53 protein-coding genes, 1 pseudogene and 1 riboswitch (1 of these 55 only partly in view) are annotated in these 57671 nt (G+C 38.3%); of the genes and pseudogenes, 37 read left to right on the top strand and 17 right to left on the bottom strand.

Annotated features, from left to right (window positions below):
- The 4 genes from GLP24_RS04120 to hutW all read right to left on the bottom strand — a co-directional run.
- Positions 1-384, bottom strand: partial view of a hypothetical protein gene (locus GLP24_RS04120; protein WP_101768982.1) — the 5' portion only. 12 nt of this gene lie to the left of the window's left edge; only the first 384 of its 396 coding nucleotides appear in the window; the start codon lies at positions 382-384; its stop codon lies off the left edge, out of view.
- Between the two features lie 209 nt (positions 385-593).
- The gene (gene hutZ / locus GLP24_RS04115; RefSeq protein WP_221944332.1) at positions 594-1151 is read right to left on the bottom strand and encodes a heme utilization protein HutZ; all 558 of its coding nucleotides are present in this window, start codon (positions 1149-1151) and stop codon (positions 594-596) included.
- A 98-nt stretch (positions 1152-1249) separates the two neighbouring features.
- Positions 1250-1777: a heme utilization cystosolic carrier protein HutX gene (hutX, locus tag GLP24_RS04110; protein ID WP_407951490.1), complete on the bottom strand. Its 528-nt coding sequence runs from the start codon at positions 1775-1777 to the stop codon at positions 1250-1252.
- A 42-nt stretch (positions 1778-1819) separates the two neighbouring features.
- Positions 1820-3232: a heme anaerobic degradation radical SAM methyltransferase ChuW/HutW gene (hutW, locus tag GLP24_RS04105; RefSeq protein WP_269154962.1), complete on the bottom strand. Its 1413-nt coding sequence runs from the start codon at positions 3230-3232 to the stop codon at positions 1820-1822.
- A 410-nt stretch (positions 3233-3642) separates the two neighbouring features.
- Here hutW and GLP24_RS19920 point away from each other — a divergent pair, with 410 nt between their 5' ends.
- The 14 genes from GLP24_RS19920 to GLP24_RS04035 all read left to right on the top strand — a co-directional run bounded on the left by GLP24_RS19920 (position 3643) and on the right by GLP24_RS04035 (position 18229).
- The gene (locus tag GLP24_RS19920) at positions 3643-4479 is read left to right on the top strand and encodes an energy transducer TonB (protein ID WP_232615561.1); all 837 of its coding nucleotides are present in this window, start codon (positions 3643-3645) and stop codon (positions 4477-4479) included.
- Positions 4480-4482: 3 nt separating this feature from the next.
- Positions 4483-5184, top strand: coding sequence for a MotA/TolQ/ExbB proton channel family protein (locus GLP24_RS04095; RefSeq protein WP_232598767.1), 702 nt, complete (start codon positions 4483-4485; stop codon positions 5182-5184).
- Positions 5181-5600 carry an ExbD/TolR family protein gene (locus GLP24_RS04090; RefSeq protein ID WP_232598768.1) on the top strand — a complete coding sequence of 140 codons (420 nt, stop codon included), beginning with the start codon at positions 5181-5183 and terminating at the stop codon, positions 5598-5600. Before GLP24_RS04095 ends, GLP24_RS04090 begins: the two co-directional genes overlap by 4 nt.
- On the top strand, positions 5600-6517 hold the full coding sequence (locus tag GLP24_RS04085; RefSeq protein WP_232615560.1) for a heme/hemin ABC transporter substrate-binding protein: 918 nt from the start codon (positions 5600-5602) through the stop codon (positions 6515-6517). Before GLP24_RS04090 ends, GLP24_RS04085 begins: the two co-directional genes overlap by 1 nt.
- Before the next feature lie 17 nt (positions 6518-6534).
- A complete protein-coding gene (locus GLP24_RS04080) occupies positions 6535-7572 on the top strand; it encodes a FecCD family ABC transporter permease (protein ID WP_101768976.1) in 1038 nt (345 codons plus the stop codon).
- On the top strand, positions 7569-8360 hold the full coding sequence (locus tag GLP24_RS04075) for a heme ABC transporter ATP-binding protein (protein ID WP_232615559.1): 792 nt from the start codon (positions 7569-7571) through the stop codon (positions 8358-8360). Before GLP24_RS04080 ends, GLP24_RS04075 begins: the two co-directional genes overlap by 4 nt.
- Positions 8361-8737: 377 nt before the next feature.
- Entirely contained in the window at positions 8738-9742 is a 1005-nt protein-coding gene (gene purR, locus GLP24_RS04070; protein ID WP_101768974.1) for an HTH-type transcriptional repressor PurR, read from the top strand.
- Between the two features lie 373 nt (positions 9743-10115).
- Positions 10116-10703, top strand: a complete 588-nt coding sequence (locus tag GLP24_RS04065) for a TfoX/Sxy family DNA transformation protein (protein ID WP_221944345.1) — start codon at positions 10116-10118, stop codon at positions 10701-10703.
- A 475-nt stretch (positions 10704-11178) separates the two neighbouring features.
- The gene (locus tag GLP24_RS04060; protein WP_232615558.1) at positions 11179-11790 is read left to right on the top strand and encodes a carboxymuconolactone decarboxylase family protein; all 612 of its coding nucleotides are present in this window, start codon (positions 11179-11181) and stop codon (positions 11788-11790) included.
- Between the two features lie 13 nt (positions 11791-11803).
- Positions 11804-13954, top strand: a complete 2151-nt coding sequence (locus GLP24_RS04055; RefSeq protein WP_232577555.1) for an FAD-dependent oxidoreductase — start codon at positions 11804-11806, stop codon at positions 13952-13954.
- Positions 13955-14085: 131 nt separating this feature from the next.
- Complete coding sequence (locus GLP24_RS04050; protein WP_373322846.1) at positions 14086-15198, top strand: ABC transporter substrate-binding protein; 1113 nt, start codon at positions 14086-14088, stop codon at positions 15196-15198.
- Between the two features lie 98 nt (positions 15199-15296).
- Positions 15297-16958, top strand: coding sequence for an ABC transporter permease (locus tag GLP24_RS04045; protein ID WP_232615557.1), 1662 nt, complete (start codon positions 15297-15299; stop codon positions 16956-16958).
- Positions 16959-16962: 4 nt separating this feature from the next.
- Positions 16963-17598 (top strand): ATP-binding cassette domain-containing protein, encoded by a 636-nt coding sequence (locus GLP24_RS04040; RefSeq protein ID WP_101768968.1) that lies wholly within the window; start codon positions 16963-16965, stop codon positions 17596-17598.
- 22 nt (positions 17599-17620) lie between these two features.
- Positions 17621-18229: a CDP-alcohol phosphatidyltransferase family protein gene (locus GLP24_RS04035; protein ID WP_152652943.1), complete on the top strand. Its 609-nt coding sequence runs from the start codon at positions 17621-17623 to the stop codon at positions 18227-18229.
- A 68-nt stretch (positions 18230-18297) separates the two neighbouring features.
- Here GLP24_RS04035 and punR read toward each other — a convergent pair whose 3' ends face one another.
- Complete coding sequence (gene punR, locus GLP24_RS04030) at positions 18298-19200, bottom strand: DNA-binding transcriptional activator PunR (RefSeq protein ID WP_101768967.1); 903 nt, start codon at positions 19198-19200, stop codon at positions 18298-18300.
- Positions 19201-19304: 104 nt separating this feature from the next.
- On the opposite strand from punR, the gene punC reads away from it, so the two are divergent.
- The 5 genes from punC to artM all read left to right on the top strand — a co-directional run bounded on the left by punC (position 19305) and on the right by artM (position 23918).
- A complete protein-coding gene (gene punC, locus GLP24_RS04025; RefSeq protein ID WP_152652572.1) occupies positions 19305-20510 on the top strand; it encodes a purine nucleoside transporter PunC in 1206 nt (401 codons plus the stop codon).
- A gap of 505 nt (positions 20511-21015) precedes the next feature.
- Complete coding sequence (artP, locus tag GLP24_RS04020) at positions 21016-21744, top strand: arginine ABC transporter ATP-binding protein ArtP (protein ID WP_101768965.1); 729 nt, start codon at positions 21016-21018, stop codon at positions 21742-21744.
- A gap of 63 nt (positions 21745-21807) precedes the next feature.
- Positions 21808-22542 (top strand): lysine/arginine/ornithine ABC transporter substrate-binding protein, encoded by a 735-nt coding sequence (locus GLP24_RS04015; protein ID WP_101768964.1) that lies wholly within the window; start codon positions 21808-21810, stop codon positions 22540-22542.
- A gap of 3 nt (positions 22543-22545) precedes the next feature.
- Complete coding sequence (gene artQ, locus GLP24_RS04010) at positions 22546-23250, top strand: arginine ABC transporter permease ArtQ (RefSeq protein WP_101768963.1); 705 nt, start codon at positions 22546-22548, stop codon at positions 23248-23250.
- Positions 23247-23918: an arginine ABC transporter permease ArtM gene (artM, locus tag GLP24_RS04005; RefSeq protein ID WP_101768962.1), complete on the top strand. Its 672-nt coding sequence runs from the start codon at positions 23247-23249 to the stop codon at positions 23916-23918. Before artQ ends, artM begins: the two co-directional genes overlap by 4 nt.
- Before the next feature lie 94 nt (positions 23919-24012).
- Here the strand turns inward: artM and GLP24_RS04000 are convergent, their stop codons facing one another.
- On the bottom strand, positions 24013-24249 hold the full coding sequence (locus GLP24_RS04000; protein WP_101768961.1) for a hypothetical protein: 237 nt from the start codon (positions 24247-24249) through the stop codon (positions 24013-24015).
- A gap of 756 nt (positions 24250-25005) precedes the next feature.
- A riboswitch (Lysine riboswitch) is annotated at positions 25006-25180 on the top strand.
- An 84-nt stretch (positions 25181-25264) separates the two neighbouring features.
- Between GLP24_RS04000 and GLP24_RS03995 the strand changes: the two genes are divergently transcribed.
- On the top strand, positions 25265-26848 hold the full coding sequence (locus tag GLP24_RS03995) for a Na+/H+ antiporter NhaC family protein (RefSeq protein WP_152652568.1): 1584 nt from the start codon (positions 25265-25267) through the stop codon (positions 26846-26848).
- Positions 26849-26948: 100 nt separating this feature from the next.
- Positions 26949-27389, top strand: a complete 441-nt coding sequence (gloA, locus tag GLP24_RS03990; protein WP_221944356.1) for a lactoylglutathione lyase — start codon at positions 26949-26951, stop codon at positions 27387-27389.
- Positions 27390-27456: 67 nt separating this feature from the next.
- Here the strand turns inward: gloA and GLP24_RS03985 are convergent, their stop codons facing one another.
- From GLP24_RS03985 to GLP24_RS03955, 7 genes and pseudogenes are all read right to left on the bottom strand, one after another.
- Positions 27457-28107 carry a Qnr family pentapeptide repeat protein gene (locus tag GLP24_RS03985; protein ID WP_152652566.1) on the bottom strand — a complete coding sequence of 217 codons (651 nt, stop codon included), beginning with the start codon at positions 28105-28107 and terminating at the stop codon, positions 27457-27459.
- A gap of 313 nt (positions 28108-28420) precedes the next feature.
- Positions 28421-28819 carry a cystatin domain-containing protein gene (locus GLP24_RS03980; RefSeq protein ID WP_152652565.1) on the bottom strand — a complete coding sequence of 133 codons (399 nt, stop codon included), beginning with the start codon at positions 28817-28819 and terminating at the stop codon, positions 28421-28423.
- A 91-nt stretch (positions 28820-28910) separates the two neighbouring features.
- The gene (locus GLP24_RS03975) at positions 28911-29252 is read right to left on the bottom strand and encodes a 5-carboxymethyl-2-hydroxymuconate Delta-isomerase (protein ID WP_101768956.1); all 342 of its coding nucleotides are present in this window, start codon (positions 29250-29252) and stop codon (positions 28911-28913) included.
- A 235-nt stretch (positions 29253-29487) separates the two neighbouring features.
- Positions 29488-29865 carry a carboxymuconolactone decarboxylase family protein gene (locus GLP24_RS03970; RefSeq protein ID WP_045037038.1) on the bottom strand — a complete coding sequence of 126 codons (378 nt, stop codon included), beginning with the start codon at positions 29863-29865 and terminating at the stop codon, positions 29488-29490.
- 58 nt (positions 29866-29923) lie between these two features.
- Positions 29924-30280, bottom strand: a pseudogene (locus GLP24_RS03965) (MerR family transcriptional regulator).
- 320 nt (positions 30281-30600) lie between these two features.
- The gene (locus tag GLP24_RS03960) at positions 30601-31608 is read right to left on the bottom strand and encodes a transposase (RefSeq protein ID WP_232614814.1); all 1008 of its coding nucleotides are present in this window, start codon (positions 31606-31608) and stop codon (positions 30601-30603) included.
- Between the two features lie 372 nt (positions 31609-31980).
- A complete protein-coding gene (locus GLP24_RS03955; protein ID WP_232615556.1) occupies positions 31981-32313 on the bottom strand; it encodes a tRNA-binding protein in 333 nt (110 codons plus the stop codon).
- A 198-nt stretch (positions 32314-32511) separates the two neighbouring features.
- Here GLP24_RS03955 and GLP24_RS03950 point away from each other — a divergent pair, with 198 nt between their 5' ends.
- Positions 32512-33540, top strand: a complete 1029-nt coding sequence (locus tag GLP24_RS03950) for a substrate-binding domain-containing protein (protein ID WP_045038733.1) — start codon at positions 32512-32514, stop codon at positions 33538-33540.
- A gap of 89 nt (positions 33541-33629) precedes the next feature.
- Here the strand turns inward: GLP24_RS03950 and GLP24_RS03945 are convergent, their stop codons facing one another.
- Positions 33630-33986, bottom strand: coding sequence for a DsrE/DsrF/TusD sulfur relay family protein (locus GLP24_RS03945; RefSeq protein ID WP_152652556.1), 357 nt, complete (start codon positions 33984-33986; stop codon positions 33630-33632).
- 234 nt (positions 33987-34220) lie between these two features.
- Between GLP24_RS03945 and GLP24_RS03940 the strand changes: the two genes are divergently transcribed.
- Positions 34221-34739: an AAA family ATPase gene (locus GLP24_RS03940; RefSeq protein WP_101768951.1), complete on the top strand. Its 519-nt coding sequence runs from the start codon at positions 34221-34223 to the stop codon at positions 34737-34739.
- Between the two features lie 55 nt (positions 34740-34794).
- On the opposite strand, the gene galM is transcribed toward GLP24_RS03940, so the two are convergent.
- The 3 genes from galM to GLP24_RS03925 all read right to left on the bottom strand — a co-directional run bounded on the left by galM (position 34795) and on the right by GLP24_RS03925 (position 38215).
- Positions 34795-35883 (bottom strand): galactose-1-epimerase, encoded by a 1089-nt coding sequence (gene galM, locus GLP24_RS03935; RefSeq protein ID WP_232615555.1) that lies wholly within the window; start codon positions 35881-35883, stop codon positions 34795-34797.
- Positions 35884-35899: 16 nt separating this feature from the next.
- Positions 35900-37090, bottom strand: a complete 1191-nt coding sequence (gene galK, locus GLP24_RS03930; protein WP_232615554.1) for a galactokinase — start codon at positions 37088-37090, stop codon at positions 35900-35902.
- A 63-nt stretch (positions 37091-37153) separates the two neighbouring features.
- Positions 37154-38215, bottom strand: coding sequence for a UDP-glucose--hexose-1-phosphate uridylyltransferase (locus GLP24_RS03925; protein WP_232615553.1), 1062 nt, complete (start codon positions 38213-38215; stop codon positions 37154-37156).
- 346 nt (positions 38216-38561) lie between these two features.
- Between GLP24_RS03925 and ebgR the strand changes: the two genes are divergently transcribed.
- The 14 genes from ebgR (at position 38562) to GLP24_RS03855 (ending at position 57487) form a co-directional block, all read left to right on the top strand.
- Positions 38562-39539 (top strand): transcriptional regulator EbgR, encoded by a 978-nt coding sequence (gene ebgR, locus GLP24_RS03920; RefSeq protein WP_101768948.1) that lies wholly within the window; start codon positions 38562-38564, stop codon positions 39537-39539.
- Between the two features lie 248 nt (positions 39540-39787).
- On the top strand, positions 39788-42865 hold the full coding sequence (gene ebgA / locus GLP24_RS03915; protein WP_232615552.1) for a beta-galactosidase subunit alpha: 3078 nt from the start codon (positions 39788-39790) through the stop codon (positions 42863-42865).
- Entirely contained in the window at positions 42865-43317 is a 453-nt protein-coding gene (locus tag GLP24_RS03910) for a beta-galactosidase subunit beta (protein ID WP_045039629.1), read from the top strand. Before ebgA ends, GLP24_RS03910 begins: the two co-directional genes overlap by 1 nt.
- Positions 43318-43537: 220 nt before the next feature.
- Entirely contained in the window at positions 43538-46618 is a 3081-nt protein-coding gene (locus tag GLP24_RS03905; protein ID WP_232615551.1) for an EAL domain-containing protein, read from the top strand.
- 102 nt (positions 46619-46720) lie between these two features.
- Positions 46721-47062 (top strand): hypothetical protein, encoded by a 342-nt coding sequence (locus GLP24_RS03900; protein WP_101768943.1) that lies wholly within the window; start codon positions 46721-46723, stop codon positions 47060-47062.
- An 848-nt stretch (positions 47063-47910) separates the two neighbouring features.
- A complete protein-coding gene (gene gltS / locus GLP24_RS03895) occupies positions 47911-49137 on the top strand; it encodes a sodium/glutamate symporter (protein WP_101768942.1) in 1227 nt (408 codons plus the stop codon).
- A gap of 431 nt (positions 49138-49568) precedes the next feature.
- Positions 49569-50600 (top strand): amino acid ABC transporter substrate-binding protein, encoded by a 1032-nt coding sequence (locus tag GLP24_RS03890; RefSeq protein WP_232578908.1) that lies wholly within the window; start codon positions 49569-49571, stop codon positions 50598-50600.
- An 86-nt stretch (positions 50601-50686) separates the two neighbouring features.
- Positions 50687-51886 carry an amino acid ABC transporter permease gene (locus GLP24_RS03885; protein WP_232615550.1) on the top strand — a complete coding sequence of 400 codons (1200 nt, stop codon included), beginning with the start codon at positions 50687-50689 and terminating at the stop codon, positions 51884-51886.
- A gap of 2 nt (positions 51887-51888) precedes the next feature.
- Positions 51889-52986: an amino acid ABC transporter permease gene (locus GLP24_RS03880; protein WP_232615549.1), complete on the top strand. Its 1098-nt coding sequence runs from the start codon at positions 51889-51891 to the stop codon at positions 52984-52986.
- 13 nt (positions 52987-52999) lie between these two features.
- On the top strand, positions 53000-53773 hold the full coding sequence (locus tag GLP24_RS03875; RefSeq protein WP_101768938.1) for an amino acid ABC transporter ATP-binding protein: 774 nt from the start codon (positions 53000-53002) through the stop codon (positions 53771-53773).
- 227 nt (positions 53774-54000) lie between these two features.
- A complete protein-coding gene (locus GLP24_RS03870) occupies positions 54001-54669 on the top strand; it encodes a Bax inhibitor-1/YccA family protein (RefSeq protein WP_101768937.1) in 669 nt (222 codons plus the stop codon).
- A 134-nt stretch (positions 54670-54803) separates the two neighbouring features.
- Positions 54804-55133: a sulfurtransferase TusE gene (tusE, locus tag GLP24_RS03865; RefSeq protein ID WP_232598789.1), complete on the top strand. Its 330-nt coding sequence runs from the start codon at positions 54804-54806 to the stop codon at positions 55131-55133.
- Between the two features lie 352 nt (positions 55134-55485).
- Entirely contained in the window at positions 55486-56676 is a 1191-nt protein-coding gene (locus GLP24_RS03860) for a class I SAM-dependent methyltransferase (RefSeq protein WP_101768935.1), read from the top strand.
- Positions 56677-56854: 178 nt separating this feature from the next.
- Complete coding sequence (locus tag GLP24_RS03855; protein ID WP_101768934.1) at positions 56855-57487, top strand: YccT family protein; 633 nt, start codon at positions 56855-56857, stop codon at positions 57485-57487.
- The last annotated feature ends 184 nt before the right edge of the window (positions 57488-57671 follow it).

The following is a 57671-nucleotide window of genomic DNA, read 5'->3' as shown; positions in this document are numbered from 1 at the left end:
GGCTTGATTTTGGCTTAACAATTTCATGCCATTAATGATTTTTGCAAACCACACAGCTATTGCAACAATCGCAATCGCACCACCAACAAACGGTAATACGTTCAATATCTTCGCCAGAATATCACTGTGGACCCAATATTCAGCACCCGCGATCATACCTGTGGTTGTCGCAGCAGAAACACCTAACACTACAAAGAAGGTTAAAAACAAAAAGAAGCTACGAATAATAGTGTAATAATGGCTATAGGTGATCTCATCAGTGCCTTTATCAAGTTTATAACCCGCATAAATAATAGCGATAACCCCTGATAATAATAAAGTAAACGGGGTTAGAAAGCTGGCTATATAAGCAAACCAAATACCCTTTTTATGTTCTTCCGTCATTATACTGATCCGAATAAATAAGCAATGTATACGCTAATTATCACTGATATTTACTTGAGTTCAAGTTTCGCTCTAAATTACGATGATCGGGATCAACTTCTCGATTATTGCTGTCGCTAGAGTCTGCTATAACACCCTAAACGAACACATGCCTGCGATAAATTGACAGGCATGAATGGGTTTATTTTACGACTGCAAACAAATGCTATTTATAATTTATCTGTTGGCGTTTCAATTTCAGAACCATCTTTAATCCGACGATGGCCTTGCTCTAAATGAACAAAATCCACTAAATCATCCCCACTAACTTGAAAGGCTTTACCAAACCCTTTAACAAATAGCCCTTGCGTTGGCGTTAAGCGGAATAATACAAAATCTTCTAAGCCACTTAAACCATCAATAATCTCACCAAAGCGGTCGCGTAATGTTGCCACTGCCGATGTCCAACGATCACTATTACGCTCAACCACACTCACATCTGCTTCAAACGTTAATCGTTTACGGGCATACAGTGTTTTTGCTGTCGTTTCATCTTCAATCATCATTAAAGAGACTTGCGGATTTTCCAGTAAATTACGCGCATGTTTGGCAATTTGGCTAATTAACACATAATACCCATCATCAAGTAACGCAAACGGAGCATAACTGACATTGGGTTTACCATTGATATCAACGGTGGCGAGTTGCAGTGTTAAACATCCTTCACGAAATTCTTTAATCTCTGGCCCTAAGCGGCTTTGCAATCGTTGTTGTTTTACTTCATTCATAAATAATTCCCTTATTTTTTTAATACCGGCTGACTAATATTCTATTTTTATCTGTTGTTATTATATTTTTAACTAACGACTAGTTTTAACTAATGGCTTTAATTGGCTAATAGTTTGAGCTGTTGAAACTTTTCAATTTGATCTGAGAATAAGTTGCGCTGTTTATCTCTACCTAAATAGACTTTAAAGACACATTCGCCTTGCTCGGCAAAGAAGCCAATAAAATAGCTTTCTTGTCCCATAAATGGCTTACTGACTAATGCTATATGCTTAACGAGATCTAACCGTAAATGACCATGCAATTCGCCATCTTTACCCATTAAATTATAGTAGCCACGGGCCAATTTTCCTTTGGGAAACGGCGCTTTTACTTCAAAGATAGACCCCATTGAATGCACGATAGTGGTAACAGGCCCCCAGCTAGGTAATGCCTCAACAATGGTTTGTGCCACATTGCCAGCCAGTGGAAAAACTAACTCAGATGGCAGCGATAACGCCACTTCACCTTCTGTAACCTGTAATTGTTCAGCAATAGCGCTAGCATGAAGTTTTTCATCCTGTTGCAATATTTGAGCAACCCTCGTTTTTAATTCATCATGAGAATAGCGAGTAAACACAGTTATCATCCTTTTAATTACAATTAGCTAATATATTTAATTTTCACACGGTTAAGATTGAGCTGTTACCGTTACGGTGGTTAGTACTTGAATCAATGCTTGTGCCAGCGTTACCGCCCAAAATTGCCCTGCTAGTGTCAGATTTAAATAGCGATGCCGCCCTAGTTGTTCTATTTCAACAAAGCCATGTTGTTGCCACTGTTGAAATAATGGCATGCAATAACTGAACAATGACCAGCCTGCTTGCTTATCGAGTTGTTTTGCTACAATCACTCCGCGATCAAAGCCTGCTTTAATTACCGTATTAACCGCAGCATGGGGTGATGATTTAACCATCATCGCCAATGGGATCCGTTGGTTATTAACATCATCCATATAATGTTCAAGCTTACGATGTTGCATAAAACCATAACCGCCAACATTGCCACCAGCACCCGCCCCTAGTGGTAAGACTTCTGCGGTGGTTTTAGCAAGGCTGTTATAGCTACTTCGTTCACGATTATCGCGCGCCCAATGATTAACACTTAAACGACGTAGATGATGTTTAGCCATAAAATCTACCCCCATTTCAAACATTGAGGCTTTAGTCATGGTATCAGCCGGCTCAGGTAAACGACCTTGTTCGACCATTTTCCCCATTGGCGTATTACCCATTTCAATCAATTGATATAAATCAACACCATGGGCACCAGAATCAAGAAAATCGTTCAAATCCTGTTGCCAGACTTCAAGATTCTGATAAGGCAGCCCATAGAGTAAATCAATCACAATAGGCACTTGATCGGTTGCCGCTAACTCACTGACACGTTTTAACACCACGTCGCGATCATCTAAACGTTTTGCTTTACGACGAACTTGCGTATCAAAACTTTGCACACCAAAAGAAAAACGGTTAAACCCGCCTTCAAGTGCCGATTCAAACATTTCATCGCTGAAACGGTTAATTCGCCCTTCTAGGGTTAACTCACAATCAGAGGCTAACGGAAAGTGGTGGCGGATCATGGTGCCGAGTTGTTTAATTTGTGCCGCGGTTAAATCAGTCGGAGTACCACCACCAATATAGACCGCTTGAAAAGGTGCCGCCTGCGTCCATGGCTGGGCGGCTTTATATTTAAGCTCAACCATTAATGCCGCAAAATAATCATCAATCAGACGTTGGCTCGATGCATATTCAAAAAAACTGCAATAGGTACAACGTACACGACAAAATGGAATATGAACGTATAAACAACGCTTATTAAAAGGCGGGGTTGTCCGCTGTAAAATTTGCTGTACTAGCGGCTGTATTTGATTGGATTCAATAGGATTGTGACTACCACCACCAGCATGTGCCGATAATTTACGTCGAAAACCAAATCGCAACGGATCCGGCGTATTTTCTCCAAGAATATCACCACCAAAACTAGATATATCCAAACTAGCTGGCGTATTTATAGGCAATATAGATTGTTCAGCATTTATCATATTAATGGCTATGTCCACTAGCCCCTCTTCAGTAACTTGTGATGTGTAACTTCGATAAGGTTGGCGACAAATCGATTCACATCACATCATTTATGATTATTTGCTATCACTTTTTAAGCTGTTTATTTCAAGATTTCAGTACAGAAACGGTACATTGCCATTCCCATCAGTGATTCTTAATCTTATTTTCGGTCATAATATTTTGCATTGAATAATATTGCAAATGATAATTGATATTATTCGCATTTAGTGGATAATGGCTAAAAATAAAATGCTGATATTAATAATTATGTTACTAACAACATGAAAAATATAATAAAACTAACCATATACACAGGAGGTGGTATTTTGCGTCAATATTCAATCACTATCGATGACGTTCTTTTTAGTGTTATTTTTAGGTAAAAATAGTGAATACAAAACGTTACGTTGCCGCTGGGGCGGTATCATTGTTGGTTCATAGTATGTTTCTTGCTGCGATGCCAACCAAGGATCCAATCACACTGACGATAGGAACCGATACGCCACGTGTCAGTTTAACCTTCGTTGCTGTTCCACCTACTGTAGTGAAAACACCACCGCCAACGGTAATGCCAATATCAACCGAATCGATACCAACAAAATCTGCGCCAGTAAAGCCCCCTGTTGCATCAACCATGAAGCGCTTAACAAAGACCACAACAGCGGATAAAAAAGCCCCAACGCTTAAAAAAACGATAACACCGAAGAAAACAGTAACGCAAAAGAAGACGCCACCGATCAAAAAAATCGTCTCCCCAGTAAAGAAAAAGCAGCTTACGCACAAAAAACCACTAAAGCAGACATCAGCAACCGTAGCACCTACACCTGCACCAACGACAACGACAACGACAGATACAAAAACAACATTAAAGCAGATAAAAGCACAATTAAATCAAGCGAATAAAACAACGGCCGCCGCAGTCGATAACGCAGGAACACAAGCATTACAGTTGGTATCAAAACCGACCTTTGCTATGCGACCCAGCGCTGTCAATTACCCCAAATTAGCCAAACGTCGCGGCATTGAAGGTCAAGTACTGATTGAAGTCTGGATTGATATAGAAGGACAACAACTCAAGCAAAAACTGATCAAATCATCAGGCGCACAGATCTTAGATAACGCGGCAATCGCGGCGATCAAACAATGGCATTTTTCTTCTCATATTGTGAACGGTAAAGCGATTGCCCACCGAGTACAGATCCCTGTACGTTTTAAACTGGACTAAACCATGACTGTTATTGACAACCTCACCCAACAATTTGGCCTTATGACATGGCCGCTGCTTATTTGCTCGATATTAACGGTCATGATTTTAGTTGAACGGTTTATACAAGTATTACTCTGTACTGGTGTTGGAAAAACCAAAGTTACCGCCCTTTTGGATAAACAAAATCGCCATGATGATCGCGCACTTGATCAGTTAGCAGAACAACTTAAACACCAACGGCCATTATTATGTAAAGGCATCTCGATGCTGATTTCCCATCGTCATTTTACGAAACCATTACGTGAAGATGCCGCGGGTATTTGGCTACTTCAAAAACGTCAACAATTGCGTTCAGGGTTACGATTACTGAGTTTAATTGGTGTGATTAGTCCGCTATTAGGTTTACTTGGTACGGTGTTGGGCTTAATTGAAATGTTTAAAAGCATTGCCCTATCAACAGGCTCTGTGACTCCCAGTGATCTTGCTGATGGTCTAGGTTTAGCGATGCGCACTACCGCTGCTGGCTTAATTATTGCCCTGCCTGCCATTACAGGCTCACAATTATTAGGCTTATGGGCCGATAGCATCATGGCGACATTAGAGCACAGTCTAAATCGTTGTAATTTATGGTTAGAAGGCATGAACATTGATGTCGGTAATGGCCCAGTAAAGCCGTGTGATACTTGTGAAGAAAACCCAGCTTACAACGGTAAATCAGCATGATTAGTATCAATAATCATCAGCAAAACACAGATGAACTCAACCCTGATTTAACGCCTTTATTGGATATTATTTTTATTGTGATGGTGTTTTTATTACTTACCGCAACAGTGAAAATTAAAGCATTAGATGTAGAATTACCGCAAACCGCGACTCAAATATTACAAACAACCAAAGCCGATCCGATCACAATAAACCTCGTTGCCGCTGAACCTTATTGGGCATTAGACGGTCAATCGATCGACAACTGGGATAACTTTTCACAACAACTATTAGCCGCTGTAAAAGCACAGGCAAATAAACCCGTCGTTATTGGTGCTGATAAAAAAGCCTCAGTCGAACAGATGCTCAAATTATTAGCTTTTCTACAAAAAAACGACATTAAAGCCACGCAACTATTAATGGAAGATCAACAATAATGGACCGTCATACCTCTTTTATAACTGCACCTTTTTTACGATATATTTCTCAAAAAATACTGTTATCAACCACACTGTTTATCTCCGCATCAAGCTTATTTAGTCCCTTAGCCCATGCGCAAGCAGAACCAAATTCTGCAAGAGTGATTAGCGCGGGTGCTGCTATTACTGAAATCATTAATGCATTAGGGGCTGAGCAACAATTAATTGCCGTCGATGTAACCAGTAAAACACTGGTGGCAGATAACATGCCTAAAGTGGGTTATCACCGTCAACTGTCAGCAGAAAGCTTGATTGCTTTAGCCCCGACTCGCATTATTGGCTCCGATGAAATGGGTCCACCAAAGACATTAACATTGTTAAAGCAATCGGGAATTGAGGTCGATATTGTTAACGGTGGTGAAACGGTGCCTGATTTACTGCATCGAATCGATCAAGTGGCAGCCTTAACCCAACATTCACAACAAGCGCAGCAGCTTAAACAAACCATAACCACCACAGTAAAAACGATTAAACAAAACAATTCACACCAGACTCAGCCTAAAAAAGTATTGTTCTTAATGATTCATGATGGACGACCAATTAGTGTTGCCGGAAAAAATACCACCGCCGACAGTATTATTACTTTAGCGGGGGCAATAAACCCAGCAGCGGCGATGGTATCAAATTATAAGCCAGTTTCAACCGAGGCCATTTTACAAATGCAACCTGATATTATTTTACTCAGTAACCGTACGACAGCCTCCATCAAAGACATGGCACAACTTATCAAAAAAATGCCCGTCTTAGAGGCAACCCCTGCGGCAAAAAATAATGCAATTGCAGTGATTGACGGTACGGCATTAATTGGTGGCTTAGGCATCCATAGTATTAATGAAGCTCTGCGCCTTAATCATATTTTCTACCCACAATCGTAATCTGAGATAAAGCCATCATGAACGACAGCCGTATTTCACCCCATGTTATTTACACTATCAGTATTGGATCATTGCTCTTTGCATTATTAAGCTCAATTGCAATTGGACCGATGGATATCAGTTATAAAGATAGTTTTATAGCATTATTACCTGGAGACCATCAGCTTGCCGCTCATATTGATCTCGTGATCCATCAAATACGTCTACCACGAACATTATTGTGTATTGCTATCGGGGCAATACTGGCTATTTGCGGTGCTGTTCTACAGGGATTATTTCGTAACCCCCTCGCAGACCCAGGTATTATTGGTATTTCAGGAGGTGCTGGCCTAGGCGCAGCTTTTGCGATCATTTTATTTACCCCGTTAATGACGCAATATCCTTTATTAATGAATATTGGTGCTGTGCCCTTCTTCGCTTTTTTGGGTGGCGCTATTAGTACCTATTTGGTGTATCACCTTGGCACCGATAAAAATGGTACATCTGTCGTGGTAATGCTATTGGCGGGTGTGGCAATTGGAGCGATTTCGGGTGCAGGTCTTGGGTTACTTAACTATATTGCGAATGATCAAGCGCTACGTGATTTTTCTTTATGGTCAATGGGCTCGTTAGCAGGAGCGACGTGGCCGAATATTGGCCTCGCTTTTGTGAGCCTCGTCGTCATTTATTATTATTGTTATCGCCAAGCAAATGCGCTTAATGCGTTTTTATTGGGCGAAGCTGAAGCTCGTCATATGGGGGTAAATGTTCAACATCTAAAGCGTAGTTTAATTATTGTCTGTGCTGCGGGTGTAGGTATTACTGTTGCTATTACGGGTCCGATTGGCTTTATTGGTCTGGTGATCCCCCATTTAGGACGCATGATTTCAGGTCCTAATCATAAAACCCTCTTACCCATTTCAGCTATTTTAGGCGCATTGATTTTACTCGTTGCCGATATGATCGCCCGTAGTGCGTTTGCACCGCAAGAACTCCCCGTGGGTATTATTACCGCCATTTTAGGCGCTCCATTCTTCATTTATCTACTTAATAAACAAAAAGGCAGAATCGCATGACGGCAACCTCAGCACGCTCAACTGTAATTTCAGCACGTAATTTACAGTTAACACTGGCGGGTAAAGTCTTATTAGATAATTTTAGTATCGATATAAAAGCAGGAGAAATAACAGCACTACTCGGGCCTAACGGTGCAGGTAAAAGTACCCTTCTTAAAATACTGTGCGGTGAAATAGAGCCTGAAAGTGGTCAAGTTGCATTTTTTGATCGTGATATAAATAGTTGGCAACGATCTGAACTAGCGTGTCATTTAGGTATTTTGCCGCAACACAGTTCGCTCTCATTTGCCTTTACCTGTAAAGAAGTGGTTGAGCTTGGTACGATGCCGCTATGTTTATCACGTCAAGAAATTGACCGAATTACTACCCAAACCATGCAAGATACTGACGTCATTCATCTTGCTCAACGCTTATATCCAACGTTATCTGGTGGTGAAAAACAACGGATCCATTTCGCACGCGTTTTAACCCAATTAAGCCAAGCACATGATAAATGCATTCTAATGTTAGATGAACCGACATCAGCCTTGGATTTAGCTCACCAGCATAAAACATTACAAATGGCACAAATAATGGCGGCTAAAGGTGCGGCGGTTATTATTGTATTACATGATCTCAACTTAGCCGCACAATATGCTCAACGGATGGTTATTATTCAGCATGGTAAAATTCAAGCCGATGGTTCACCATGGCAAGCATTAACCCCCCTAATAATTCATAGCATCTATGGCTGGCACGTTTCTGTACATCCTCATCCTGTCCATGGTTATCCTTATCTACTATCATAATATTATGTTGATCGTACCTAGTAAATTTTAGTAACCTTACGATAAAATTACTGAAATTAACGTTTTTTTGTTGATAGCTATCAAATAATTTACTCCAAGACAATTGAAACGTTGCACTACGCGTAACACTCAGTAAAATGTGAACGCAAGCGATTACACTTGAAAAATATGCAATAATTATAAAAGCCGCAAACAAATGCGGTTTTTGGTGTTAATACCATTTAAGTATGTAATAAAACATTATCGGTGCCAAATTGAATAATTAACGAGAGAGTTTACGTAAATACATTGAATTATATTCATCTCAGTAATTATTCAATTTGGTACCACAGAATTAGCTAGAAACAACTCTAGCACTCATTATTAGAAGAATAAATATGGCGACCATTAAAGATGTTGCACGTATGGCTGGAGTTTCAACGACAACAGTTTCACACGTAATCAATAAAACGCGCTTTGTCGCAGAAGCCACACAAAAAAAAGTACTGGCTGCTGTTGAAGAGCTTAATTACGCACCAAGTGCTGTTGCGCGTAGTCTAAAATGTAATACCACTCGCACTATTGGTATGCTAGTAACTAAATCAACTAACCCTTTTTTTGCTGAAGTTGTACATGGTGTTGAAGAGTACTGCTACCGCGAAGGTTACACACTCATCTTATGTAATACTGAAGGTAATCTTTCTAAGCAATATGATTATTTACGTATGCTTGCAGAAAAGCGTGTCGATGGCTTATTAGTGATGTGTTCTGATCTTGATCAGAAACTATTGGATCTGCTTGAGCGCCAAAAAGACCTACCTATGGTTGTAATGGACTGGGGTCCAGAAAGCCCACATACTGATAAAATTCAGGATAACGCCGAGCAAGGTGGCTATCTTGCGACTAAATATTTTATTGACCATGGTCATAGTCGCATTGGTTGCTTATCTGGCCATAATGAGAAAACCACTTGTCGTGAACGTTTAAAAGGCTTCAACAAAGCGATGGCTGAAGCTAACTTAGCCGTTAACGAAGATTGGATCCTTGAAGGTGACTTTGAGTGTGATTCAGCGGTTATAGCGGCTGAAAAATATATTGCAATGACCGAGCGCCCAACGGCTATTTTCTGTTTTAATGACATCATGGCAATGGCACTTATTAGTACCTTTGAGCAAGCTGGGTTACGTGTTCCTGATGATATTTCAATTATTGGTTACGATAACATTGATCTTGCACCTTACTTCGCACCGCCATTAACGACAATCCACCAGCCAAAACGTCGTTTAGGTAAAACCGCCATTAAAATTCTAATGGACCGAATGAAGAACAAAGATCATGAGCGTCAAATTTTTGAAATGGCACCTGCAATCGTTGAACGCAAGTCTGTAAAAGATTTACGCTAATATAACAACCTATTTATCAAGCCAATATTTCTATTGGCTTTTTCATCCATTCGTAATCAATCCAATCCTTATCTCTACCGTCGCTATCCTTACCGTCAGAAAACATGAGCAATCTCACAGATTCATCAGCTGTCATTAATATTAAAACTTACCTTTTTAAAAGATCGAATATAATGAACCTTGTAAACACATATAATAGTAAGCAAAAGACTTACAAAATATAAATAATACTTCACTATTGATAGTATTATTTATAGAGTAATGCATGGATGATTTAGAGTAGGCAATTTATCTCGTAAATAACTTTAATAATAAAGTAAATTTACAACTACTTTAATGTTAGGTGACACTCATTTATTCACCGAGTAGAAGTATGGACAAACCAATATTAAAAAATTCATTACAGCTATTAGATCATTTAGGCAACGTTAGATCTCGCTCCATGTTTGGTGGCTTTGGTATTTTCGCAGGTGAGACAATGTTCGCACTGGTCGTTAATAATAAACTCCATCTACGAGCAAATGCAAAAACAAAAGAGGAATTTAAACAAGCGGGTTTAAAACCCTATATCTATGAAAAACGAGGTTTTCCCGTCAGAACAAAACATTACGCTATTCTTGATGAATGGTGGGAAGAACCTGAAAAAATAATAGAGCAAGCAAAATATTCTCTTGAAGCAGCACAAGCTGATAAAAAAGCAAAAGAATGTTGCACTCCGGATAGAATAAAAGATTTACCTAACCTACGGCTTTCAAATGAGAGGATGCTTAAAAAAGTCGGAATTCAAACGATTGATCAACTCTATGATATTGGTGCACTCAACGCCTATAAGGCATTACAAAAAAGACAAGAGGCATCATTAAGTTTAGAGTTACTATGGGCATTGGAAGGCGCTATACATGGCCAACATTGGTCAGTAATACCAGAAAGCAGACGCAATGAACTGCTAGCTAAACTATAATAAATATCCGTCAACTGGCTAAGTGACGCTTAAGAATAAAGAGGCCCAGTGCCTCTTTAATTTATCCAACAAATACACGTATCTACCCCTACACAATCCTTACATTACCCATTCCAAATCAATAAACATGATAAACGCACGCTAAAATGTACATTTATTGAACAAGTAAATTAAACACATAAAAAGAATAAGAAAATAAAATATTTATTCATTAATTTCTACAAACCCCGTCACAACCATAAAATAAAACCTTTTATTAACTATTTTTTATTATTAATCATAAAAAATAACATACGCACGTCACATTTTGCTCTTAATGTAACGATTATGACTTTCGTTATTATTATTTGTTATTTATTATTTCCAATAATGTTTTGAATAAAAAAAAATTTTGTCATTAAATGAAATACAATATTAGTTACCTCGGTCTTGCTACTTAAGAGTCGATGTGATTCTCATTTAATAAGGACATACCTTGCGTATATTAACCAAAAAAACATTTTCATTGTGGGTCAAACCGGTACTGTGGTTGCAAAAACGCCATTTCGGCAAAATACTCAATCCAGCTAAATTATGGGGACGAAAACCTGTACTTTTTTGGTTAGTGGCTTTGTTCTTTGGTTATCTTGATCGTAAAAAATCCCCCATTGATGCCGTTATGCGATCGTTAGTCTGCGTCCGCGTATCACAACTTAATAACTGCGCTTTTTGTGTTGATGCTAATGGAATGAAATTAGCCGAACGCTGTCATTCATTAGAAAAAATTAAAGCACTAGCCCATTGGCAAACTTCTGAACATTTTTCAGAACAAGAACAAGCGATATTGACGTATACAGAAGCAATGACCCTTAGTGACCAACAAGTCAGTGATGAAATGCTAGCAACACTCGCAACGTGGTATAGCAGTGATGATATTATTGAAATAACTGCATTAGTCAGTTTTCAAAATTTATCGGCTAAATTTAATACTGCGCTTGATGTACCAGCTCAAGGGTTTTGCTCATTACCGATTCAACCCCAATCAACATCAAATTCACCGCAGAATATAACGGCTCAAGCCTCTTCTACTGCAGATAATAAAGAATAATTAAGGAGCAATAATGAAACGGAATAAAATATTATTACTTACTGTTATCTTGGCAATTATTGGCACTTGGTTCTATTTCGATCTTGGTCAATTTCTTACACTTGACGCTGCGAAGCAAGAGCAATTAACGCTACAGCATCATATCCTTGAAAATCCAATTACGGCTTATATCAGCTTTTTTAGTTTATATATTTTAGTCACTGCCCTCTCAATTCCTGGCGCGTCGATATTAACCTTATTAGGTGCTGCATTATTTGGTTTTTGGGCAAGCCTGATTATGGTGTCATTTGCCAGCACAATTGGTGCAACGCTAGCATTTCTTTCTAGTCGTTTTATATTACGTGACTGGGTACAAACAAAATTTGGTAATCGCTTAACCACACTCAATAATGGGATTGAGAAAGAAGGAGGCTTTTATCTACTGAGCTTACGTTTAATTCCGGTTTTTCCTTTTTTCCTTATTAATCTTTTAATGGGCTTAACCATAATTAAAACCCGTACTTTTTTCTGGGTCAGCCAATTAGGCATGCTTGCAGGTACTGCGGTTTATATTAATGCAGGTACTCAACTTGGGAAAATAGACTCACTCAGTGGTATAGTTTCAGTTCCCGTTTTATTTTCTTTAGTTCTACTCGGCCTCTTCCCATTACTTACAAAATGGATAATGAAAACAATGACAATGAAAAAACAATACAAACAATGGCAAAAACCCGCTCGCTTTGATCAAAATCTAGTTGTCATTGGGGCTGGTTCAGGTGGTTTAGTTAGTGCGTATATTGCCGCAGCAGTAAAAGCAGAAGTCACTCTTATTGAACGTCATAAAATGGGTGGCGATTGTTTAAATACCGGCTGTGTACCTTCAAAAGCACTTATTCGCGCAGCACATACTGCCGCAGATATTAAAAATGCATCAACCCTTGGTATCGATGCTCAAATTAATCACATCGATTTTGCTCAAGTGATGGGACGTATCCATAATGTTATCGCAAAAATTGAACCCCATGACTCCATCGAACGTTACAGTCAATTAGGTGTCAACTGTGTTACAGGTGATGCAACTATCCTATCTCCATGGGAAGTTGAAGTGAATGGCACACGCATTACAACCCGTAATATTGTGATTGCAACTGGTGCGCGTCCATTAGTGCCTGCAATCCCTGGCTTAGATACGGTTAATTACTTAACGTCTGATACTGTATGGCAATTAACCGCCCTACCAAAACGATTACTTATTCTTGGTGGTGGTCCTATTGGCTGTGAATTAGCCCAAAGTTTCTGTCGATTAGGTGCTGAAGTCACGATTGTTGAACGATCACCCCAACTACTAAATCGTGAAGATCTCGATGCCGCTCAATTGGTTGAGCAATCTCTTACTCACGATGGTGTAAATATTTTACTGCAACATAATGCGGTCCAATTTGAATCTACTCTTGATGACAATGGTCAGCGTATCCAACGTGTTGTTGTTGAACATGACAACCAACAAGTTAGCATAGAATTTGATGCCGTAATGGTCGCGTTAGGACGAGTTGCGAATGTACAAGGCTTTGGTTTAGAAGAACTCGGCATTACCACAACAGAGCGTGGCACTGTCGCTGTTAACCAATACCTACAAACTCAATATCCTAATATTTATGCTGTTGGTGATGTTGCCGGTCCTTATCAACTAACCCACGTTGCCGCTCACCAAGCATGGTATGCCGCAGTCAATAGCTTATTTGGGGCAGTTAAAAAATTCAAAGTCGATTATTCCGTGATTCCTGCCGTGACTTACACCGCACCTGAATTAGCACGTGTTGGTATTAATGAAAAAGAAGCTCAAGCACAAGGTATCGACTATGAAGTCACCCGTTATGGATTGGATGATTTAGATCGTGCGATTGCCGATGGTTATGATGAAGGTTTTATTAAAATATTAACCCCTAAAGGTAGCGATAAAATTCTTGGTGCAACCATTGTAGGTCATCATGCTGGTGATTTATTAGCAGAATTTACTTTAGCGATGCGTCATAATTTAGGTCTAAACAAAATCTTAGACACTATTCACCCTTATCCAACCATGAGCGAAGGCGCAAAATACACCGCCGGCGTATGGAAAAAAGCCCATGCTCCTCAAAAACTGCTAGCTTGGGTAAAAAAATATCATCAGTGGATGCGTAGCTAATAATGACGCCAATAAGGACATCAATTGTGATAACAGCATTGTCTACTTTAAAAAAACTAACGTTAACCGCTGCATTGGTCATCAGTAGTGTAGCGGCACACGCAAGCGAACAGCATAAAAACGTTAATATTATGCCAACGTGGCAACAAACCCTCACCCAAGCTAAAGGTGAAACCGTCTATTTTAATGCTTGGGGGGGCAGCCAAGAAATTAATGATTATCTGCTATGGGCAAATACTCAGTTACAACATCGTTATGGTGTTACATTAAAACAAGTAAAAGTAACCGACATTGCTGAAACCACGCAGCGTTTACTGGCTGAAAAAACCGCAGGTAAAAACGACCATGGTAGCGTTGATATGGTCTGGATCAATGGCGAAAACTTTCGTTCAATGAAGCAGAATGGGTTGTTATTCGGCCCATTTACACATCAACTTCCTAACTGGAAATATGTTGATAAGTCATTACCTATTAATAATGATTTTTCAGAGCCAACCCAAGGGCTAGAAGCCCCGTGGGGTGTTGGTCAACTGGTCTTTATTTACGATCCAGAAACATTAAAAAACCCACCTAAAAGCTTTAAGGCATTATTAACGTTAGCTCAACAACATCCAGGGAAAATTAGCTACCCTAAACCACCCGAGTTTCATGGAACTGGTTTTTTAAAAGCCGCATTATTAGAGCTAACTACTGATAAAAAAGCGTTGTATCAACCCTTGCAGTTACCGAAAGATCAAGCGCTGTTTGATCGTGTAACGGCACCATTGTGGCACTATCTGGATCAACTCCATAAGGTTGCATGGCATCAAGGTAAGCAATTCCCAGCAGGTACCGCAGAAACGGTGCAATTACTTGATGATCAGCAATTACTATTAGCCATTACGTTCAACCCGAACGCTGCTGCGGCTGCCATTGCCAATGGTAATTTAACTGATAAAGCAAAAACTTATGCCTTTAGTGCTGGCGCATTAACAAATATCCACTTTCTTGCGATTCCGTGGAACGCAAATGCCAAAGCGGGTGCATTAGTGGCAATTAATTTCTTATTAAGCCCTGAAGCACAAGCACGTAAAGCGGATACTACTGTGTGGGGTGATCCAACAATCTTAAGCCCACAGGCTTTTAAACAACTGCCAGCAACGTATAACAAACCAAGCTTTACACCATATCCTTCTATTTCCGAGCCAAATCCCACCTGGCTAGCGGCAATTGAACATCAATGGCAACTAAGATATGGCAACTAAAATACAGTAACTAACCCACTGTTATAGTTATTATAAATTAAGCTAACTTGCATTATGATAGCAAGTTAGCTTTCCTTATTAATGTTTATTTGAGCCTTATGTTAGCCATTATATTTATTGTCACATTATTGCTATTTGCAAGTCCATTAATCATTGGCTTTCTTGGCATGCTTGCCCCTGCTTTTGCATGGCTACCCGCATTAAACATGCATCAACCATCACTATTAGGTTGGCAGCAACTCTTTGCTTGGCCTGATCTTAGTGATTCAATTGCTTTAACACTACTATCAGGGTTAGGCAGTACGCTGCTTGCTTTATGGTGGTGCTATTTAATACTTCGTCGCTATTGGCTCAGCCCTAAGTGGCATAAAATTGAACGCTTGTTAGCACCGTTACTCGCTTTCCCTCATATTGCATTCGTACTTGGTTTTGGTTTGATGTTTTCATCAACGGGTTGGTTAGCACGTATTTGGCACCATTTAGGACTCACAGATACACTGTTCCCTGATCTCATTCATGACCATTTTGGTTTAGGATTATTGTTCGCATTAGCTATTAAAGAAACGCCTTTCTTATTATTAATGAGTATTAGTATTCTTAAACAGCTTGATATAAAACGTCTTTATCAAGTCTCAATCAGCCTTGGCTATAATCATAAACAAACATGGTATATGGTTATTTTACCACTATGGTTGCCGAAGTTACGTTTGGCAATTTTTGCCGTAGCCGGTTATGGTTTAGCGGTTGTTGATGTTGCTTTGATTATTGGTCCTACACATCCCAGCACATTATCAATGTTAATTTGGCAATGGTTTACAGATGGCGACTTAACGCAATTACCACGCGCGGCAGCAGGCGCATTTCTATTATTTGGAATTGTAATTATCACCTTTGGATTATTACGTTTAGCCGAATGGTGGCGACTGTCATACGCTACATCATGGCAATATCGTGGGGCGATTCAACAACGCGTACATCGTATACCATCCCCTATTGCTGCTTTTTTTAGCCATAGTTTATTATTACTACCATTAATTATGCTGCCTATTTTAGCTGTATGGTCGTTTGCATTACGGTGGCGCTTTCCTGATTTATTGCCAAGCCGCTATAGTGGTCGCTTTTGGCAACAACAACTTGAGCCATTACAGCAACTCATCAGTAACAGTGTTGCCTTAGCCCTAATCAGCAGTATTTGTGCATTGATTATGGTGATAATTTGTCTTGAATACCGTCAAAAATATCAACACGGTATTCCAACAATGCTAATTGCCGTACCGATGATAGCGCCGCAGTTATCATTATTATTTGGTATGCAAACAGCCGTTTCTTTTGTGGCTGGACAACATTTTTGGTTATGGGTAAATTGGAGTCATTGGTTGTATGTTTTCCCGTATATTTATCTTACCTTAGATGGTCCATGGCGTAGTTATGATCAACGGTTAGATCAGACAGCACGGAGTCTAGGATTAAATGACTGGCAAACATGGTGGCGGGTTAAATTTCCACAGCTTAAACCCGCATTATGGTTAGCCTTTGCAGTGGGGTGCAGCGTAAGTTTGTCACAATACCTACCAACACAAATGCTAGGTGCGGGTCGCGTATCAACCTTAACCACAGAAGCGGTAACGCTTGCTAGTGGTCAAGATCGCCGTATTAGTGCCATTTATGGCTTATTACAGGGATTATTACCTTTAGTCTTTTTTACTATCGCGATGGTCTTTGCACAACGCAAAACATCTCAAGCTCACACCACAAGGTAATATTATGACCCTTTCTGTTTCACAGTTAACCTTACGTCATCGCAATAATGATTTGATTGTAGGACCATTAACGTTTGAGGTTAAAGCGGGTAAAATAATGACGCTTATGGGTCCGAGTGGCTGTGGTAAATCAACCATTCTTAGTGCTATTGCTGGTCATTTAACCCCTGATTTCACAACGACAGGTGAGATACAGCTCAATGATCAATCTATAACCTCATTAGCCCCTAACATGCGTCATGTTGGGATTGTTTTTCAAGATGATTTACTGTTCCCTCATCTTAATATCTGGCAAAATCTTGTATTTGGATTGCCTCAAAATATAAAAGGAAGCCAACGTAAACAGCAAGCATTAGCCACCTTAGATGAGTTAGGGTTACTGCATTTACAACACCAACAAGCCAATGAAATATCAGGGGGACAACGTGCAAGAATCAGCATGATGCGACTCTTATTATCACAACCACAAGCAATATTACTTGATGAACCCTTTAGTAAATTGGATAAAACATTACGATCTTCATTTCGTCAGTTTGTATTTGATCAAATTAAACAACGTAATATCCCCGCGTTAATGGTTACTCATGACGATGATGATATTCCAACTAATGGCGATGTCTTACATTGGCCTTGGCAATAAAAATAATAAAACAGGAAGTACCATGCTCGACCGTTACAGTATTACTCTTATTCGTCAGCCACTAGCGAAACTAGCGGCATTACCTGATAATTATGGTATCAGTGCTAATCAAATCACCCTTTTCGGCTTTGTGCTTGGTCTATTTGCACTCCCTGCGTTAGCCTTTGAACATTATAGCTTAGCCTTATTCTTTATTATTATTAATCGATTATTTGATGGACTAGATGGCGCAGTCGCACGCCGACAAGGTATTACCGATTGTGGTGGATTCCTTGATATTACCTTAGACTTTCTATTTTATTCTTTAATTCCGTTTGGCTTTGTATTGGCAGATCCACAACAAAATGCCATTGCGGGTGCATTCTTGATTTTTTCTTTTATTGGAACGGGTTCAAGCTTTCTAGCATTTGCAATCATGGCGGGTAAACGTAATATTGAAAGCCCAGTGTATAAACAAAAATCTTTGTATTACATTGGAGGTCTTACTGAAGGCACTGAAACTATTGCTTGTTTTGTACTATTTTGCCTTTTACCACAATATTTTGACGTTATTGCGTGGATTTTTGGTTCCTTATGTTGGATCACCACTGCGACTCGCATCTGGGCTGGTTATCACACCCTAAAAAATTAAATTAATGCGGCTGGATGTAAATATCACATCTACATCCAGCAACCTCTTTTCACAAAATAAACTGCGAATCAACGTACCCATTGACGATGTAGCTGTTCGCTATCACCTAGATAGTCTAACAACCAACTTACTGCCGGGTTCATGGTTTCAGTATTCCATGCTAAACAACAAGGGCTCACTGACGGTTTAATCGCTAACTCTTTTTCAATTAGCTCTCCCGTTTCAATTAAGGGAATGGCCATATGACTTGGCACGACACTCACGCCTAACCCTGCTTTTAAACACTGCATGGCACTGTACCAATTCGGGACTAATATTCGACGTTGGTTATCCATTAACCACGTAATACGTTTAGGTAACGTGCGAGAGGTATCTTCTAAGCAAACAGCGGGATATTGCGCTAACTCATGCGGCTCTAATGGATGATCACAAGTCGCTAACGGATGCTGAGGATCAATCACAAATTTCCATGTCAATGTGCCCATATCTCGATAATCAAAACTGCCACCAACGGGTACAGCCGCTGTTGCACCGATAGCAATATCAGCTCGTCCATCAGCGAGCGCATCCCATACACCATTAAATACTTCCATCGTCAAATGTAATTCCACATCAGGAAAGTGTTCATAAAAATCTTTTACCAGCATATTTACTCGGCTTTGGCGTACCACAGTATCTAATGCAACCGACACATTTTGCGACCAACCATTCGCTACTCGCTGAGTTTGATATTTCATTAATTGCATTTGTTTGATTATTTTGCGGGATTCTTCAACAAAATACTCCCCTGCTGGCGTTAGTTTAACCTGTCGATGTAATCGAACAAATAATTCGACAGCTAAACGCTCTTCTATCAATCTAACGGTATAACTAATAGCACTAGGTACTTTATGCAGCTCTTCCGCTGCTCCTGAAAAGCTGCCACGACGGGCGACGACGTCAATAACTTGGAGATCATTATAGGAAAACATATCACATCAAATTTTTTGAAAGCATGGTTGAAATTTTAGCGTTTCACAGCGATTAAAACCAGTATTACACTAGTATCAATTGTAATATTGACTAAAAGTATAAAATGAAAAATCAACCTTCTAAAATTACCCTATTCTGGTTTGCATGTTTAAGTATGCTGGGATTCCTAGCTACCGATATGTATTTACCCTCATTTGAGACACTTCGTGCCGACTTTGCAACAACCCAATCTCTTATCGGCCTTTCTCTTAGTGTGTTCTTACTTGGTATGGCGTTAGGACAAATTGTTTATGGTCCACTCTCTGATCGAGTAGGACGCATTAAAGTGCTTGTTGGCGGCATGGTGCTATTCAGCCTTGCTTCTATTGCATGTTCATTTGCACCAAATATTGAAGTCTTCCTTGCTGCTCGTTTTGTACAGGCATTAGGCGCATGTAGTGCTACAGTTATCTGGCAAGCGGTTGTGGTTGACCGTTATGACGGTAAAGTTTCTGAGCGTGTATTCGCAACAATCATGCCTTTAGTCGCACTGTCTCCTGCTTTAGCACCGTTATTAGGTGCAATGCTTGAGCATCAATTAGGCTGGCGTAGCATTTTCATCGCATTAGTCGGTTTTGGTGCGGTGTTAGCTATTATGACGCTAAAAGAGCCTGAGAGCGCTAACCTTAGCCAACAACAAGAAAAGTTAACGGTAAAACTGCGTAAGGATTACAGCCAAATTCTAAGCTCAAAGAAATTCTTAGGTAACATGCTAATTTTTGCTGCATGTTCAGCGGCTTTCTTTGCTTACTTAACAGGTTCACCATTTGTTATGTCAGCAATGGGTTATTCAGGTACTGATATTGGTTTAAGCTATGCACCACAAACTGTCGCCTTTATTGTTGGTGGTTACGGCTGCCGCACATTACTGAGTCATTTCGAGAGCAAAAAGTTATTACCCTGGATTTTGGCATTGTTCTTTGCCAGCGTATTAATCATGTTTATTATCTCACTATCAATGACAGTAACCACTATCTGGCCAATTCTTATTCCGTTCTGCTTCCTTGCAGTGGCTAATGGTGCTGTTTACCCATTGGTGATTAGTGCAGCACTCTCTGATTTCAGAAACTGTAGTGCAACCGCAGCAGGTCTACTAAACTTTATGCAAACAATGGTCTGTTTTGCTGCAAGTGGCTTAGTATCAGCCTTTGCTGGGTATGGTTTATTAACGGTAACCATTGCTATGTTTATCACTGGCTTTATTGCAATTATCGGTTTCATTTTGGTTACTCAGGCTCGCCACCAGCAACCTGTAATGGCAACCGCTTAACTTTACCTGTTCGTTATAAAAAGTAGCCGTTATGGCTGCTTTTTTTTACCCATATTATCTTGATCTTCACCACCTAACGTCCCCTCCCTTTTTTACAATCTTTGTAATTGATTCTATTTCCTCATTCACTATTACTGCATTAAGTGTGTTTTTCCTCTTTCCAACGTCTATTTATATTCAATAGAATCACGGCAATAAAAGCATAATAATATCACCGACCAACCATTAATCTGCTTACATAGCGAGTCATGTAGCAATGACTAAATAATCATTTCATAAAAATAACAAATGTATAATTTCAGCTCTCTTTATGCATTCAGTTCACAATAACATCTCAATGTTTAATGATTGTTAAAAATAAAAGCTCAAACCAAGCAATTTAACCTGTTAAATCATTATAAATTAAACAAATACGCAACATTTTATTTTTTTATACATTTTACTTGCATAAGATATCGTGATGAGTAGTATATAAATTAAGTGACGATTAATGCAGTATTAGAGCATGAGTATTCAAGTAAGTAATATCAATAAATTTTACGGTCAAAACCAAGTACTGCATGATGTCAGCTTTACTTGTAACAATGGCGACACCCTTGTTTTATTAGGTCCAAGTGGCGCAGGAAAAAGCTCACTTCTACGGGTATTAAACCTGTTAGAGAACGCAACCGATGGCGAATTAACGATAGCCAATAATCTATTTAATTTTTCAAAACCTATTTCAGAACAGAAAGGCTTAGCGTTAAGAAAAAAAGTAGGAATGGTATTTCAACAATATAATCTTTGGCCACACAAAACAGTGATTGAAAATTTAACTGAAGCACCAACAAAAGTATTAGGCATAGATAAAGCCATTGCTAAACAACAAGCATTAGATATTCTGACGCAATTGCATCTTGCCGATAAAGCAGACGCATGGCCATTACAACTATCAGGTGGTCAACAACAACGGGTTGCGATTGCTCGTGCATTAATGATGAAACCAGATGTGCTGTTGTTTGATGAACCAACCGCAGCACTTGATCCAGAGATCACCAGTCAAATCGTTAAGATCATCAAAGATCTTAGTGATACAGGAATAACCCAAGTTGTCGTTACCCATGAGGTTGATTTTGCAAAAAAAATTGCAAGTCATATTTTATACATGGAAAACGGTCGAGTCGTTGAACATGGTAGCCATGGTGCTTTTACTGCCCCACAAACAACCCAATTTGCACAATACCTTAATCATTAATAGGTATCTTTTTAAAATCACGTAGATAGATAACTACGTAACACACCCGCATGGAGTATAGCGATGAAAAAAATGTTATTAGCGGCAATAATTGGCTTAGCATCTGGTCATGTCATGGCACAAGATCTTAAATTTGCTACAGAAGCGACTTACGCGCCATTTGAATACATGGATGCTAACAATCAAATTCAAGGCTTTGATATTGATATAGCTAAAGCTTTGTGTTCAGAGATGAAAGCAAACTGCACGTTCCATAACCAAGCATTTGATAGCCTTATTCCGGCACTTAAATTCAAACGTTATGATGCTGCAATTTCAGCAATGGACATCACCGCGGCACGTCAACAACAAGTCACTTTTAGTAATACCTATTATGACAATGCCGCCGCGTTTGTATCATTGAAAGATCACGTTACCAATCAAGCAGCCCTTAACGGTAAGCGTGTTGGCGTACAAAATGGCTCAACGCACCAGAGTTATATTACAGATCAAATGCCGGCAGTAACTGCGGTGCCTTATACCAGTTATCAAGATGCATTTATCGATATGCAAAATGGCCGTATTGATTCTATATTTGGTGATACTGCAGTTGTCGCTGAATGGTTTAAGAAAGGTAACGGCGACAAACTCTCTTATGTCGGTAAGCCTGTCACTAATGCTAAATATTTTGGTAATGGTTTTGGTATTGCTGTAAATAAAAATAACTCGGCATTAGTAGAACAATTAAATAAAGCGCTGGCGGCCATTAAAGCAAATGGTCAGTACCAAGCAATCTTCGAACAGTATTTTGGTAAGTAAGTTATGATATTAACGGGATATTCACAATCCCTGCTAGAAGCTAGCTGGATGACAATCCAGCTTGCTTTTGTCAGTTTAGCGGTAGGGTTAGTTTTAGCGATGTTATTTGCAGGCGGCGAAATGTCACGTTATCGTGCTATCGCGTGGCCAACAACATTTATCGTGACTATCCTCCGTGGTCTGCCTGAACTATTAGTAGTGCTTTTCATTTTTTTTGGTTCGGGCGAAATTATTTTTTACATCACTGGCGAATTTATTGAAATTAGCCCTTTTTTATCAGGTGTTATTGCGCTGTCACTTATTTTTGCTTCTTATGCCGCTCAAACTATACGGGGAGCATTAAAAGCCGTAGCCAAAGGACAGCAAGAAGCAGCAACCGCACTAGGCATCAGTAAACAACGTACTTTTTTCAGTATTATTTTACCGCAAGCAGTACGTCATGCATTACCCGGTTTAACGAATCAATGGTTAGTACTATTAAAAGACACCGCATTGGTTTCATTAATTGGTGTAACTGATTTATTAAAGCAAGCTCAATTAGCATCCGCGGCAACACATGAAAGTTTTACTTGGTATGCCACCGCTGCTGCCGTGTATTTAATTATTACATTGATTACTCAACGTATTATTAAAATAATCGAAAGGAAATTCAGCGAGCAAGATGGCTCTAGCGTCCAAAAACATAAAAGCCAAGGAGCAACCGCATGAATGAACAAAATTTTTGGTTAATGGTGCAAGGTCTTATTACCAGTCTTGAATTAACCGCTGCGTCTTTATTCGTAGGCTGTAGTTTAGCGTTATTCATGACGACAAGTTTAATATTACGTACACCTATTATTCATTGGATCAGTCGTGGTGTTATTACTCTGTTTACGGGAACGCCATTATTAGTACAAATATTTTTAGTCTATTATGGTCCAGGACAATTTGAGATTATTCGTCAGAGTTTTTTATGGGATTGGTTAAGCCAACCATGGTTTTGTGCCATGCTTGCATTAGCGCTAAATACCGCCGCTTATAGTACCCAGTTATTTAAAGGTGCATTTGATGCAATACCTAAAGGTCAATGGCATGCTTGCCGTGCATTAGGCATGAATACCAAAGCAACATTGGGTGTATTACTTCCCTTTGCGATTCGTCGTGCGGTTCCTGCTTATTCAAATGAAGTGATTTTAGTCTTTAAAGGCACATCACTAGCAAGCACAATTACTATTATGGATATTATGGGTTACGCACAACGTATTAATGCACAAACTTATGACACTTTAACCGTGTTTGCTGTTGCAGGGGCGTTCTACCTTACGATCAATGGAATACTCACATTACTGTTTCGAGTATTTGAGAAAAAAGCACTGGCCTTTGAAGCGGTACGTTAATTTTTATTATCACTCTAATTAACAATTTAACGCATTAAAAAGTCGACACTATGTCGGCTTTTTAATAACTAAAAATAATACACTTCATCATGATTTAATGACTTAGTTTAGCGTTAATTTTTAAAACTAATTGTGATTTGGTATTTTTAACAACGTCAATTTTATTCTCTTTAATATGGGAAAATTGCGTTAACAATTGCGTTAACTCATCTTTCATCAATTGCAGATGACGTGACGTTCTATGACGAGTAATTTCACTCACAAGCCTTTCCTTTGCTTGCAATGCTGTTGTTGCTTTCACGGTCTTCTTTGAACGAAAGAAGAAATTCATAGTCAATATCCTTATTTTTTATAAACCCATATAAAATATTAGATTATGGTTACAAATACTACTAAATAGTGAATATTTGTTAACTCGTTATAGTAATAGATACATTATATAACTGGTTATTATATAAACAAAGGTATCTTATATAAAATAATATTATTAATCATTTATTTAAATACTGACAAATCACACTCACTAAATAATCATTCGTACTTATTTTCAAAACATCCCATTACAGAAACATAACTAAGTAATTGTTTATTAAAAATTACCCAATAAAATGATGAGCAAGTATAGATATGACTATTCATGAAGCACCCCCCTTCTATTCCTATTTATAAGAATCTAGTACCTCAAAATCAATCAATCTAATAGTAAAAAATATTTACTCTATCTTTAAAGAGCAACGTCAATAACTCCCAATTTTAACCAATAACTATAATGATAAAATTGAGTATCAACTATGAACAACAATGGTTGGTTAGATTCATGATTCCAGTCTACGCATTATTCTTTTCGATAATATCAATAGCAGTAGCAGTAGCCTCCAGTACTAAATCACAATATTCATAATCTCACTCACCCAATAGATAATAATCCCGAATAACGGAATAATATGCAACAATAACGAAACAATTAACGACTAACCGATTGAAACAATGATCAGTTAATCAACATGCTTAAATTTGCACCTGTTATACATATAAGCATGTTTTTTTATTGCTTGTGAGAAATATCTATGTATAGTCAAAGTCTAATCCTTTGAGTAGAGGCGCGCTGCCTAAGAGTATTCGGTTGGAGGGAGATCCCCTATGAGAACCGAAGAAAGGAGTCAGCGCCGAAGTAGTTATTGAGTCATCAATAATCGCTGGTTCTGTATTTAATAAGTACAGAACTGCCATAGTTATGTTGTCTATGGAGCGCTACCCTATAGGGATAAGAAGTATTATTTCTCAAGAAATCTGTTTCTCTATCCTTTCGGTAGATCTCCACCTTATTATAGGTGTTTAAGAGATCCATGAATTTAATCCAATATTCTGATTCACTATTATCAGTAGTCCCTGCACTACTGGCTGTTATCCTTGCAATTACTACCCGTCGCGTCTTGTTGTCTTTAGGCGTGGGTATTCTAGCAGGATCATTCCTTCTAAATAATTACAACCCACTCGCAGCACTACAATATCTTTTACATCAAATTCTTGGCTTAGTTTGGGCTGATGGTGCAATTAATACCAGTAACGTTAACATGCTATTATTTATGTTATTACTGGGTGGTTTGATCAGCTTAATGACCGCAACGGGTGCAACCAAAGCATTTGCTGAATGGGGTGTTCGCCGCTGTAAAGATCGTCGCAGTGCTAATATCTTAACGGGTATGATGGTATTTGCTTTCTTTATTGATGACTTTTTCCATAGCTTATCTGTTGGGCCAATCTGTCGTCCTGTGACAGATCGCTTTCAAATTTCACGCGCCAAATTGGCTTACCTGCTAGATTCAACAGCCGCACCTGTATGTGTTATCACGCCTATTTCATCATGGGGTGCTTATATCATTGCAATCCTTGGTGGCATTTTAGTCTCTAATGATATTACTGATACCAGCCCAATTTCATTGTTCGTACAAATGATTCCAATGAATCTTTATGCTGTATTTACGTTGTTAATGGTACTTGTGGTTATCACATTCCAACTTGATATTGGTCCAATGCGTAAGCACGAAGAGCGCGCACGTAAAGGTCAACTTTGGGATGAATCTAAAGGTCACCCTAAAGGCTTAGAAATCACTACTGAAGGTGAAGGTAATGGCACCATGATTGATATGGTGTTACCTATTCTGACGCTGACGGTTTCTAGTGTTGGCTTTATGATAATGAGTGGTGCTGATGTATTAACCGCTAAAGGTCAAGCATTTAGTCTGATTGGATCGCTAGAGCATACTGATGTTGGTTCATCATTAGTTTATGCTGCCTTATGTAGTCTTGCCGTTTCTATTGTATTAGCACTACGCTTAAAGTTACCACTAAAAACATGGTTAACAGCAGCACCTCAAGGTATTCAAGCAATGATGCCCGCGATTATCATTCTATTATTTGCATGGACAATTGGTACAGTTGTTAGCGACATGCAAACAGGACAATACTTAGCATCATTAACAAAAAATGGTCTACCTGTTGAGCTATTACCCGCGCTCGTTTTCTTACTATCATGTGGGATGTCTTTTGCGACCGGCACCAGCTGGGGTACATTTGGTATCATGCTACCGTTAGCGGGTGATATGGCAATTGCGAGTGACGTGAACTTATTAATGCCTATGCTATCAGCAGTATTAGCAGGCTCAGTATTTGGTGATCACAGTTCACCTATTTCAAGCACCAGTATTTTGTCAGCAACAGGCGCAGGTAGTCATCATATGGATCACGTAATGACTCAGTTACCTTACGCATTAACCGTTGCTTTTGGTGCTTTCCTTGGCTACCTTGCAATGGGTATCACAGGTTCAACCATTATGGGTATCGCTGTAAGCTCAGTATGGTTCGTTGGCTGTTGTGTTTACCATATACGTCAAGATAAAAAACAACAATTAGTAACGGCTGCTGATTAAAAACAACCATTATTAACAATAATCCCCGTTCGTTTTCGTGCTTATTTGATTTATTCTAGAGCACTAAACCGCGGGGATTTTTTTGATCAGGAGATAAACAATGGAATATTTACACACAATGGTACGAGTCAGTGATTTAGATGCCTCACTGGACTTCTACTGCAATAAATTAGGGTTAGTTGAAACAAATAGAAAAGATAGTGAACGTGGGCGTTTTACATTAGTATTTTTAGCCGCTCCGGCTCAAGCACAAGCCGCCACTCAGACACAATCACCATTATTAGAGTTAACTTATAACTGGGATACAGAAGCTTATAACGGTGGTCGTAATTTCGGTCATCTTGCGTTTCGTGTTGATGATATTTACCAATTGTGCCAACACTTACAAGACAGTGGCGTGACGATTAATCGCCCACCCCGTGATGGTCATATGGCATTTATCCGTTCACCTGATGGTATTTCTATTGAATTACTACAAAAAGGTGAGCCGTTATCCCCTATTGAACCATGGGTTTCACAAGTTAATATTGGTGAATGGTAACAGGTAAATCAACGCTGCCACAGGTATATGCTGTATTCCTGTGGCAATCATTCGTTAGCATAACTATCTATAAAACAATTATTCCTAAATTTCCCAATAATTGCTCTTGTTGCCAATCACAAATTTTAACCCCCTCCAAAGAAACTCGACGAACATCAACGTTATCGAGATCAACATGACATAGGTTAGTTTCGTTAAATATCGCTTGTTGCCATTGCTCAGTTGAAAATTCACCACGGCTTAAATCCGAACCTTTAAATGACACGCCAATTAAGTTAGCGCCACGCCAACGGTTTTCAAATAACTCACATTTTTCAAGCATCACACTTTCTAAGTTGGCGTAACTTAAATCACATCCAGAAATAAATGCCGAGCAAAAGAAAGAATTATGCGTAATGTAATTAGCAAATGACGCATAATGAAAATCAGCACCTTTAAGGTTACATTGGTGCAATTCAATACCAAAGCATTGCGCGTTACGAAAATTTGCCATCGCTAAATTACAACCTTTGAAACTGGCGTCCTTTAATTTCGTATAAGCAAAACTGCAACCGTCAGTCTCTCCTGCTTCAATAAAGCTACAATCAATAAAACAAGCATCAGTTAAGTTTGCTCGTGAAAAATCACAGCGATAAAACTGACATTGTTCAAACGTTGCTTCACTTAAATCTTGATGAGAAAAGACGTCACCGTCGAATTGTTTTTTTGCAACATGCATCAATAATCACTCTAATTAAGTCGAAAAACAGTCCTATATTAATAACAATAAACCATTAATTACCAGTAAAAACAGTGAACTAATAAGTGTTTTTTCACATCGCCTTAAATAGCCAAATCTGGCGATTGTAATAGGTATCAGCTTCGTTATTTAAAATAAAAAGTATGAACGTTTATTGTTTTCATTATCGCCTTATCATGGCCGTATTAGAGGGCTAGAAATAGACATAAAAAAACAGCCACTGGTATTGAGAATTTATCAATATCAGCAGCTGTTTTTTCATTAAAGAATACGGTTAAATAATAACCACAACCTATAAATGATTAGGCACATCACAATTTGAAACTGCGCCAACATTCTTATTCACAGAGTCAACAATGTAAGTGTTTTTTAAACTACGGAAGACTTTAGCGGTATAAACGTCATGATTTTCGATTGAAAAGGTAACGTTGTAATTCATACCTGCAACAACTTGTTGAGTAACATGAATAACATTTTTTAGCTGGTGGTCACCTGTAATTTCTTTGACAGCTGCTTGTGCCGCAGCTGTTACTTCAGGTGTGATCTCACCTTGCTGCCAGCCACCAGGAATTGCGTGAGTATAGTCACAACCCGTTTGCATATTTGCCTCGCTAGTCGTTTTAACATCTTGTGCACTACACGCCACTAACGCTAATGAACCCAAAGCAACAACCAGAAGTTTCTTATTCATGACTTTTCCTATTTATAGTAGACATCTCTATAACAACATAAAAACAGTGTTCATTGCAAATAAAATTGAAAAAAAGGATTAATTTGCAAATTTATACTACATATTTTCGATAAGATTGCTGATTAATATCTTCAATCTCTACACTAAGAGCAATATCCGAATGAAACATCGAAGCGACATTATGCAAGATTAGCTCTGATAACGTATCTTTCTGTTGATCAGAACGACCAGGTAAAATACGTAACGTAATATGCACAAATGGCTTTGCTGTTGTTCCCGTTCGATAAACTTCATAAGGAATAAGGCGGGTTTTTATGTCTTCTTCTTCAAAAATACCTGAACTAAAAATAGAAAAATGCGTGGTGGTCATTAATTCAGTTAAATCAATGTCTGTTTCTAAATCCTTAGCATATTCAACGATACAATGTGGCATATTGTTACCCCCTCTTTAGTACAGCTAATATTTTGTAACACTAGCGCCGAATAAATATCATCACGGCTTAATATCCCTAATATTAGTTCACCAAATTGGATTTTAATCACTAATGTATTAATTTGTGATCAATGCCAAATCTTCACCCTCTCACTCCCGACAATGAGGTTACGAACGGGATAGGAAATCTACTCACCAAGTATTACAACGTTAATGTTTTCACTGATTTTTTTTATCATGCAGCTCTATCAAAAAGTACTTCTTTGAAAGCAAACATAGCATTTAGAGCCGCAGGAAAACCCGCATAAATTGACATTTGAAGTATCACTTCTTTTATTTCGTTCTCACAACACCCCACATTGAGTGCTGCATTTAAGTGTACTTTCAACTGAGGGACGCAATTTCCTAGCGCAGTTAATGCAGCAACGGTTGCGATCTCTCTAGACTTTAAATCCAAGCCTGAACGAGCGTAAATGTCACCAAAGGGGTATTCAATTGTATATTTAGCTAAATCAGGACAAATATCTTGTAAGCTTTCAATAACCTTACGCCCAGCTTCGCCATCAATACTATTAAGTAACTCTACACCATTTTCAAAACGTGATTTATTCATTGTGATATTCCTATTCAATTAATATAGGAACACCATACAAGTTAGAGTCAACTCTAAGTCAACCGACTTTTCCACTTTTATAAAGATTAATTTTTTCTTCCAAAGCAGCCATATGATTTTGTTGCTGTTTTATATGATATCTCAAGTTTTTCTGATGTTACTCTAATAAAATTTGACGCTGAAGTAACGACTCAGCACCAAGTTCTCTGAGTTTTGTATATACCAAAATATCATCAAGCGGCATCGCTGTTTCTTTTAAACGCTTTACAAAACCAATCCACGTTACATCTTTAGATGCATATACTCGATGACCACTGCTATTTCTCGGGATATTTTTTAGTAACCCTATTTTTTCATAATACCTAAGAGTATGAGACGACAAGCCCACTAAACTAGAAAACTCTTTTATGTTCATTATCCTACCTCTTACTTAATCTTGGACAGCCATATATTTACATGATAATTTGGGACAGCCATATATTTTAGTTTTTAAATAACTTAATCTTAGACAGCCATATATTTATGGACTAATCTTGGACAGCCATATATTTTAGTTCTTAAATAACGCCTTTAAAAAATAAACCATTCCACCAGCAATAAACTCTCAAATCTAAAATTTACAACTTATTATTTGAATTCTTCGTTAAATCGATTCTATTTCTATATTTCAGGATCGACAAAATCCACAATATTGACAGTTATTGCGGTATTTTATCTAATTCTAAGAAACCATGTCTAACTAGGATGTAACTGATGACTCGCTAACTTTCCTTTGCACCAATGCCCACCTACATGTTGTTTGAATGCACACATTCGGGACCATTTCCCACTTACATTGGCATAATGTTCCATAAATTGTTCACTGTGCTCAAGCCAAGCATCTGCTGTTATTCCCATTTGTTGTAAAATCTTGGGCTGATTAGGTGCAATAAAACCTTTTTTATCATTTCGAATACACCGACCAGTCCAATCAATCAGCTCAAGGTAATCGGCAAAAGCAAAGTTTAGACCTGCTTTTTTAGCTTGATGTTCTGCGCCAACAAAGGGTAATAATTGAAAACGAGAGGTGCTTGATGATGATAGTTGTGTCGATGTTTTCGTTTGATGATGTTCACGAATACGTTGCTGAATAGAGGTAAAATCTGACTGTTCTAGTGACGGTGTAATGCCTGCTCTAATAGGATTTAAATCAACGTACATCATGCACGATAATAACGCTTGCTCGTCCAGTAGTGCCTGAGACTTAAATCGTCCTTCCCAAAACGCCCCTTTACATTGATCTTCTTTATTAGATTTTCGTGCTATTTCTTCATTAAGACAGCGCATAAACCAGCTAATACTGCCTAATCGTTGCTGCCATTCAGCCACTAATGTTGATAGCGCTTGTTGTTTATCTGCGGCTATTTGACCCTCTTTTAAAAAATCGACCGCGATAGGATGGCCGCTAAATAACTGTAACCAACGTGATATTACTTCTTCTGGGGTTAACTTTTGTTGCTGCTCTATATCTATTTTTAGCACTAAATGATAATGGTTACTCATCACGGCATAAGCACAAACATCAATACAAAATACAGAAGCTAATTGTTTGATTCTATTTACTATCCAACCACGACGATGTTGATAGTTTTTTCCATTATACGGATCATCGCCACACAAATAGGCACGACGTACACAGCGATTAATTACATGATAAAAAGGCGTAATTTGAGGCTCTATCAATTTTCGTCTTGAGATTGTCATTCGTTCCACCATAAGCAACTTGAAGCTTAAGTGTAGTAGCTCATGGTTGATGTGCAAGATTATGGCTGTCCTTTATTCTTTTGAGGTTCTATCAATTTGCGTCTTGAAATTGTCATTCGTTTTACCATAAGCAACTTGAAGCTTAAGTGTAGTTACTTATAATTGATACGCAATATTATGGCTGTCCATTATTCTTATGATTGATGCGCAATGTTATGGCAGTCCATTATTCTTATTCTTTTTGTAGGGAATGACGGGGGTTAGCTTACATGTCGCGGCAGATAATTATAGTGACGAATAAGTGATTTATAGCCACGTAAATAATACAAGCCACCCTCGCCACTACCCTGCTTTTAATAGTACAAAAACCAATTAAACAATATTTACGCCCGTTGCTATTAAACGTTCAGGGGTTAACAGTACACTTTCAGATTCATCATCCGTTTCAGCACATAACAACATGCACTCTGATGTTTCACCGCGCATCTTGGCTTTGGCTAAATTGCATAGCACTACCACTTGCTTACCCAATAATTGCTCTTCGGTGTAGTAAGGCACTAAACTAGTGACGGTTTGAAGCTTAGTTTCACCCACTTCAATTTGAACAATATAAAGCTTATCAGCATTGTCATGGCGAACAACATCAACGATTTTACCCACACGAATATCTAATTTAGCGAAATCTGCGTATGAAATAGTGTCCATGGAATCTCCTTCGTACTTAATACTCAATTAAGTTCATTGTTAATAGTGATATACACATACAATATGTTAACGTTTACATTACCAATTAAATATTGATTTACAAAGAGTATCATTTCGAATTAGTTAGCTATATCACACAGTTAAATTGCGTTATTTACACAACCGTAGTTTAATAGCTTTAACAGTAAAGAGGTGATCATGGCAACAATCAAAGATGTGGCGAAACTCGCAGAAGTATCTGTCGCAACCGTATCAAGGGTGATCAATAAATCCCCCAAAGCAAGTAAAGCAGCGATTACCGCAGTAACACAAGCAATGAAAACACTAGGCTACCGTCCCAATGCCAATGCTCGAGCATTAGTCAGCCAATCAACCAATACTATTGGGGTGTTAGTGGGTGATGTTTCTGATCCTTTCTTTGGCGCGATGATCAAATCGATCGACAATATCGCTCGCCAACACAATAAGCATTTATTGATCGGTAATGGCTACCATAATGCTGACAGTGAGCGTGATGTTATTGAACTATTGATCAATAGCCGCTGTGATACGTTAATTATTCACAGTAAGAGTTTATCTAATGATGAATTAATCGCTTATGCACAAGAAGTACCGGGGATGGTACTCATTAACCGCCTTATTCCTGAGATCGCTGATCGTTGTATTGCGCTTGATAACCATCGAGGATCATATCTAGCGACAGAGCTATTAATTAAGCATGGCCACCAGCATATTGGCTATATTTGTTCTAATCATGATATTGAAGATACCACTCAGCGTAAGCAAGGTTATCTAGACGCGTTACAAGCACATCAGCTAACTGCACCACAAAGCTATATTGAATATGGCACACCAGATGAAGATGGTGGTGAAGTTGCAATGACTAACCTACTCGCTAAAAATCAACCAATAACAGCGATTGCAGCTTATAACGATTATATGGCAGCGGGATGTTTATCGGTACTTGAAGGTAATGGTTTAACGGTGCCAAATCAAATGTCTTTAATTGGGTTTGATGATGGATTAATTGCGAAGTATCTGCATCCTAAGCTGACGACGGTGCGTTACCCCATTCAGATCATGGCAGAACAAGCGACACAATTGGCTTTTCAATTAGCAACGGCAGCTAAACAACCAATACTCGATACCACTCAACCTGATTCAAGTATCACGCATATGTTTGTGCCAACCTTGGTTAAACGTTTATCAGTAATGACTCCTCAGTAGTTTACTCTCTGGTTTTATTTCTATATCTCGGTCATACAACCACACAAGTGACAGTGTCACTTGTGTGGTTAATATTTAATACTACTACTTTAGAACGTAAACACTTTATCGGCGGCAAGCGTCCATTCTGCTAAATCATCCAATGTTGCAATTACAACATCTTCAATTAAAGGCAACGCAGTTAATCCACGTGCAGCACAACAAGTTTTACACAGCTTAACTTCACCACCTTGCGCTAAAACAATCTCAACCATTTGTTGAATATCATAGCCTTCTGTTGGGGCTTGTTTTGCAAGTGCGCACGTTACCGCATCAGACATTAAAAAGATTTTCACAGCAACAGGTTCAGCTTCTTGTTCATTCAGTTTTATGGCTAAACGTAGTGCGTTAAATGGACGCTCAGAGCCATAAGGAGCATCATTAATTATCATCAGTATGGTTTGCATTATTTTCCTATCTCTATCTGATTTTTCGACTCTTGTTTTACCATGAAACGTATCGTCAGTGGTCATTTATGAATGTAAACCGCACCTAATGTCTATTTTTTATTCTTTAACCGTATTTTTTATAATTTTAAACTTTTAACTACTGCAATAATTTGGCACATTAACGCCCCTAACGAGTAATTGTATGTTAAATGCAGTTGCCATAACCTAATCGTCATTTACAGAGAGCATTTAATGAGCCATCGCCTTCAACTAACGTCTGCCCCATCAGTGCTGTTTTTGTTTGGTTTATCGGGTGCTGGAAAGTCATTTGTCGGTGACGTCATTGGGGCACATCATGACTGGTTTGTTTATCATGCTGATGATGATCTTACTAATGAAATGCGTCAGATTATTGCCGCGAAACAGCCTTTTACTGAAGCAATGCGTGACCAATTTTTCTGCCGCATTGTTGATAAAATTAATGACTACCGTCGCCTCTATCCGCGTCTCGTGATCACCCAAGGGGCATACAAAAAAAAGCATCGTGATTATATTCGCCAGTCTGTTGATAATATCGATATGATTTATGTAACAACGTCAGATAAGTTAATTCACCAACGCTTAGAATACCGTACTAATGGTATTTCTAATGCCAGTGCTGAAGCAATTAAACATATCTTTGAAATACCTGATGAGAGCGTAAAGAAATTACACAACGTTGACGGTAAAGATGAAATTATTCAGCAACTGAATGCTTTTTATAATAACTAAGTACCAATAAAAAACCCACAACGTTAAGGTTGTGGGTTTCTGTCATTATTAAGCGCTATCGGAATCGATAACATGTCAAATGATAATAATTCTCACTAGGGCGTAATATCGAATCATTATCCGGCCATTCCGGGTGATTCGGTGAATCTGGCAAAAACTGAGTTTCTAAAGCAAAACCACTATAATTTGCATACTCGCCACCGATACGATTAGGGCACCCTGCCAAGAAATTTCCGGTGTACAATTGCATTGCCGGTTTAGTGGTTAACACATCCATCGTTAATGAATTGTCAGCCGCGACTATCGTTGCACAAGCAGTGGTGGCTCGACGTACATCAGATCGTAATACAAACGAATGATCATACCCTTGCGCTTGTTGTTGATCACTATCCGCTAACCAATCTTGATTTATCAATTTTGGCTCGCGAAAATCAAAACTTGTTGCCTCAACCGTCTTAAATTCACCCAGCGGGATCCCGCTCGAATCGGTCGGTAAATAATGATCAGCGTTGATCATTAACTGATGTAATAAACAATCTTTGTCGCTATCAGCCCCTAGCAGATTAAAATAACCATGATTTGTAAGATTAACCACAGTTGGCTTATCTGTTTCTGCACTGTATCGAATAGCTAACTCGTTATTTTCAGTCAGAGTATAAGTAACGATTACCTGCAAATTCCCCGGAAAGCCCATATCACCATCAGCAGATAATAAACTAAATTGCGCTTCAGTCGCATTCACTTGCTGCATTTGCCAACGACGATGATTAAAACCACTTTCGCCACCATGCAAACAATTACCCTTTTGATTGATTGATAGTTGGTAGTCTTCACCGTCTAAGCTAAATTTACCTGCGGCAATACGATTAGCATAACGCCCAACGGTTGCGCCTAAATAGGCTTGCTGCTGATAAAAATCGTTCAGGGTACTTACTCCTAGCAACACTTCTCGGTATTGAGTTTGGTGATCCACGGTTACAGGCACACAACAGCTAAGCCATGTGGCACCAATATCCATTAGCGTAACCGACATACCCTGTTGATTAACAAGCGTAATCAATTTAGCGGGTAAACCATCGACAGCCATATCCACAGTCATAGATTGGTGTAACGCAATCGCATGTTGAGGTAAGTGAGTTAACATATTCAGTCGCCTTAAATTATGCTATTACTAAGTTCTGTTCACTGATAACACCAGCGCCCGTCATTGCTTTACAGACATAAATAGTGGCTTGTAAGCCTGTTGCTACCTGATATTTCGCATTCACTTCAGCGGTAATAGCATCAACAAATGTTGGTGGTACCAATGCCACAATACATCCCCCAAAACCACCGCCGGTCATTCGCACACCACCTTGATCACCAATAACGCCTTTCACCATATCAACCAGCGTATCGATCTCAGACACTGTAATGTCAAAATCATCGCGCATTGATGCATGTGACTCAGCCATCAACTCGGCCAATAACGTCATATTGCCATTACTTAACGCGATTGCAGCTTGTTCAGTTCGCATATTTTCAGTGATCACATGACGTGCACGTTTAGCAACCATAGGATCAAGCTCTGTTTCATGCGCGATAAACGTCGCTAATGTCACATCACGTAAGGCTGGTACACCAAAGAAAGCAGCGGCTTGTTCACACTGTGCACGACGCGTGTTGTATTCACTATCGACTAAACCACGTTTCTTATTAGAGTTAATGATCACCACCGCCATATCTTCAGGCATAGCAACAGCCGTTGTCTCTAATGAGCGACAATCAATTAATAGTGCGTGGTTTTGCTCACCTTCCGCTGAAATTAATTGATCCATAATGCCGCAGTTACAACCAACAAACTGGTTTTCTGCTTGTTGACCATTCAGTGCAATTTCTTGCTGACTAATAGTAAGATCAAATAATGCTTTAAATGTTTGACCAATGACGACTTCAAGCGCTGCTGATGAACTTAAACCTGCACCTTGTGGAACATTGCCACTAATAACAATATCAGCGCCACCAAGAACATAGCCTCGCTCAAGTAAATATTTAATCACACCACGAACATAGTTTACCCACATGCATTGCTGATCAAACTCAAGCGGCTGAGTAATATCAAACTCGCTTATTTCATTATTGTAATCAACCGCCACCACGCGCACGATATTATCGTCACGGCGTGCAGCAGCGACGATTGCTTGGTAATCAATCGCACAAGGAAGCACAAAGCCATCATTATAATCTGTATGCTCACCAATAAGGTTTACACGCCCAGGTGCTTGAATAATATGGCTGGCGACATAGCCTAATACTGATGAAAAAACAGCTAATACATTATCAATAAGGTGTTGAGTACGATTTGTTGTCATTATTTTTACCTACTATTACCAAAGATGATCAAGAAACATATTTTTATTCGTGCCATTCAGCACTTAATCTAAATAGTGCACATCACTCACAGCACATAACTTTTCAGCCGCTTGTTCTGCGGTTAAATCACGTTGACTTTCCGCTAGCATTTCATAACCCACCATGAATTTTTTCACTATTGCAGAGCGCAATAATGGCGGATAAAACAAGGCATGAAGCTGCCAATGATCGGTTGAGGTATCACTAAAATTGGCATCAGATTCAAAGAAAGGAGCGTAATGCCACCCCATTGAATAAGGGAATGAACATTTAAAGAGATTATCGTAACGGCTGGTTAATTTTTTAATCGCTAGCGCTAAATCATCACGCTGGGCTTGAGTTAACTCATCCATACGACGAATGTGTGTTTTGGGTAATAACATGGTTTCAAATGGCCATGCCGCCCAATAAGGCACCACGGCTAACCAATGTTCAGTGTCAACCACAGTACGAGAACCGTCTTCTAGCTCACTATTAACGTAATCAACTAATAAGTTAGTGCCATGTTGTGCATAATATTCACGTAACAAAGTATCTTTACGGCTAATTTCATTAGGCAAAAAGCTATTCGCCCAAATTTGACCATGGGGATGTGGTTGTGAGCACCCCATTACTGAACCTTTATTTTCAAACGCTTGTACCCAAACGTAATCTTTACCTAACTCTTCAATTTGCTCATTCCACGTATCAACCACGTTACGAATTGCGCCAACAGATAACTGCGGCAGGGTTTTACTGTGGTTAGGTGAGAAACAAATAACACGGCTTAAACCACGGGCGCTTTGGCAACGAAATAAAGGGTTACTGTTTTCAGGCGCACTTGGCGTATCGGCAGTTAATGCAGCGTGATCATTACTAAAAACATAAGTACCGGTGTAATCAGGATTTTTATCGCCAGATACACGGGTATTGGTTGGACATAGAAAACAAGAACCGTCATAAGCAACATTCGATTCCGGTTGTGGCTGTTCATCCGCACCTTGCCACGGACGTTTAGCGCGGTGTGGTGAAACTAGCACCCACTGCCCTGTTAACGGATTATAACGACGATGAGGGTGGTCAATCGGATCAAAACATTCAGACATAGTGATTCAACTCTTGTGATTCTATAATGTTAAAAAGTCTAAAGTGATTTCAGGGTAACTTCCGTGATCAAAGACACATCGTGTAAACGTTTCCATTAAAAATGTAATTCGTGCTAATCATCACAAGATAAGATCATCGTTATTGCTTATATACGCTATATGAATCAATACTTTTAACTACTTTACAAATAACGTCCAATCTCTATTAATAATATATTCACTGGCCGACACTAAATTATTCGCGTTTTTTACTGAAAATAAATAGTATAATTCTATAAAATATAACTACATGTCCCTTAAACACACAGCAAACATGATTCAGGTTGCAGGGATTGCCGGAGGACAAATGGCAACATTAAAACAAATAGCAACCAAAGCAGGTGTCTCGTTAGCGACAGTCTCTCGAGTGTTAAACGATGATCCAACCCTTAGCGTAAAAGATGAGACTAAGCGCAAAATTTTTGAAATTGCAGAGCAGCTTGAATACACCACCAGCCAATCTCGAAAAACCGCTAAAAAACAAACCCTACATTTTCTAGCTTTGTATAATTACAAACAAGATATTGAAGTTGATGACCCTTATTACCTCGCAATCCGACATGGCATTGACACCCAATGCGAGAAACTCGGCATTAAACTGACCAATATTTATGAATGCAATATTGCCGCAGCGCCTAAAGCCGTAGATGGGATATTGCTGATAGGACAAGTAAGCGCAGACAACCTTGCCGCAGCACGTGCCCTTTCGAGTAATACAGTTTATATTGATTACACTGATCACCAACTTGATATTGATTGCATTGATATTGATTTAGAGCGAATAAGCAAAGAAGTCATCAACCACTTTACTCAACAAGGCTATGAACGAATTGGATTTATTGGTGGTCAAGATAACCCTGATAAATATGATATTCGTGAATTGATTTTTACTGAATATGGCAAATTCAAAGGTGTTGTTTCAGATAAAGATATCTACCGTGGTGATTTTAGTAGTCAATCTGGGTATTCATTAGCTAAAAAGATGCTGGCTAACAATCACCCAAGTGCTTTATTTGTCGCATCTGACTCGATTGCTATTGGCGTATTACGTGCCATACATGAAAGTGGGCTTAATATCCCTGATGATATTAGTTTAATCAGTGTCAACGACATTCCAACCGCAAAGTTTACTTACCCACCACTATCAACCTTTAGAATCCACTCTGAGCTGATGGGTTCTCAAGGGGTTAATTTATTATTAGAACGCAGCCGCGATGGTCGAACAATCCCATTACGGGTATTTGTTCCTAGCCAATTAATTTTACGAGACACAACTAAAAAATAGTATAAGCAGCTAATAATAAATTAAAAACGACAATTGATTTGTCGTTTTTTGCTTTTTAATTACTCAACAAGTTTAAAACAAGCGCAAGATCACTCAAATAAACGCCAATGATTGTTTTTTTGTTGTCGACATCACAAAGCTCAAAACAGAATGTGACCAAGTTAATACAACAAAGTTTTACCTATTTTTTTTAGTAAAACTTTACTTAATAATAACCCCAGATAATTAAGACATGTCTTGGAGGCATCGTGAATAACTGGGAAAACATTAACTTACTTAGCGAAAATAGACTGGCACCTCGTGCATACTTTTTCTCTTACAACGCATTAAACAAAGCGCAACGCTTTCAGCGTGATTTAAGTCAGCATTTCATGTTGCTAAGTGGTCAGTGGACCTTTAACTTCTTCACTCATCCACTGCTTGTTCCTGAAGAATTCTACAACCAAGAAATGAGTGACTGGACTAGTATTCAAGTGCCAAACATGTGGCAAATGGAAGGTCACGGTAACTTACAATACACTGATGAAGGCTTCCCATTCCCGATTGACGTACCTTTTGTACCCTCAAACAACCCAACTGGCGCATATCAGCGCACCTTCTTCTTAGGTGATAATTGGAATGAAAAACAAACCATTATTAAGTTTGATGGTGTTGAAACCTACTTTGAAGTTTACGTTAACGGTCAATATGTTGGTTTTAGTAAAGGCAGCCGTTTAACAGCAGAATTTGATATTTCAGCTTTCGTTAACAGCGGTAAAAACTTACTGTCTGTGCGCGTTATGCAATGGGCCGATTCAACCTATATTGAAGATCAAGATATGTGGTGGATGGCGGGTATTTTCCGTGATGTTTACTTAGTCGGTAAAGAGCCCATTCACGTGCGTGATTTCACTGTACGTACTGATTTTGACGAAGATTATCAAGGCGCAACATTAAACTGTAACGTTGATTTGGAAAATCTCAGTGGTCACGTTGTGAGTGATTATAGCATTGATTATGCCCTTTATGAGGGTCAACATCAGGTTGCTAGTGGAAACGTTTTCAGTCTAACCATTGCTAGTACAACGCATACCAATTTTGCAATCAAAATAGATTCACCCGTTCATTGGACAGCTGAAAATCCACATTTATACCACTTATTCTTAACCCTAAGGGATGCGGATGGCATTGTGGTGGAAGTGATCCCGCAACGGGTTGGCTTCCGTGATATTAAAGTGCGCAATGGCCTGTTTGAGATTAATGGTCAATACGTAATGTTACACGGGGTTAATCGCCACGATAACGATCACCTAAATAGCCTCGCTGTCGGTATGGATCGCGTGGAAAAAGATATCGTGCTTATGAAACAGCATAATATTAACGCAGTACGTACTGCGCACTACCCTAACGATCCACGTTTTTACGAACTATGCGATCAATACGGCTTATTTGTAATAGCTGAAACTGATGTTGAAACGCACGGTTTTGCTAACGTTGGTAACCTGAGCATGATCACTGATGATCCTGCATGGGAACAAGTATTTGTTGAACGCATTGAACGTCATATTCATGCGCAAAAGAACCACCCTTCTATCATTATGTGGTCACTGGGTAACGAATCTGGCTACGGCTGTAATATTCGTTCAATGTACCAAGCAACTAAAGCGATTGATAATACCCGTCTAGTCCATTACGAAGAAGATCGTGATGCTGAAGTGGTTGATATTATTAGTACGATGTACTCTCGCGCTCAAATGATGAATGAGTTTGGTGAGTTTCCACATGTTAAGCCACGGATTATTTGTGAATATGCCCACGCAATGGGTAATGGTCCTGGTGGACTGACTGAATACCAAAACGTGTTCTACAAACATGACCATATTCAAGGTCACTTTGTATGGGAATGGTGTGATCACGGTATTTACGAGCAGGATGAAAACGGCCGTGATGTGTACAAATATGGCGGTGATTACAGCGACTATCCAAATAACTACAACTTCTGCATGGATGGCTTAGTCTACCCAGATCAAACACCTGGCCCGGGATTACGTGAATACAAACAAGTTATTTGTCCGGTAAAAATTGCCGTTAAAGATCACGCGAAAGGCATCATTACAGTTACTAACAAATATTGGTTCTCTACTCTAGATGACGTGATATTTGATATCGCAGTACGTGCTGAAGGTGACACTCTAACCTTTAATCAAATTACCGTGACAGATTTGGCGGCAGGTGAATCACGTGATATTGAATTAGTGCTACCGGTTATGGATCAGCGTGAAACGTTTGTGAATGTCTCTATGCGTAAAAAATCTCGCACCGCATATAGCGAAGCTAACCATGAACTTGGCATATTCCAATACCAAGCCAAACCCAATACTGCATATAAAGAACAATTTGAAAATAACAATGCGATACCACTAACCGTTATTGAAAACCGTCTTGATTGGGAAATTAGCGGTTATGACTTTGCACTGCGTTTCTCTAAAGTTGATGGCAAGCTTACATCATGGCTACGCCAAAATAATGAACTGATTGCATCATCACCTGCAATGAGTTTCTTCAAGCCGATGATTGATAACCATAAGCAAGAGTATGAAGGTTTATGGCACCCCGCTCACCTACACATTATGCAAGAGCATTTCCGTAGCATCAATGTCGAGCAAATGGCAGGTAAAGTAATTGTTACCACCAACAGTATTGTTGCGCCGCCAGTATTAGATTTTGGTATGCGTTGCCAATACCGTTTTGAAATTTGTCCTCAAGGTCAAGTAAACATGACGTTAAGTGGCAATAAGTACGGTGATTACCCGCATGTCATTCCGGTTATTGGTTTGGATTTAGGGATTAATAATCAATTTGATCAGGTTGAATACTACGGCCGTGGGCCTGAAGAAAGTTACCAAGATAGCCGTCAAAGCAACATCATCGATATCTACAACACTACCGTTAGCAATATGTTTGAGAACTACCCATTCCCACAAAATAATGGCAACCGCCAGCATGTGCGTTGGGCAAGTTTAACTAACCGTCATGGTGTGGGTTTATTGGTTAAACCTGAGCAAGAAATTAATTTCAGCGCATGGCATTACACCAATCAACATATCCATCAAGCACAACACATTAATGAACTTGAGCCAAGTGGCTACATTACGGTCAATCTTGATCATCAAGTTATGGGCTTAGGTTCTAACTCTTGGGGTTCAGAAGTACTTGACTCATACCGTGTTTACTTTAATGACTTCAGCTATCAAGTGAGCTTAGTACCCTTTAATAAAGCCGATTGTGATAGCCGCTACTTAGCAAGTCAAACATTTACCACAACACGCATCGGTGGAGATAAATAATGATTATTTTAGCATCACTGGATCAATTCAAAAGCCTCTATCGCGATGGTCGTAAATGGAATCGTTGTGTAGAAGCGATTGAGAACATCGGTAATATTCAGCCAAATGTCTTCCATTCTGTGGGTGACTCACTGGCTTACCGCCTTCAACATGGCCCTTCAAACGCGAATGAACAATTTGTCGGCCACCGCCGTTATTTTGATGTTCATTACTACCTTGCAGGCAGTGAAACTATTGAATGTGCAGATAAAGACACGTTAACGCAAGTGCATCCATACAGTGATGAAACTGACCGTGAATATTTTGAGGGAACAGCTCAAGCCCACCGCATAGAAGCAGGTCAAATGGTGATATTTGAAAACCACCAAGCACACCGTTTCAGTGCCGCTGACAACCTTGAGAAAGTCGTTTTACGTGTCACCATTGAGGACGGATACTTCCTTAATAAATAACCACACTTAACCGCCAGTGGAAATACTGCCTCAGAAACGAACTAACACTAAATTATAAATCATACTTTTCTAGCCTTGAGTTCCCCCTCAAGGCTTTTTTCTTTCTTAATATTAACTCTTTCATCACATTACAGTCATATTTAAACTCCCACAACATTAACTTTATGTGTTTAGTGGCATATAATAAATTACAGGCTTTATATGCGTAAATAAGGATATTATGCGAAAAGTAATGGTAACAAGTTTAGTCTTCAGCTTTTTATTACTGATGTTAGCCGTAATAAGTATTACCTATCACAGCCAACAAAATAATGACAATACAATCAATACAATAAAAAACGATCAACGCCAACAACAGCATCAATTACAACAACAGATTTCACAACACATTAAACATACTATTGTTCTTTTTGATCAATTTAATACCGCGTTAAAACAACAATCATGGCAGCAACTACTGACCCCATCCCAAAATGATACTTTTATTACATTAGCAACAACCATGCTAACTAATAACATAAAATTTAATAGCATTAGTCTGATTGATTATAAAAATAGTTATCGATTAAGAATTGAAGCTACGACTAATACAAAAATAACAATTATAAAAAATAAACCTATAGCTTCGATTTCAGAACTGAATGATATTGATCACGCATTTTCACTTCTACCAAATAAAACTTATATTAAGATGTTAGCCAAACCAATAAATAATATTGCTTATTATCAGCATATTACGATAAACAATCACCAATGGGTCATCAAAATAGAGCAACACAGTCTCGCTGATATGATGACAACATCACAAACTAATGACCCATTATTTCTACAGTCTTGGCTTATTGATAATCAAGGTCAATCATTAATTAATATCAATCAAAAAGACATTTCCTCGATTAACACTGATAACAATTTTAAAAGTAAGTATTTTTCATTATGGCAACAAATACAAAATTACAATAATCAACAAATAATAAAAGAAAAAATTCTTTACACTTACTCTCCAATTTTTATCCCGGAACAATTAAAAGCAACTCTGGATTTTAATAATGGTAATTTATCACCATGGATATTAATTTCAAAAATCAATATTGAAAATAATTATAATATATTTGGATTTACTCAACAACTATCCTACAAATATATACCAATATTCATATCAATTATAATTGTCTGTGTTTATATACTATTTATCATTAGATATATACATCGACAAAAGAAAGAGATAAAGCGTATTACTTATATTAAAAATAAAAACACTCTTCGTTACCATTCTCTGATTAAAAATACTGACTCAGGTATTATTATTATTAACAACCATCAAAAAATAACAGCGATTAATTCAGTCGCTCTAACTATTTTAAATTTAAACAAAGATGTTATTCACAAAAATTTAATTTCACATATATATCCAATAGACACAAAAAGCGATATTGTCGCATTATTACAAAGCATCAATTCTCTAGCTTATAATACTAAGAAAAAAATACAGCTAAAGATCAATATCCCTCAGATTAAATACCTAGAAATCACCGCGACAAAAATTAATACTAACGATGATAGTATCATATTACATATAATAGATATAACATCATGGGTTAAGCGAGAACAACAACTCAAAGGGCTATCAAGAGCTGTAGAACAAAGTGAAAATGCTGTCATTATTACTGATAAATTTGGCTTTATTGAATATGTAAATAATTCATATGAAAAAAGTACAGGTGATAGTTCAAATAATATTATAGGATTAAATAGTAAAACAATCTTTAAGCGTTATATTAATAACCAAGAAAAAATAGACAGCATTCAATCGAAATTAAATCAAGGACAAACAATACAGCGTGTTGTTTTACAAAAGAATCATGATGATAGCATTTATTATCTTGATAATACCATCTCCCCTATTCGCGATGAAAATGGTCGAATTAGTAACTATATTTCAATCAGTAAAGATATTACTGATCGTATTAATTATGAACATCAATTACATCATCTTGCACATTATGATCAGTTAACTACGCTCCCTAATAGAAATATGTTTATTAGTGAACTTAAAAAATCATTATTAACGTCAAAAAAAAATCACTCTAAAATATCAGTCTTAATCATTGAGGTTGATTTATTCAAACAATTACATGATTCTCTAGATAATGAAAAAATAGAAAATATTCTTATTATTATATCAAAACGTATTCGATCAAATCTAAGAGAAAAAACTCTTCTATCACGTTTGAATAATAATAAATTTGGCATTCTTATCCAATCATTCCAACAGCAACAAAATATTAATCACCTTGCAATAAAATTACTCAATAATATTCATGCACCTATTCGTTATGATGATAAACTCATTTCAATTTCAGCTAGCATTGGCATTTCACTTCAAATAAACAGTCAAATAACGCCTGAGAAAATAATAAGAAATACAAATATTGCATTGGGCTATTCTAAAAATAAGTCTAAAAATCAATATTGTTATTTTAGTCCTGTCATGGAAACTGAAGCAGAACATAAATTGGAATTAGAATCAGAATTACGAAAATCTATAAATACTGATCGCTATGAGTTTTATTATCAACCTAAAGTATTAGCTATCTCACATATAATAACTGGCGCAGAAGCATTGCTGCGATGGCGTGATAAGCACGGTCACTATCAAGCTCCTGTTGATATTATTCCATTACTTGAATCATCAGGGTTAATTCTTGAAGCGGGTATATTCCTCATTGAAAAAGCCTGTTATCAACTTAAACAATGGCAACAGCAAGGGCTTAATATTAGTATGGCTATCAATATTTCAGCACAACAATTACTTGAATCGAACCTAACAGAAATTATAAAGCAAGCCATCAAAAAAGCCGGTTGTGATCCTACATATCTAGAACTGGAGATCACAGAGAGTGTGTTAATGACAGATATTGAATTAGCTTATCAAAAATTAATCGCACTTAAAACGCTTGGGGTTAAAATTGCGATAGATGATTTTGGTACAGGCTATTCTTCACTCGCTTATCTCAGCCGTTTTCCTATCAACATTCTCAAAATAGACCGAGAATTCGTTAAAGCATTACCCCATGACAAAGACAGTATTACTATTATTGAAGCTATAGTAAAACTTGCTCACAATCTTGGTTTAACTGTCGTTGCTGAGGGTGTTGAAAATATTGAACAAGTCATTGCCCTTGAAGCCTTTGGGGTCGAAGAATTTCAAGGATTTTATTTCAATAAACCTCTTACTCGCGATCACTTTAATCACCAATACCTACCTCAAAAACAACAAATATCAGAGAACGTTATATAAGAGGTTCTCTTATTCAACGTTGTAGCTTATTATTAAACATATACGCCATTTTATTGTTAATAATAAATGGATTCTTTTTTGATTACTTAGCAGGACGTCACAATGAGTTTTAGTGATCACTTAGATAACTTTATTAAACAACGGGAACAATTTGGTCAGCAGCCAAATAGAATGCAAAAACGCAATTCTTATATTGTGGTTGATGCTACTGATCAAAGTAAAGCACGTGAAGCGATGGCAAAAGAGCAAGAACATGCCACATTACGTGCAGAACAAGAAACGAAACAATATCATCAGCGTATTCGTGGACGATGCGTACTCCCAAGTGAAGCTCAAGCACAACAAGAGCGTAAAAATGATACTCGTCCAGCCGATCCCGATCGTATTGCGTACATTCAACAATTAAAAAAAGATTTAAAGTTAAAAAAACACCAAACTGAGTAACTTTTTTATAAAAGCTAATCTAAACGTATTTTTATGGAAACAATCTCTCTTCATTTCAACATGATGGTAACGATGATTTATTGTCGTTACCATTAATATTCTGCTTTCTCCCCCACTAATACTTCTCCGTTTTCTTCCTGTCTAAGCATGATTATGCCAAGAATAAAGTATCGTCATATCATTCTCACACTATGAGATAAGGTGTTATAAGCAATAAGTTATCTTTTTGAGTATTTATCTAAATCCCTTCCAATAAATAAAAAAATATCTATCAACAACAAAGAAATCACTTAGGTTTGATCACTGAACAATGACAAAAAAAGCCTCTATTTACTGTTTTGAACAATGTTTCATAATTTTTTTTCTAGTTTTTATCTTTTTTTTCAAGACTAAATAATAGCACTGAAACTAACTACCTACATTTCTCAAATTATGAGAATTAATGCTTTTTTTTAAATTACACTATCAACAACTAAATTTTCAATTTAACCTTTATATTACAGCCGTTAAATAAAAAGAATGCCGTACTCTATACTTAAATTGTCATACTTATAAAATATAACACTTTGATTCTGAAAAACTAACCATTCAAAAGCAGCAAAAAAACATCGACTCGAAAAGATTTATGACACCAATAAATAACAGAACATAATCGATACTTAGATTTAACAATAAAAAACATAAACCTAACAGTTAGTCATGTAAAAAAACGACTACTTAATAATATATAAATAGCTAAGCACTAAAAACAGACAACCACTAGCACAGTAACCAAAACATAGCAATATGGTAAGAATATCTTTTTGGAGTTAAAATTAGCACCAAAGAAGTAAAAAAGAAGATTTTAAATGACAACAACTATTCATGTTAATGAGCTCGAATCATTGCTCATCGCAATCATCGTGCTTTTTCTTGGCTACTTTATTAATACTAAAGTTAAGATTTTAAGAAAATATAATATACCAGAGCCGATTGTCGGCGGACTTGTCATTGCCTTTATTATTACCTTTTTCCATTTTCAAGGTTTTGACATTAATTTCAAATTAAGTATGCAAGACACCTTAATGCAAATGTTCTTTGCAACCGTTGGTCTTGCCGCTAGCTATAAATTATTGATGAAAGGCGGCTCTCGTGTATTCCTATTTTTAGGGGTCGCAACAATATTTATTATTCTTCAAGATGCTGTTGGCGTAGGAATGAGTAAAGCGTTAGGTCTAGATCCATTACTTGGTCTTATTGTTGGTTCAATCACTCTTTCAGGCGGTCACGGTACTGGTGCGGCTTGGTCACAAACTTTTGCTACCGACTATGGTTTGAACACATTAGAACTATCAATGGCTGCGGCAACATTTGGTCTGATTATGGGTGGTATCATCGGTGGTCCAATTGCCCAACGATTGATCAACAAACATAAGCTAAAATCTGATTTTGGTGAAAGTGGTAATCATCACATTGAACACCCGGATTTGATCACTTATAGCGATCGCGAAGAAGACCGTATTACCTCTAAAAACACCATTGAAGTATTATTTATTTTATTGGTTTGTGTTGCAGGTGCATCACACTTTAAAGACTTTGTAGACGGGCTTGGTATCAGTGCATTACGTATTCCTGAATTCGTATATGCGTTGTTTATTGGTGTGTTTATTACCAATGTCTGCGAGGGTACTAAGTGCTATAAAATCAACAAAGAAACTGTTGATGCCCTAGGTACAATAGCCTTGTCACTGTTCCTAGCAATGGCACTAATGAGCTTGCATCTGTGGGAATTAATGGACTTGGCAATGCCAATGTTGATAATTCTTGCCGTTCAAACTCTCGTCTTAGGGTTATTTACCTATTTTGTTACTTTCCGTGTAATGGGAAGCAACTATGACGCCGCCATTATTGCCGGTGGTCACTGTGGTTTTGGTATGGGTGCAACACCGACAGCAGTAATGAATATGGGTTCATTAGTGTCACGAAATGGCCCGTCACCACAAGCCTTTATGGTTGTGCCGATTGTAGGTGCTTTCTTTATTGATATTACTAACTTATTAGTCCTTCAAGGTTACATCAGCTTTCTTGGTCACTAAGTAGCATTAATCATCTATATAAAAAGAGAAGATATTGTATATCTTCTCTTTTTTGTATCTCACGTATCACTTCTCCCCCAATCCCGCTCATCTAAATATGGTATCAATACTCGCTTCCTTGTTTTAGGTCTTACTGTACTAATCATCGGCTAAATATGATGATCTTAATTGGCGTGGAATGCTAAAAACACCATAGTTTCACTCCCTATAGATCATGTATGCCTTCGCATCAGCAGCAGGTTTAATAATCGCTGTTGCGGTTGTACTGTCTGTTATTACCAAGAAAGTAGATCCTGAAGAGCTAAAGAAAAAACTCGCCCTTTATCTATATTTTCCTATACTTGTAATTGTTAGCGTCTTGTTACTGAGTTAACAATATAAGTTACTCGAGGCGTATTACTTTAACGATTGCCCAGACAAGGAAAGTATTAATGGCTCAAAAAATATCAGGGGTATTCGCAGTGCTTGCTGCATCTGCTACTCTCTTCGCTGTTAACGTAAACGCCGCCGATAGCACGCTCAATAAAGTTAAAAAACAAGGGTATGTCCAATGTGGTGTTAGTGCGGGCTTACCCGGATTTTCAAACCCCAACGCGAAAGGTCAGTGGGAAGGTCTTGATGTCGAGTTCTGCCAAGCAGTTGCTGCTGCCACATTAGGCGATAAAACCAAGGTTAAATATATACCGTTAACCGCTAAAGAACGTTTCACCGCCTTACAATCGGGTGAAATTGATATTTTATCGCGTAATACAACTTGGACATTGCACCGTGATACCGCTCTTGGCCTTAATTTTACTGGTGTAAACTATTACGATGGTCAAGGTTTCATGGTCAAAAAAGACATGGGTATAAAAAGTGCTAAAGAACTCGATGGTGCAGCAGTTTGCGTACAATCAGGCACTACAACCGAGCTTAATCTAGCAGATTACTTCCGTGTCAATGGCATGAAATATAAGCCTGTTGTATTTGATACTGCCCCTCAAACCTCAAAAGGTTTTGACTCTGGACGTTGTGATGCACTCACCACCGACCAGTCAGGCTTATATGCCCTACGCTTAAACCTCAAAGATCCAACTTCCGCCGTCGTTTTACCTGAAATCATTTCTAAAGAACCACTAGGGCCTGTTGTTCGTCAAGGTGATGATCAATGGTTCAATATCGTTCGTTGGACATTATTTACCATGATTAACGCTGAAGAATTCAATGTTACTTCTGCCAATGTTGAGCAACTAAAAAAAGACTCAAAAGATCCTAATATTCGTCGCCTAATTGGTATTGATGGACCAAAGGGTAAAGGACTGGGATTAAATGACGATTGGAGTTTCCAGATCATTAAGCAAGTGGGTAACTATGGTGAAAGTTTCCATCGTACCGTAGGTTTAGGATCACCACTTAACATTGAGCGTGGATTAAATGCACTATGGAATAATGGTGGTATTCAATATGCTCCACCGATTCGTTAATAACGGGCTCTTTTAAGTTCGTCTATAAAAGGAAGGGAGTCGTTTATGGCTCCCTCTGTCCATCTCAATGGATATGAGGATGTTGTATGGCATTTTCTACGAAGGCCAATAGCTCACAAACAAGATCTCGCACTAAAAATCTATTTTATAATCCAATGTTTCGCGCCATTATCTTTCAAATTATTGCAGTCGCGGCTCTGGGGTTTTTCTTTTATAGCATCATCAATAATGCATTAACTAACCTTGAAACACGTGGTATTGCGACTGGTTTCGATTTTCTAAGTCAAGAAGCTGGGTTTGGTATCGGTTTAACGCTTATCGATTATGATGAAACCTTCAGTTATGGCCGAACCTTTTTTGTTGGTTTACTCAACACGGCACTCATTGCCATACTCGGTGTTATTCTTGCTACCGCTTTAGGGTTTATTATTGGGATTGCCCGCTTATCCCCTAATTGGTTAGTCAGTCGCTTTGCTGCGCTTTATATTGAGATATTTCGAAATATTCCATTATTACTACAAATATTTTTTTGGTACTTTGCGGTATTACAAGTTCTACCCTCACCAAAACAAAGCCTACAATTTGGCGAGAGTATTTTTCTTAATATACGCGGCTTATCCATACCTAGTCCTATTTTTGAACAAGGTTCTAGCTTTATATTTATCTCACTGCTTATCGCTCTAATCATAGCAATGAGTTATCAGTATTACGCCAAGAGAAAACAACAAAACACGGGTAAACAATCTCCGGTACTTCTCGTTAGTGTTGCCGTCATTACCTTACTGCCACTATTAGCTTTCTTTATTAGTGGTAAACCAATCAGTATTGATTATCCCGTTCTCAAAGGATTTAATTTCAGTGGTGGTATTACGGTACTACCTGAACTTGCTGCACTTTTACTTGCACTCAGTATTTATACCGCGGCTTTTATTGCAGAAATTGTTCGCTCAGGCATTAATGCCGTCAGTCATGGTCAAACAGAAGCGTCTGAAGCATTAGGCTTAACCCGTAATAAAACTCTCCGTTTAATTGTAATCCCACAAGCGATGCGGGTTATTATTCCGCCCCTTACCAGTCAATATTTAAACCTCACTAAAAATTCCTCGCTGGCAATGGCGATTGGTTATCCTGATCTGGTCTCTGTTTTCGCAGGTACAACCCTCAATCAAACAGGACAAGCGATTGAAATCATCGCGATGACAATGGCGGTTTATTTAAGTCTAAGTTTAATTACATCACTGCTGATGAATATCTATAACAAAAAAATGGCTCTGGTTGAGAGGTAAGCATGAGTAAGCATCAATTTCTTCCTGATTTACCCCCACCAGCAAACACAGTGGGTATTTTTAGATGGTTACGCCAACATCTATTTTCTTCTGTCCTCAATACGATTATCACTTTACTTTTAGGCTATTTTGCCATTATCGGTTTATGGGGGATCATTGATTGGGCATTGATTAATGCCAATTGGCAAGGCGACTCTCGTGATGCTTGTACACTCACCGGCGCATGTTGGACCTTTATTAAAGTACGGTTTGATCAATTCATGTTTGGCTTCTACCCCAGTGCTGAATTATGGCGACCTAAACTGTTTTATGCCACATTAGCCATTTTTATTACTTTACTGGCTTACGAAAAAACCCCTCATCGAGGTTGGATTTGGTTATTTTTTGTTAATATTTATCCATTTATAGCAGGCTTTCTTTTATATGGCGGTATTGCAGGCTTACCTACTGTAGAAACGCACTTATGGGGTGGTTTACTTATTACCTTGATCATTGCCATTATCGGTATTGTGGTATCGCTACCGATAGGCATTGTATTAGCGCTGGGGCGGCGTTCAGAAATGCCGATCATTCGAAGTATTTGTACCATCTATATTGAGATCTGGCGGGGTGTACCATTAATTACCGTCTTATTTATGGCATCCGTTATGCTGCCATTATTTTTAAGTTCTGAATTAGAAACCAACAAACTGATCCGAGCCTTAATTGGGGTGGTACTATTTAGTGCAGCTTATATGGCGGAAGTTATTCGTGGTGGGTTACAAGCAATACCCAAAGGCCAATATGAAGCGGCAGATGCTTTAGGGTTAAGTTACTGGCGGAAAACCTATCTTATCGTCTTACCCCAAGCATTGAAAATCACCATTCCTTCGATTGTAAATACCTTTATTGGCTTATTTAAAGACACCAGCTTAGTACTTATTATTGGTATGTTTGATGTATTAGGCATTGGGCAAGCCGCCAACAGTGATCCAGAATGGTTAGGTTTTGCCACTGAAAGCTACGTTTTTGTCGCTTTTGTTTTCTGGATTTTTTGTTTTAGTATGTCGAGATACAGTATCTACCTAGAAAACAAACTACATACTGGCCATCAACATTAGCAAGGATTGCATAATGAAAAACACTAACGATGCCACCATTAATCCTAACAATACTCAATGGGTTATAGAACTAGTTAATGTAAACAAATGGTACGGTCAATTTCACGTTCTTAAAGACATTAACCTACAAGTGCGTAAAGGTGAAAAGATCGTTATCTGTGGACCATCAGGATCAGGTAAATCAACCATGATCCGCTGTATTAATTATTTAGAAGAGCACCAACAAGGGCAAATCTCTGTCGCAGGGCAAGACATTACCGGAGATTTGAAAAATATTGAGCTAATTCGCAAAGAAGTCGGCATGTGTTTTCAGCATTTTAATCTTTTTCCTCATCTAACAGTATTAGAAAACTGCACTTTAGCGCCCATTTGGGTTAAGAAAATGCCAAAGAAAGAAGCTAACGCGCTTGCTATGCAATATTTAGAACGGGTTAAAATTCCAGATCAAGCCCATAAATACCCAGGCCAACTTTCTGGTGGACAGCAACAACGTGTCGCCATTGCACGTTCACTGTGCATGAATCCGCAAGTGATGTTGTTTGATGAACCGACGTCAGCACTCGATCCTGAAATGGTACGTGAAGTATTAGATGTGATGGTTGAGCTTGCTAATGAGGGTATGACAATGTTGTGCGTAACGCATGAGATGGGGTTTGCGCGCCAAGTGGCAGATAGGGTAATATTCATGGATCAAGGAGAAATCATTGAAGAAAATAACCCTCATGATTTTTTTGATCACCCTAAATCTGATCGAACGCAGCTTTTTTTACAGCAAATATTGCACTAATGGCTGAAACTGCCACCCTTAAAGGAAGCCTTATCGATGTAACACTTAGTTACAACTTAACGATAAATGAAGATTAAAGAGCGAAGTATTTTAATCTTCAAATACTTATAATATGCTTGATAGCAAACAAATAAATCTAAAGCTTAAGTTTACGCTTGCAATTCGTATTGTTTAGCCTCATATATAGCTTTATTAGAATTAACATAACTACCCTAAGGGGAACACTTATGAACGAACGTATGGTCAATCGTGACAATGGTTACGAAGGCGTGCTGTCAACCAATAAGGTTTTACGTAATACTTATTTCTTACTATCGCTAACGTTATTGTTCTCTGCTGGCGTTGCTGGCGTTGCAATGGTTATGAATGTTCCACCTGTACACTGGATCTTTCTACTTGTTGGCTTCTATGGTCTAATTTTCCTTACTGAGCGTAACCGTGACAGTAGCTTAGGCCTTATATTTGTGTTCGCATTAACAGGCTTTATGGGTTACACCCTTGGTCCGATTTTAAATATGTATGTCGGTGCGGGCATGGGCCATGTTGTTATGACAGCACTTGGCGGTACAGCACTAACATTCTTTGCTTGTTCTGCTTACGCATTAACAACCAAACGCGACTTATCATTCCTTAACGGCATGCTAATGGCTGGCTTTATTGCGATTATTGTCGCAGTAGTTGCGAATATCTTCTTAAAAATGCCAATGCTATCGTTAGCAATCAGCGGTATGTTTGTCTTGTTCTCATCAGCAGCGATCTTATTGACGACTCAGTCAATCATTCGTGGTGGTGAAACAAACTACATTTCAGCAACGGTTACTTTGTATGTTTCTATCTACAACCTATTCTTAAGCTTGCTTCAGATTCTAGGTGTAGTGAATAGCAGCGACAACTAAACAACCGCGATATATTAGCCTTACGTTTAGTAATACAAACTAAAAAGCCTGTCTGATGCAGGCTTTTCGTTTTTTACTTGCAGGTAGACAAGCGAATCACTATTCTTGCAACGTTAGCAATAAAGAGGTCTATTATGCTTGAATTTAACGGTGTACAAATCGACACTGACGCCCAAGGTTATCTTAAAAATGTTAGTGATTGGTCAGAAGATTTAGTTGCGCCACTTGCAGCAGAAGAATCGATTGAATTATCTGAGGCACATTGGGAAGTGATTCGCTTTGTTCGTGACTTTTACCTTGAATTTAATACTTCACCCGCAGTTAGAATGCTTGTAAAAGCAATGGCAAAACAATACGGTGAAGAAAAAGGCAGTTCACGTTATCTATATCGTTTATTTCCAAAAGGTCCAGCAAAGCAAGCAACTAAACTTGCTGGGTTACCTAAGCCAGTGAAGTGTATTTAAAATATCATTCTAAAAACCAAACATAACAACGATAACTCGCTTTATGTTTGGTTTTTTTTATGAGCAGTATGAAATCGCGCCCTTACACAACACATGACCCGTTACTCACGTTTTCACACAACGCCGAGCCATAACACTCTCTATTTTTTATATTACCCATTACATTATTTTAGTTAAATAATGACGATAGGCTGATCATCCACCCACAAAATCTATTTATATTTTTGTGAAGTACTGTCGTTTATTTAACACTCAATAATGGCTTTATATGCCAACTTAGACGTTTTCATTTGATTTTACGTAGCCAGCACAACATAATATGCCCCCACTCGAATTCCATATTGGGCATGTCATGACTGCTTCTGTTTATTTGGTAAAAGGCCGTGAAAAATCACTACGCCGTCGCCACCCTTGGATTTTTTCTCGCGGTATTGATCGCGTTGAAGGAAAACCTGAACTTGGCGAAACCGTTGATGTTTACGATAACAAAGGCGAATGGCTAGCACGTGGTGCTTATTCACCACAGTCTCAGATTCGCGTTCGCGTATGGACATTCAACAAAAATGAAGCCATTGACGTTAACTTCTTTGTTAACCGCCTTAATGCCGCACAAAGTCTACGTGATGTATTAGCCGCTCGCGATGGTCTTACAGGCTACCGCTTAATTGCCGCTGAATCAGATGGTCTTCCTGGTATTACTATCGATCGCTACCAAGATTACTTAGTGTGCCAACTATTGAGTGCAGGTGCTGAAGCACAACGAGAAGTACTTCTTGAAGCATTACGACAGTGCTACCCAAGCTGTAATATTTACGAACGCTCTGATGTGTCTGTTCGTAAAAAAGAAGGCTTAAAACAACGCACAGGCGTTCTACATGGTGAAGAGCCACCTAAGTTTGTCACTATTGAAGAAAATGGCGTTAAAATTAACGTTGATATCGTTGGTGGTCACAAAACAGGTTTCTACCTTGATCAACGTGATAGCCGCGAAGCATCGGTTAAATATGTTAACGGTAAGCGTGTTCTAAACTGCTTCAGCTACACTGGTGGCTTCGGTTTATACGCGCTAAAAGGCGGCGCAAGTGAAGTGATTAACGTTGATGTTTCTCAACCAGCACTTGATACCGCACGACTTAACGTAGAAATGAATGGTTATCCGGTTGAAAATGCACAGTTTGTAAACGCTGATGTGTTTAAATTACTGCGTGAATACCGTGAACGTGGCGAGCTATTTGATGTTGTTATCATGGATCCACCTAAATTTGCCGAGTCTAAATCTCAGTTAGTAGGTGCTTGTCGTGGTTACAAAGACATCAATATGTTAGCGATGCAAATCCTAAAACCAGGTGGCATGTTATTAACATACTCTTGCTCTGGTTTAATGGATAACGGTTTATTCCAAAAAATCATTGCTGATGCTGCACTTGATGCACATCGCGAAGTACAATTTATCGAGCGTTTCAGCCAAGCCGCCGATCACCCACTAGACAGTGCTTATCCTGAAGGTTTCTACCTTAAAGGTTTCGCTTGTTACGTAAAGTAATACGCGATTTAGCATAGATAGATATCAAACCCAGCCGACGCTGGGTTTTTTTATACCAACAAACTAGTGATTAATCATTAAATTCGATAATTATTTGTCAAAATCTTAATTATCAGAATACAATAGTACCACTATGCCTAATACAGATTATTCATCTTACACACTTAAAGGAATCGACATGAAACTACGTACAGCCCTACTCTCTTTAGCGGCGTGTAGCATCAGCTTCTCATCATTTGCCGATGTAACACTTAACCTACCCCAATCTGCTGAACTGGTTCTCGTCAATGGCGTAAATGCTGAAGGTAATGCACCTCAAATATTGAATAACGGTAACAACCAAATCGCTTTTCGTTATAATAAAAATTACCGTGAAAATGGCGACACTCACTTATTTCGCTCTGAAGTTGTAATAATGACTTTTTCAGGCAGTGATATTGCATATACATTACAACTGCCTAATATTTCAAGTGCATATCAAGCGCAGAAATTCAACAACCATCCAATGATGTCTTTGTTATCTGCTGATGGTAGTGAAATACCATTTAAAGATGGTTTATTAATTAAAAATGGTATTCAAATTGGACGTAATTTCCAACAAGAAATCACACAATATAATTTAAGTGAAGCACCTGCAGCACTACCTTCAATCGTTATGGCTAATGAAATACAACCCGTACAACTACCAGTAAGCTCAACCAAAAAAGAAGAGAAGATTGATCAAGCTTATGTCACTAAAATGTTGAATTATTGGTATAACAAGGCAGATACAACGACACAGCAACACTTCAAAGCAAGTATTAATAAGTAATTCTATTTAATAGTAAATCTGGTATCACTAAGTACTGATTGATTATTTACCCTTCCTTCCTTTATTTTTCATATCTACAATTAAAAATAAGGGAAGTGAACGTTACTACTTATAATCAAGAATATGGCTTCTCTTTTCCTATTTTGTTCGATGTCATTTAATACCAAATGGGTACCATCATAAC

This window comes from Photobacterium carnosum (genome assembly GCF_021236965.1).
GTDB lineage: Bacteria > Pseudomonadota > Gammaproteobacteria > Enterobacterales > Vibrionaceae > Photobacterium > Photobacterium carnosum.
The sequence above is the reverse complement of the archived record's forward strand: the minus strand, read 5'-3'. Positions and strand labels throughout refer to the sequence as shown.

Excerpts from the sequence above, each read along its gene's own strand:
- hutZ (WP_221944332.1), bottom strand. The coding sequence starts at position 1,151 with ATGAATGAAGTAAAACAACAACGATTGCAAAGCCGCTTAGGGCCAGAG.
- hutX (WP_407951490.1), bottom strand. The coding sequence starts at position 1,777 with ATGATAACTGTGTTTACTCGCTATTCTCATGATGAATTAAAAACGAGG.
- hutW (WP_269154962.1), bottom strand. The coding sequence starts at position 3,232 with ATGATAAATGCTGAACAATCTATATTGCCTATAAATACGCCAGCTAGT.
- GLP24_RS04095 (WP_232598767.1), top strand. The coding sequence starts at position 4,483 with ATGACTGTTATTGACAACCTCACCCAACAATTTGGCCTTATGACATGG.
- GLP24_RS04090 (WP_232598768.1), top strand. The coding sequence starts at position 5,181 with ATGATTAGTATCAATAATCATCAGCAAAACACAGATGAACTCAACCCT.
- GLP24_RS04085 (WP_232615560.1), top strand. The coding sequence starts at position 5,600 with ATGGACCGTCATACCTCTTTTATAACTGCACCTTTTTTACGATATATT.
- GLP24_RS04080 (WP_101768976.1), top strand. The coding sequence starts at position 6,535 with ATGAACGACAGCCGTATTTCACCCCATGTTATTTACACTATCAGTATT.
- GLP24_RS04075 (WP_232615559.1), top strand. The coding sequence starts at position 7,569 with ATGACGGCAACCTCAGCACGCTCAACTGTAATTTCAGCACGTAATTTA.
- purR (WP_101768974.1), top strand. The coding sequence starts at position 8,738 with ATGGCGACCATTAAAGATGTTGCACGTATGGCTGGAGTTTCAACGACA.
- GLP24_RS04065 (WP_221944345.1), top strand. The coding sequence starts at position 10,116 with ATGGACAAACCAATATTAAAAAATTCATTACAGCTATTAGATCATTTA.
- GLP24_RS04055 (WP_232577555.1), top strand. The coding sequence starts at position 11,804 with ATGAAACGGAATAAAATATTATTACTTACTGTTATCTTGGCAATTATT.
- GLP24_RS04050 (WP_373322846.1), top strand. The coding sequence starts at position 14,086 with ATGCCAACGTGGCAACAAACCCTCACCCAAGCTAAAGGTGAAACCGTC.
- GLP24_RS04045 (WP_232615557.1), top strand. The coding sequence starts at position 15,297 with ATGTTAGCCATTATATTTATTGTCACATTATTGCTATTTGCAAGTCCA.
- GLP24_RS04040 (WP_101768968.1), top strand. The coding sequence starts at position 16,963 with ATGACCCTTTCTGTTTCACAGTTAACCTTACGTCATCGCAATAATGAT.
- GLP24_RS04035 (WP_152652943.1), top strand. The coding sequence starts at position 17,621 with ATGCTCGACCGTTACAGTATTACTCTTATTCGTCAGCCACTAGCGAAA.
- punR (WP_101768967.1), bottom strand. The coding sequence starts at position 19,200 with ATGTTTTCCTATAATGATCTCCAAGTTATTGACGTCGTCGCCCGTCGT.
- punC (WP_152652572.1), top strand. The coding sequence starts at position 19,305 with ATGAAAAATCAACCTTCTAAAATTACCCTATTCTGGTTTGCATGTTTA.
- artP (WP_101768965.1), top strand. The coding sequence starts at position 21,016 with ATGAGTATTCAAGTAAGTAATATCAATAAATTTTACGGTCAAAACCAA.
- GLP24_RS04015 (WP_101768964.1), top strand. The coding sequence starts at position 21,808 with ATGAAAAAAATGTTATTAGCGGCAATAATTGGCTTAGCATCTGGTCAT.
- artQ (WP_101768963.1), top strand. The coding sequence starts at position 22,546 with ATGATATTAACGGGATATTCACAATCCCTGCTAGAAGCTAGCTGGATG.
- artM (WP_101768962.1), top strand. The coding sequence starts at position 23,247 with ATGAATGAACAAAATTTTTGGTTAATGGTGCAAGGTCTTATTACCAGT.
- GLP24_RS04000 (WP_101768961.1), bottom strand. The coding sequence starts at position 24,249 with ATGAATTTCTTCTTTCGTTCAAAGAAGACCGTGAAAGCAACAACAGCA.
- GLP24_RS03995 (WP_152652568.1), top strand. The coding sequence starts at position 25,265 with ATGAATTTAATCCAATATTCTGATTCACTATTATCAGTAGTCCCTGCA.
- gloA (WP_221944356.1), top strand. The coding sequence starts at position 26,949 with ATGGAATATTTACACACAATGGTACGAGTCAGTGATTTAGATGCCTCA.
- GLP24_RS03985 (WP_152652566.1), bottom strand. The coding sequence starts at position 28,107 with ATGCATGTTGCAAAAAAACAATTCGACGGTGACGTCTTTTCTCATCAA.
- GLP24_RS03980 (WP_152652565.1), bottom strand. The coding sequence starts at position 28,819 with ATGAATAAGAAACTTCTGGTTGTTGCTTTGGGTTCATTAGCGTTAGTG.
- GLP24_RS03975 (WP_101768956.1), bottom strand. The coding sequence starts at position 29,252 with ATGCCACATTGTATCGTTGAATATGCTAAGGATTTAGAAACAGACATT.
- GLP24_RS03970 (WP_045037038.1), bottom strand. The coding sequence starts at position 29,865 with ATGAATAAATCACGTTTTGAAAATGGTGTAGAGTTACTTAATAGTATT.
- GLP24_RS03960 (WP_232614814.1), bottom strand. The coding sequence starts at position 31,608 with ATGACAATCTCAAGACGAAAATTGATAGAGCCTCAAATTACGCCTTTT.
- GLP24_RS03955 (WP_232615556.1), bottom strand. The coding sequence starts at position 32,313 with ATGGACACTATTTCATACGCAGATTTCGCTAAATTAGATATTCGTGTG.
- GLP24_RS03950 (WP_045038733.1), top strand. The coding sequence starts at position 32,512 with ATGGCAACAATCAAAGATGTGGCGAAACTCGCAGAAGTATCTGTCGCA.
- GLP24_RS03945 (WP_152652556.1), bottom strand. The coding sequence starts at position 33,986 with ATGCAAACCATACTGATGATAATTAATGATGCTCCTTATGGCTCTGAG.
- GLP24_RS03940 (WP_101768951.1), top strand. The coding sequence starts at position 34,221 with ATGAGCCATCGCCTTCAACTAACGTCTGCCCCATCAGTGCTGTTTTTG.
- galM (WP_232615555.1), bottom strand. The coding sequence starts at position 35,883 with ATGTTAACTCACTTACCTCAACATGCGATTGCGTTACACCAATCTATG.
- galK (WP_232615554.1), bottom strand. The coding sequence starts at position 37,090 with ATGACAACAAATCGTACTCAACACCTTATTGATAATGTATTAGCTGTT.
- GLP24_RS03925 (WP_232615553.1), bottom strand. The coding sequence starts at position 38,215 with ATGTCTGAATGTTTTGATCCGATTGACCACCCTCATCGTCGTTATAAT.
- ebgR (WP_101768948.1), top strand. The coding sequence starts at position 38,562 with ATGGCAACATTAAAACAAATAGCAACCAAAGCAGGTGTCTCGTTAGCG.
- GLP24_RS03910 (WP_045039629.1), top strand. The coding sequence starts at position 42,865 with ATGATTATTTTAGCATCACTGGATCAATTCAAAAGCCTCTATCGCGAT.
- GLP24_RS03905 (WP_232615551.1), top strand. The coding sequence starts at position 43,538 with ATGCGAAAAGTAATGGTAACAAGTTTAGTCTTCAGCTTTTTATTACTG.
- GLP24_RS03900 (WP_101768943.1), top strand. The coding sequence starts at position 46,721 with ATGAGTTTTAGTGATCACTTAGATAACTTTATTAAACAACGGGAACAA.
- gltS (WP_101768942.1), top strand. The coding sequence starts at position 47,911 with ATGACAACAACTATTCATGTTAATGAGCTCGAATCATTGCTCATCGCA.
- GLP24_RS03890 (WP_232578908.1), top strand. The coding sequence starts at position 49,569 with ATGGCTCAAAAAATATCAGGGGTATTCGCAGTGCTTGCTGCATCTGCT.
- GLP24_RS03885 (WP_232615550.1), top strand. The coding sequence starts at position 50,687 with ATGGCATTTTCTACGAAGGCCAATAGCTCACAAACAAGATCTCGCACT.
- GLP24_RS03880 (WP_232615549.1), top strand. The coding sequence starts at position 51,889 with ATGAGTAAGCATCAATTTCTTCCTGATTTACCCCCACCAGCAAACACA.
- GLP24_RS03875 (WP_101768938.1), top strand. The coding sequence starts at position 53,000 with ATGAAAAACACTAACGATGCCACCATTAATCCTAACAATACTCAATGG.
- GLP24_RS03870 (WP_101768937.1), top strand. The coding sequence starts at position 54,001 with ATGAACGAACGTATGGTCAATCGTGACAATGGTTACGAAGGCGTGCTG.
- tusE (WP_232598789.1), top strand. The coding sequence starts at position 54,804 with ATGCTTGAATTTAACGGTGTACAAATCGACACTGACGCCCAAGGTTAT.
- GLP24_RS03860 (WP_101768935.1), top strand. The coding sequence starts at position 55,486 with ATGACTGCTTCTGTTTATTTGGTAAAAGGCCGTGAAAAATCACTACGC.
- GLP24_RS03855 (WP_101768934.1), top strand. The coding sequence starts at position 56,855 with ATGAAACTACGTACAGCCCTACTCTCTTTAGCGGCGTGTAGCATCAGC.